General features: G+C 57.0%; 31 protein-coding genes and 1 pseudogene. 11 read left to right on the forward strand and 21 right to left on the reverse strand.

Features of this window, described 5'->3' with window-relative positions:
- Positions 1–995 precede the first annotated feature (995 nt).
- From E5J99_RS18025 to E5J99_RS18035, 3 genes are all read right to left on the reverse strand, one after another.
- Complete coding sequence (locus E5J99_RS18025) at positions 996–2630, reverse strand: DUF6734 family protein (protein ID WP_135499214.1); 1635 nt, start codon at positions 2628–2630, stop codon at positions 996–998.
- 51 nt (positions 2631–2681) lie between these two features.
- Positions 2682–4316, reverse strand: coding sequence for a vitamin K epoxide reductase family protein (locus E5J99_RS18030; RefSeq protein WP_135499215.1), 1635 nt, complete (start codon positions 4314–4316; stop codon positions 2682–2684).
- Positions 4317–4648: 332 nt separating this feature from the next.
- Entirely contained in the window at positions 4649–6109 is a 1461-nt protein-coding gene (locus tag E5J99_RS18035; protein WP_135499216.1) for a TlpA family protein disulfide reductase, read from the reverse strand.
- 208 nt (positions 6110–6317) lie between these two features.
- On the opposite strand from E5J99_RS18035, the gene E5J99_RS18040 reads away from it, so the two are divergent.
- Together E5J99_RS18040 and E5J99_RS18045 are read left to right on the forward strand one after the other, a co-directional pair.
- A complete protein-coding gene (locus E5J99_RS18040) occupies positions 6318–8630 on the forward strand; it encodes a peptidase domain-containing ABC transporter (RefSeq protein WP_135499217.1) in 2313 nt (770 codons plus the stop codon).
- Between the two features lies 1 nt (position 8631).
- Positions 8632–9936 (forward strand): putative HlyD family type I secretion protein, encoded by a 1305-nt coding sequence (locus tag E5J99_RS18045; protein ID WP_135499218.1) that lies wholly within the window; start codon positions 8632–8634, stop codon positions 9934–9936.
- A gap of 140 nt (positions 9937–10076) precedes the next feature.
- Here E5J99_RS18045 and E5J99_RS18050 read toward each other — a convergent pair whose 3' ends face one another.
- Positions 10077–12524: an alpha/beta hydrolase family protein gene (locus E5J99_RS18050; protein WP_135499219.1), complete on the reverse strand. Its 2448-nt coding sequence runs from the start codon at positions 12522–12524 to the stop codon at positions 10077–10079.
- A gap of 238 nt (positions 12525–12762) precedes the next feature.
- On the opposite strand from E5J99_RS18050, the pseudogene E5J99_RS22315 reads away from it, so the two are divergent.
- Positions 12763–12867, forward strand: a pseudogene (locus E5J99_RS22315) (hypothetical protein); the annotation flags it as partial.
- Here E5J99_RS22315 and E5J99_RS22175 read toward each other — a convergent pair.
- From E5J99_RS22175 to E5J99_RS18080, 6 genes are all read right to left on the reverse strand, one after another.
- The gene (locus E5J99_RS22175; protein ID WP_135499220.1) at positions 12822–14411 is read right to left on the reverse strand and encodes an OmpA family protein; all 1590 of its coding nucleotides are present in this window, start codon (positions 14409–14411) and stop codon (positions 12822–12824) included. The pseudogene E5J99_RS22315 and the gene E5J99_RS22175 overlap by 46 nt on opposite strands.
- Positions 14412–14784: 373 nt before the next feature.
- A complete protein-coding gene (locus tag E5J99_RS18060) occupies positions 14785–15852 on the reverse strand; it encodes an MBL fold metallo-hydrolase (protein WP_245319084.1) in 1068 nt (355 codons plus the stop codon).
- 353 nt (positions 15853–16205) lie between these two features.
- Positions 16206–16916 carry a pirin family protein gene (locus E5J99_RS18065; RefSeq protein ID WP_135499221.1) on the reverse strand — a complete coding sequence of 237 codons (711 nt, stop codon included), beginning with the start codon at positions 16914–16916 and terminating at the stop codon, positions 16206–16208.
- Positions 16917–16936: 20 nt separating this feature from the next.
- Positions 16937–17515, reverse strand: a complete 579-nt coding sequence (locus tag E5J99_RS18070; protein ID WP_135499222.1) for a nitroreductase family protein — start codon at positions 17513–17515, stop codon at positions 16937–16939.
- Positions 17516–17599: 84 nt separating this feature from the next.
- On the reverse strand, positions 17600–18313 hold the full coding sequence (locus E5J99_RS18075; protein ID WP_135499223.1) for a pirin family protein: 714 nt from the start codon (positions 18311–18313) through the stop codon (positions 17600–17602).
- Between the two features lie 477 nt (positions 18314–18790).
- Positions 18791–20125, reverse strand: coding sequence for a serine hydrolase (locus E5J99_RS18080; protein ID WP_135499224.1), 1335 nt, complete (start codon positions 20123–20125; stop codon positions 18791–18793).
- 109 nt (positions 20126–20234) lie between these two features.
- On the opposite strand from E5J99_RS18080, the gene E5J99_RS18085 reads away from it, so the two are divergent.
- Complete coding sequence (locus E5J99_RS18085; RefSeq protein ID WP_135499225.1) at positions 20235–21149, forward strand: glutamate--tRNA ligase family protein; 915 nt, start codon at positions 20235–20237, stop codon at positions 21147–21149.
- Positions 21150–21245: 96 nt separating this feature from the next.
- Here the strand turns inward: E5J99_RS18085 and nfi are convergent, their stop codons facing one another.
- On the reverse strand, positions 21246–21932 hold the full coding sequence (gene nfi, locus E5J99_RS18090) for a deoxyribonuclease V (RefSeq protein WP_135499226.1): 687 nt from the start codon (positions 21930–21932) through the stop codon (positions 21246–21248).
- 156 nt (positions 21933–22088) lie between these two features.
- Complete coding sequence (locus E5J99_RS18095) at positions 22089–23288, reverse strand: glycosyltransferase family 87 protein (RefSeq protein WP_167852206.1); 1200 nt, start codon at positions 23286–23288, stop codon at positions 22089–22091.
- 151 nt (positions 23289–23439) lie between these two features.
- Between E5J99_RS18095 and E5J99_RS18100 the strand changes: the two genes are divergently transcribed.
- Complete coding sequence (locus E5J99_RS18100) at positions 23440–24021, forward strand: DUF1990 family protein (RefSeq protein ID WP_135499228.1); 582 nt, start codon at positions 23440–23442, stop codon at positions 24019–24021.
- Complete coding sequence (locus E5J99_RS18105; protein WP_135499229.1) at positions 24014–24724, forward strand: DUF1990 domain-containing protein; 711 nt, start codon at positions 24014–24016, stop codon at positions 24722–24724. The genes E5J99_RS18100 and E5J99_RS18105 overlap by 8 nt, the downstream gene beginning before the upstream one ends.
- On the opposite strand, the gene E5J99_RS18110 is transcribed toward E5J99_RS18105, so the two are convergent.
- Positions 24663–26216 carry a glycosyltransferase family 39 protein gene (locus tag E5J99_RS18110; RefSeq protein WP_135499230.1) on the reverse strand — a complete coding sequence of 518 codons (1554 nt, stop codon included), beginning with the start codon at positions 26214–26216 and terminating at the stop codon, positions 24663–24665. The genes E5J99_RS18105 and E5J99_RS18110 overlap by 62 nt on opposite strands.
- 116 nt (positions 26217–26332) lie before the next feature.
- On the opposite strand from E5J99_RS18110, the gene E5J99_RS18115 reads away from it, so the two are divergent.
- Positions 26333–27376 carry an NAD(P)-dependent alcohol dehydrogenase gene (locus E5J99_RS18115; RefSeq protein WP_135499231.1) on the forward strand — a complete coding sequence of 348 codons (1044 nt, stop codon included), beginning with the start codon at positions 26333–26335 and terminating at the stop codon, positions 27374–27376.
- 99 nt (positions 27377–27475) lie between these two features.
- Here E5J99_RS18115 and E5J99_RS18120 read toward each other — a convergent pair whose 3' ends face one another.
- The 4 genes from E5J99_RS18120 to E5J99_RS18135 all read right to left on the reverse strand — a co-directional run bounded on the left by E5J99_RS18120 (position 27476) and on the right by E5J99_RS18135 (position 31840).
- The gene (locus E5J99_RS18120) at positions 27476–27991 is read right to left on the reverse strand and encodes a hypothetical protein (RefSeq protein ID WP_135499232.1); all 516 of its coding nucleotides are present in this window, start codon (positions 27989–27991) and stop codon (positions 27476–27478) included.
- Between the two features lie 60 nt (positions 27992–28051).
- The gene (locus E5J99_RS18125; protein WP_135499233.1) at positions 28052–29605 is read right to left on the reverse strand and encodes a serine hydrolase; all 1554 of its coding nucleotides are present in this window, start codon (positions 29603–29605) and stop codon (positions 28052–28054) included.
- 170 nt (positions 29606–29775) lie between these two features.
- Entirely contained in the window at positions 29776–30435 is a 660-nt protein-coding gene (locus tag E5J99_RS18130) for a cytochrome b/b6 domain-containing protein (RefSeq protein ID WP_135499234.1), read from the reverse strand.
- Positions 30436–30604: 169 nt separating this feature from the next.
- A complete protein-coding gene (locus E5J99_RS18135) occupies positions 30605–31840 on the reverse strand; it encodes a pyridoxal phosphate-dependent aminotransferase (protein ID WP_135499235.1) in 1236 nt (411 codons plus the stop codon).
- A 122-nt stretch (positions 31841–31962) separates the two neighbouring features.
- Here E5J99_RS18135 and E5J99_RS18140 point away from each other — a divergent pair, with 122 nt between their 5' ends.
- Positions 31963–32484 (forward strand): DinB family protein, encoded by a 522-nt coding sequence (locus E5J99_RS18140; RefSeq protein WP_135499236.1) that lies wholly within the window; start codon positions 31963–31965, stop codon positions 32482–32484.
- A 330-nt stretch (positions 32485–32814) separates the two neighbouring features.
- On the forward strand, positions 32815–34206 hold the full coding sequence (locus E5J99_RS18145) for a L,D-transpeptidase scaffold domain-containing protein (protein WP_210114484.1): 1392 nt from the start codon (positions 32815–32817) through the stop codon (positions 34204–34206).
- A gap of 700 nt (positions 34207–34906) precedes the next feature.
- Here E5J99_RS18145 and E5J99_RS18150 read toward each other — a convergent pair.
- The 4 genes from E5J99_RS18150 to E5J99_RS18165 form a co-directional block, all read right to left on the reverse strand.
- Complete coding sequence (locus tag E5J99_RS18150; RefSeq protein ID WP_210114485.1) at positions 34907–35269, reverse strand: glycoside hydrolase family 30 beta sandwich domain-containing protein; 363 nt, start codon at positions 35267–35269, stop codon at positions 34907–34909.
- Between the two features lie 439 nt (positions 35270–35708).
- Entirely contained in the window at positions 35709–36446 is a 738-nt protein-coding gene (locus E5J99_RS18155; protein ID WP_167852208.1) for an MOSC domain-containing protein, read from the reverse strand.
- Positions 36447–37081: 635 nt separating this feature from the next.
- Positions 37082–37927 carry a M12 family metallopeptidase gene (locus E5J99_RS18160; protein WP_135499239.1) on the reverse strand — a complete coding sequence of 282 codons (846 nt, stop codon included), beginning with the start codon at positions 37925–37927 and terminating at the stop codon, positions 37082–37084.
- A 228-nt stretch (positions 37928–38155) separates the two neighbouring features.
- Positions 38156–38455 carry a DUF3817 domain-containing protein gene (locus E5J99_RS18165; protein WP_135499240.1) on the reverse strand — a complete coding sequence of 100 codons (300 nt, stop codon included), beginning with the start codon at positions 38453–38455 and terminating at the stop codon, positions 38156–38158.
- A gap of 211 nt (positions 38456–38666) precedes the next feature.
- Between E5J99_RS18165 and E5J99_RS18170 the strand changes: the two genes are divergently transcribed.
- Positions 38667–39383 carry a ferritin-like domain-containing protein gene (locus tag E5J99_RS18170; protein ID WP_135499241.1) on the forward strand — a complete coding sequence of 239 codons (717 nt, stop codon included), beginning with the start codon at positions 38667–38669 and terminating at the stop codon, positions 39381–39383.
- Between the two features lie 796 nt (positions 39384–40179).
- Positions 40180–40674, forward strand: a 495-nt coding sequence (locus tag E5J99_RS21650) for a hypothetical protein (protein ID WP_210114486.1), incomplete at its 3' end; no start/stop codon positions are given.

The following is a 40674-nucleotide window of genomic DNA, read 5'->3' on the forward strand; positions in this document are numbered from 1 at the left end:
AAACAGGCCCTCTCTCAGGCTATCGACTGCATTACCAGCCGGGACGCCCGGAACTGGTTTGACCACTGCGGCTATCACACACAAGCCGGCAAACGATAAGGATACATGGTTCACGAATCTGCTATAATTGCAGCTTTGCATAAGCCATGGCACCCAGAAGTAGTGCCAAAGTATTTTACTAGCCGCAAAGCGCCAAGACCAACTCGCCGCGTATAGGAATAGTAATAAGTGACGGCAACTAGTGTACAAAATTTACCAGTATCGCAGGTCTGCTAGAGCGGCTTCGCACTCAGTGTACAGGCTACTTGTAACGCGAAGGTGTACTTCGCGACTCGTTGCTGACGGCTACTTAGCAATCGGGCAACAAGTCACGAAGTACACCTTCGCGTTACTGTAAGATACTAACTCTGGAACTACCCTAAAACGCTGGTATCAGAGTACTGATGCTTTATGTTTTTTGCTGTTATAAACTTGAATAAGGGAAAGCATACCAAAAGCGTGCTGTATAGTACCCTCTGCCAAATCGTATTAATTTGAACAGTGTATTTGAGTGATTTTACGGAGGATGTATCCATAGAATTATGCCCGAATACGGTACTATACAACACGCTCTTTGGTCATGTATCTAGCCACTGAGGGCGTAAAGACACTATTTCAGTGCTGCCTGGAAGAGGTAGCAATAAGGGTTAGCTGCACATGGAAGCACCGGTGCCGGACCCCCGCATCAGGCAGTAGCAAGTGCCGCCTCCCGAGTAGCATCCGTAGCCGGAACACGACCCACAGCCCCCGTTGCCAGCCACGAGTGACTTCATTTGCTCACGGCTCAACAAGTTCTTGATCTTTGAGCCACTAAATTTTAAAGCAGTTTTCATAAAAAAAAAAGAAAAAATGAAAAAGTAGAATGGGATTATGTTTTAGGGTACATAATCTAGAAACCCATGTTCGGCCGAACAGTATCAATAGCAATCCTGGTAGATTGCAAAAAGCGAATTAGTCTAAAGAGATATAGAATGGGTGTGTAGTGCGATAATATCTTCTGTGCTTGTCACGGGAGGAGCATCGGCAATACACAAATTGCCTGTGTGGACAAGATGAAAGCATAGAAAGCCGAAAACGAGGCTTTCAATATGGATGGGCGGAATTTCACCCGGATTATTGTCATCGATTATCTGCATCAAGTCAATGCCGCGTAGTACCTCTCCTTGGAAGTAGGTCAAGAGCTGCTCCCAATTAACCAGTGGCTGCATAAATATCCCACTTGTGTCAAGCTTAGTTAAAATTGCTAGGATACTATCCTCTGGTGCAAGATCCTCGTCGCTGAAGGTGCCGGAAAAGGAACGGTGTAGAACGCTGCTGACTGGTACTTCAATGATGGCTGCGCTAGGTGCCAACGTGAAGGACGTTTGCAGAATATCCTTTGTAGTAGCCTCAGCCATAAAGCGATACACTTCCTTCGCATGTGGAAAGCCAAAGCCCGTAAGCTCCGCTATAGTCGCGGAAAGTGCTTCCAGATTCAGGCTGTCCGGGGCGGTGACGGTCAGTGTCTGCCGTTCCTCAGGTATTGGGTGTTGGGTGTTCGTTTCATTCCATTGCAACCTGTTGCCAGGGATGAGTACTAAGTCCGTACTGCTTTCTATTAGGCCTGGCAGCACCGAATCGGGTGCAGGTGAGGACCACGCAACCTGATAAATAGGGGCCTGGGTATTACCCTCCGGAGACAAAAGGGATGGTTCCTGAAAAAGTCCCTGTTGCGCATGAAATTTATTGACCCGCTTGTAGACGGCGGGGAAATGATAGCGCAGCCTGTTTTCTACCTGAACACAGTTATAATAGGTCTGCTTGGCGTTTCCAAGTACATGAATGTATTTGGTCGTTACTGGTACCTGATCAAAATGTAGAATCTCTTCGAAGTTTTTGCTGAGCTTATCAAACAGATACTGTATTTTCTTGCCTTGGCTTTCTGCGAGCTGCTTAAAAAAATATTGCTCAATAATTGTGTTTGAGAATCCGGCTAACAGGTCGCCGGCCAAACGCTCTTTGTTCAGCTCAATCAGCTCAAGCGCTTGGGTGGCGTACGTGTTAATAAATTCAAGATCGGAGCCTCCCAGCACGCCAGCGTTGAGGGACGTAATCAGAGGAGCCTGCGTAGCCGCTGGCAGCATGCAGGCTGGCAAACCTTCCAGCGTTGCCTGAAAGTGAAGTAAGGGCTTCTCATAGGACTCATGGTGGTCTACTTCCGGGCTTTGCACCAAGAGAAAGTTGTTGCCAAGCTGCTCGGTCTTAAAAGGAGTCCAGGTAAATACATCGCCGTCTACATGCAGGAAGGGCGACTGCTGTAGGCTATAAGCATGCAGCTTCGGCAGGCTCCAGAGTCCCTCCGGAAACTGGTTTAGTTGGTCAAGGCAGACGTTGACCCCCGAATAAGGAAGCTGAAGCTGATCGATAAGTAGCTCGGCCCCGGCTTGATCCGTAACAAGTTCCAACTCGGGGTACCATTGCCGAAGTAAGCAAGCACTCAGGGCCATGCTATAGTGGTGATATTTCTCGGACAACCATCCTCCCTTCACCCGTGATTCCTCGATGGCGGCGCCCTTAGAGGGTGCCATCCATAAACTTTGCACAATTTTCATATCCTATACTAGCTAGCAATTACCTGTACTACTGTTTCGGTTATCGAGGTCTTACACGCCGACTTCCTCTTTGCCGGAAGAGTGGATGAGTTCCTGCGTCATGGCCAGAACATCATCCAGGGTATAATTTTGAGGCAAAAAGTAACCGTTAATAAATAAGGCGGGCGTGCGGGTAATATGCTCGCGCTGCACCCACTGGCGATGCGCCAAGCTCAGTTGTTCGCTAGTGGTATCTGGTACTGAAACGTCGACACTCCGCGTTGATTTGAACCGTTCTAGATCCATGTCCTCAAACCAGTCCTGTAAAAGCTGTATCGTCTGCTGCGTCTGCTCAGCGCGTCCTTGAATATGCTCGCGCCAGTAGTGAATAATATAATGAACACTCGTTGGGGAAATATTTGCATCCCGCCCGCTTAATACAAACCGTAGCGCGATTTGAATATTTTGAGGATAGACATTAACGGCATCCACCACCTTCTGAAAATGCTCTTTACAGGGTACGCAATGCAGATTAAGTACCAGCACCAGCTTTAGTGTTGCCTCTGGGCTGCCCAGAATTATTTCATCCTCAAAGGGCGCTATCGTGATCCGCCGTGTGAAGAATTGCAACAGGTGCTTGAAGACAGGTAATGAATTCTTAACGCGAAGTGCTTCAGCCTCCGACTTAACCACTTCCATGTAGCTTTTGAGGCTGGCTTTCCCCAGCACGGTCACGGCTAGCACTGAAATAAACAGAAAAATATATCCTACCACGCAAACCAGGGAGGTCGCTGGGCCACCAAAAGTATTCACTGCGTATAAGCTCGCTGTAACCCCAAATTGCGCCAGCAAAACACCATCCACTAGCAGACACAGTTTGCACCAGGTCTTGGCAATGGCATACTGATACACGACCGAGTACACTACAACAGGTAAGGCCAGCAGACTCAACCCGAAGAATACGACTTGCGCCTCATTATATAATGAACCACCTAGAACCGATAGGTACAGGGCAATGATCTGGAAAGAGAAATAGGCAAAAACTGCCTCGGAAAGACTGACTAGTCCCAGAATTGAGGCTCCTCCGGAGTTTAAAATTCTGTTACAATCTGTGTTAGCTTTTTCCTCTACGGCGCAGAACGCTTCAACTGAGCGGTACTTTATACCTAAGTCCTTCGCTAGTAGAAAATAGCCAATGATGCATCCTGTCAGAGCCGTGACCAACAGGCCACTTATTCCTAGACTTACCGGTAGGGTAGAGGGGCCAGCTACCAACTTATAGATCATATAGGCAGTCAATAGTATTCCCATACTGGCCAACACGATCTGCAGGAAGCGAGAGAATTGGTCTCGCTTGTAGGCGATGCTCCTTTCCTGCACAGCTAATATGGGTACAGGATCTACCTGAATAATAACTCCGCTCCAATAGGCTAATGCCTCTTCATGTTTAGCAATATCTTCAGGCCTCATAATGGCAACAATATCGCCGCCATCGGCCTCAGTATGCAGCAAATAGGGGCATGGTATTGTGTGCATTTCCGAGCGATCCACCATGCTCATAGCATGTCGCAGACCCAGCCGTTCGAACGCATCAGAAATGCTGCTCAGGGCCGGAAAATCGGAATGGGTTCTGATGAGTCGTTCGCAGTGCGCCTGGGAAACCGGTGCGCCTATGTTTGTTAAGAAAGTTGCTACTGTTTTTTCCATTACAGAATATGCTGATGATAAAGTATAGTAATTATCTTATCGCGCTAGGTCACCTAAAACGAGTGGGTATGGGCTCGTTGTGCTGAGATAGACGGCAATAGGAGCTATTCGGATAAGCTTGGCGTTGGGGCGTATTCAGGCCGGCCGCTCAGGCATAGCACACACGCGCCAACTCTTTTTTATGGCTAACAAATAGTTGAAATAGCGGCTTGATTATCGGGCTGCCTTTGTAGTGATATGGTACTTACTTCTATAGCATCAACGAAACCAACTTGATACAGTTCTGCTGATATAGGCTAGTATTTTTTATTTAAGAATTCTGATGGCGGTACTTATTTGCTCAATGCGCTTTCAATGGCGGCAATAGTTTCGGCACCGGCCGACGGTGCTGGCGCACGCCTGACTCGAATACGTCCGTCCCGCCCGATGAGCATATGGGAAGGATAAGAGTATATCTGATAAGCAGCGGCCACCGTGTTGTCGGGGCTGCGCAGCTGGACTCCGGCTGCTGACGTGAGCTGATGAGCCTGTAGAGTCCGCTGCCACTTTTCTTCTGTATCACCTACCGCAACCGAGATAAATACCACCTCGCGGCCTGCCATCCTTTCCTTTAGGGCAGTGCTGGCTGGTATTTCGGCTATACAGGGAGCACACCAGCTACCCCAAAAATCCAGGTACACAACTTTGCCCTTGAAATCACTAAGCGTCACTTTTTTGCCGTCGTTGTTGAGCAATGTGAAGGGTGGGGCGGGTTGCCCAGGCTCCACGCGCAGTTGTTTGCTCACCATTTCGCGTAGGTTGCGCGCCAACACGGAGTCCTGGTTTTGCAGCCGAAATGTGGGCATTGCGGCCACTACCCCAGCCGTGTTTGCATCCAGCTGATAGCTTAATAACTGGTAGAGCGCTTTGTCGCGCGAGGAGGTTAGCCCCAGGTCCGCAGTGGCCTTGTTATACAGCTTTTGGGCCTCCCCTGGGTCGGAACTGAGTGTACCCGAGGGTAGGAGCCGGTTACTGTACACGGTCAGAAATTGCAAGGCCAGCGTCGACTCAGATTGGTCCCTGCCAAAGCATTCATCCAGCTTCTTTAAAGGTAGTTGCTGCAGGAAGTTGAAGTATGAGTTGGGGAGTGGTGCCAGCCGTTTATTTGTGTCGCGATAATACTGCGGGTATTCCAGCAAGCTGATGGCCCATTGTAGATTAATGCGCAGCGTGGCATAGCTCTTGAAAGCTGCAGCTACGGGATGAGCTTGCGTATAAGTTGCCAAAAAATCCTGGCGTTTTTGTCGGAAGGAGTCGGCATAGGCCCGCATCTGTGCGGCAGTAGTTTGGGGCGTGCGCTGCTCCACTGGGCGCGGCACGGAACCAACTGGCCCGTATTCAAATTGCCACAGTGCCTGAGCAAGATAATTGTTGGCGGCAGCACCACGGCCAGTGAACCGCAGCGTTTCATCGAAACGTGGGAACTCAAGGGTTAAGTGCAGACTATCACCCGGCGTCAGGTAGAGGCTGGCGTGCTGGCGGGCATAATACAGCGAGGCCGGCGTGGCAGCAGCCACTCGAGGGAGCTTTACCCGGAAATTGCCGGTAGCAGTAATCGGGACTTTAACTTTAAACTGTCCAAACTCGAGACGAATACTATCCCCGGCTGGCGCGTGCGCTAAGTGCCCGCTAATAACAATCGGAGCAGATACGGTAGTACTGCTGCAGATTGAATGGCTGGGAAACAGGCAGGTGTAATAACTAAGTAAAATCGCCGAAAGGGAAGATACCAATAACATCAGTAAGGATAGCATAAACGAATAATTGGCTCAAATATAGAAGGAATTTTGGGATTTGATATGCTGGACAATAAAAAATTCAAGCGACGCATTCTGCCCAGGCATTGGCAGTAGCAAAGACAAGCGGAAGAACTTGCAGTCATTATCCAGCTTCTGTGTATACTTGCGCGTTATTTGGTTAACAAATATATATAATTTACTATATTAAACTATACTAGCCTGCATGAGTGCGTTTCATTTTTATAAACAGCTAGATCAGAAAGATTGCGGCCCTGCATGTTTGCGCATGATAGCCAAGTATTACGGCCGCACATTTTCCGCGCAGACCCTACGAGAAAAGGCTAGGATCAGCAAAGCGGGCGTTTCGCTTCTGGGCTTGGCAGACGCAGCGGAAGCCATTGGATTCCGGGCGTTGGGAGCTCAGATATCGTTTGAGCAACTAGTGGAAGATGTCGCCCTGCCCTGCATCGTGCACTGGCGGCAGCAGCACTTTGTGGTGGTTTACGATTTCAAAAAGGCGCCCCATAGTTGGTTCTCTGGTCTGGGCAGAAAGCTTGGCTTTGGCCATAAGAATCGGCAAAAATCGGCTCTGCTTTCCCAAGGGGCGTCAGAATATGTAGCTGTTCGCATTGCTGATCCTAATCTTGGCCTGGTTAGCTGTCCGGTAGAGGACTTTATCCAACAGTGGGTTACTCCACAGCCGGGCAGCGACGAGGAGACGGGAGTTGTTCTGATGCTGGAGCCAACAGAGGCGCTATATGAGCAGGAACAGCAGCAGAAAAGCGTCTATAGCTTTGAGAAGGTTGCTACGTATCTATGGACCTATAAAAAGCTGCTGATACAATTGTTCATCAGTATTCTCGTAGGCAGCGCCTTGCAATTGCTGATGCCCTTCCTGACCCAATCCATAGTTGATGTAGGTATTAACACACAGAATATACCCTTCCTGTACTTAGTGATGGCGGGGCAATTTTTGTTGATGCTGGGGCGGCTCGTGAATGACTTTATTAAAGGATGGATTTTGCTGTACATCAGCGTACGAGTCAATATTAGTATCCTATCCGACTTTTTCATTAAGCTGATGCGCTTACCAGTTGCATACTTCGATACCAAGCATTTTGGTGATCTTTTGCAGCGCGTAAATGATCACCACCGGATAGAAGCCTTTCTCACAGGGCAGACTGTAAACGTCGTATTTTCCTTTATCAGCCTGCTGATTTTCTCTGGTGCTCTGGCCATCTATAGCTTGCCGATATTTTTCGTCTTTGCAGCGGGTAGCCTGCTTTATTTTGGCTGGATTGTGCTATTTCTAGCCAAGCGAAAGAAGCTCGATTACAAGCGGTTTGACATTTCGGCTCGTGACCAAAGCATGATGGTGCAGCTGTTGCAGGGCATGCAGGAAATTAAGCTGGCTGGCGCTGAACGGCCTATGCGCTGGGCTTGGGAACGTATTCAGGCCCGGCTTTATAAGTTGCAGATGAGTAGTTTAGCCCTGAATCAGTATCAGCAAACAGGAGCCGTTCTGCTGAATGACGGCAAGAATATTATCATTCTGATAATGGCCGCCCAGGCCGTAGTGAAAGGCCAGCTCACCCTGGGACAGATGCTGGCCATGCAGTATATCGTGGGCCAGTTGAGCAGTCCGATTGAGCAGCTCATTGGTTTTATGCAGGGATTTCAGGACGCTCGCATCAGCCTGGAGCGACTCAATGAAATTCACGGTATTGCTGATGAGGAATCGGCTGATCTGCTGCTCGACCCACTGTCTGAATCCGCAAGCGGTGGGTGGCGGGGTGAGAATGAGAACAGCTTAAAATTTAATCAGGTAAGCTTCCAATATTCAGTCGGGGAGCAGGTTCTGAACCATATCAATCTGTTCATTCCAGGAGGAAAAACAACGGCCATTGTAGGGATGAGCGGCAGTGGCAAAACAACACTGCTGAAGCTGCTTTTGCGCTTTCATGATCCTACCAATGGTGAAATACGGTTGGGTGATTCTGCCTTACGCTCCGTGAGTCATTCGCACTGGCGCAGCCAGTGTGGTGTCGTCATGCAGGATGGTTTTTTATTCTCCGATACCATTGCCCGTAACATCGCCGTCGGAGTCGATCATATTGAAATAGACCGGCTAGAGCATGCTGTACACGTGGCTAACCTGCGGGAGTTCATTCAAACTCTGCCGTTAGGATATCATACCACAATTGGAGCCGAGGGCAATGGCATCAGCCAGGGGCAACGGCAGCGCATTCTGATTGCTCGGGCTGTATACAAAAATCCCCGGTTTATATTCTTGGATGAAGCCACTAATGCTCTGGATGCCAACAATGAAGCTGTCATCGTTGAGCGGCTACATGATTTTTTCCAAGGGCGCACCGTCGTGGTAATTGCCCATCGTCTGAGCACCGTCAAACATGCCGATCAAATAGTAGTGTTAGATAAGGGCGTTATTGTGGAAGTAGGTACACATGCTCAGCTAGTCGCCACAAGAGGCAGCTACTGGGAGTTAGTTAAAAATCAGTTAGAGTTAAGTCTATAATATGCCTCCTGAAACGCAAACTTACTTAATCGAGCTACGATCTGATGAGGTGCAAGAGGTGCTTTCCCGACAACCGCCATGGCTGCTTCGCTGGGGAGGTGCCTTTGGCCTGACCGCTACGTGCTTCATCTTTTTATGTACCTGGCTTATTCACTACCCGGATGTGGTAATGGCAGGGTTCACGCTGACCTCTGTGAATGCCCCGAAGGTAGCCGTTGCCCATACGGAAGGACGAATAGTGAAGCTCCTGGGGCAAGACTCCAAAGCCGTGCTGGCAGGGGCGCCACTGGCGTACTTGGAGAGTACGGGCGACCATGAAGAAGTGCTCAGTCTTTCCCGAGCGCTACAGACCGCGTGGCGCTTTGCCCAGGAAAACCGATATGCGGAACTGGAGAAACTCTCTTTGCATAAATTTCATCATTTGGGCGAGATGCAGAATGACTATCAAAATTTTCTGCAGAAATACACGCAGGTCAAGTTCAATACTCTTACCAAGTATTATGGAAAGCAAAAGGAAATTATTGATGGACAACTCCTAGATTTGAGAGAGTTAGAGACCAATCTACGCCACCAAGAAACCTTACAAAAAGCGGAGCTTAGCATTGCCCAGCAGCAGTTTCAGGCCCAAAAAATACTAGCTCAGCAAAAGGTGATTCCTTGGTTGGAATTCGAGCGAGAAAAAAGCAAGCTCCTGGAAAGGCAGTTAGTATACTCACAAGTAGCTTCGGGTATTATTCTAAACACCAGTGCCCAGCGCCTGAAGAATAAGGAGACTTTGGAGCTAGACAAAGCGTTAGCCGAGCAACTCGATAATTTTCAACAGGCGATAAATACTCTGCAAAGTGCGGCAGATGCTTGGGTTGCGCGCTATGTCGTTCGTGCGCCTATTGCAGGCGTGGCCTATATGCCGCGCCCTTTACAAGAAAATCAACAGATCGTCCTGAATCAGGAGCTATTTTACATCGCCCCAGCCAATACTCGATATACCGGTGAGATAAATATCACTCAGCATCACGTCGGCACGGTTCGGCCTGGCCAAACTGTGCTAATAAAATTTAGTGGGTATCCCTATCAGGAATATGGTTTGGTGAAAGGGCAGATCAATTCTGTGGCTGAGATATTGCTCAAAAATAATGCATTCCTGGCCCGAGTTGATCTGCCCGCGCATTTGGTAACGACACAAGGGCGTAGTCTGCAATACAAGAACGGTATGACCGCAACGGCCGAAATCATAACACGAGACAATCGGTTGCTATACAAGATTTTGCCTCCGTTAAAATCCTTGCTTGATTTCACGGAATTATAGCTTTATCCAGCGAGGAGGCACCGCTTTTTGCTTGTAGTACTTACTGAGTTGAGTGGCCACTAGCCAGGATTCGGCATCATAAAAAAAGTCCCGACTGCCTCTGGCAATCGGGACGCACACTATCCGGAAAAAGGAGCAGCTTAGTTGCTGGCCTTTGCGCCGGTTGTTTGGTCGGTGGCTGGCACTGTGGGCTGCTTCACGTATTTGTCCAGCCAGCTGTTCATCTCCCAGAGCGTGTGCATCACTGATTCCCGGGCCGCGTAGCCGTGCGCTTCGAAGGGCAGCACCACATAGCGCACCGTGGCACCGTGGCCTTTCAGCGCGTTATAAAACCGCTCACTTTGCAGCGGAAAGGTGCCCGAATTGTTGTCGGCCTCGCCATGAATCATGAGCAGCGGTGTTTTGATCTTGTCGGCGTAGGTGAAGGGCGACATTTTGTTGTACACCTCTGGTACCTCCCAATAAGTGCGCTCTTCGGCCTGGAAGCCAAAAGGCGTGAGCGTACGGTTGTAGGCACCACTCCGGGCAATACCGGCTTTGAAGAGGTTGGTATGAGCCAGTAGGTTAGCCGTCATGAAGGCCCCGTAGGAGTGCCCCATCACAGCCACGCGCTTCCGGTCAACTACGCCCAGACGGGCCCCTTCGTCGATGGCGGCTTGGGCGCTGGCCACGAGCTGCTCCACATAGGTATCGTTGGGCTCGTTGCTGCCCTCCCCCACAATCGGGATGCTGGTAGCTTGCAGCACGGCGTAGCCCTGCGTGACCCAATAAATTGGGGAGCCCCAGCTCAGCCGGGTGAAGGCGTAGGGCGAGCCTTTCACCTGGCTGGCATTGGCCTTGTTCTTAAATTCAACCGGATAGGCTTCCATCAGGGTCGGTAGCGGGCCGTCTTCCTTCTTGTAGCCATAAGGCAAATACAGGTTGGCCGTCAGGTCGACGCCATCGGCGCGCTTGTACTTCAGGACCTGCTTGCTAAGGTTGCCGACAGCCGCGTACGGGTTGGTGAACTTGGTGAGGGGCGTTAGTTTGGCGTTTTTTACTTCGCGCAGAAAGTAGTTGGGCGCTTCCTGCTGCGACTCGCGCCGCGTAATGAGCTGGCGCTTGTTCACGTCCAGAATCGTGATGGGAACTTCGTAGAATGGTGCTTCGGAGCGCCACCAGCGAGTGCTTTTCTTGCTGCGTACATCCAATTCATCCACGAAGGGCCGGTCACCTTCCGCCGAGGCTCCGGTGCCGATGAAGTAAAGCGTTTCGCCTTTTGCGTCGGTGGCCAGCACGTCGTGCCCGGTCAGATTGCGCTGGGTGAAAGGCGTGCCGGGAGCCGTGTAGGTATCCTGCGAAGAACGGTCGAAAAGGATGACGGGCGGCGTCTTGGCCGTTGGGTTCAGCGTCCAAGTCATCTCTTTGCGGTCATTCCAGCGGTAGCCTTCTACTAGCGCTACCATAGCATTGCCCCATACGATTTCGCGAAAGCGCAACGGCAGGGCCGCCAGTTCCTGCGGCTCGGTTTCGAAGGGTGCGGCCAGCGTGAAAATCTTGTCGCGCACCGGGGCGGCGGTTTTGGGGTCGCCACCATCCTGGGCCTCCACCCAGTAGAGCGTCGAGGGCACATCGGTGCGCCAGCCGTGGCTTCGTTGGCCGGTGGGGGCAGCATCGAAGCTGCTGGGCACGTTGTCGGCCAATGGCAGATCGGCTAGGGTTTTCACCAGCAGGCCTTCCATGCTCATAATATCAACCTGCAGTGGGAAGTCGTAGTAGGGCAGGGTGTAGGAATAGGGGCGGTGCCGCGTTTTGATCAAAGCATAGCGGCCGTTGGGTGAGGGAGCGGCCTGCTGAATAATGCCGGGCTGGCCCAAGGGCTGCATCCGGCCCAGCAGAGTAACTTTCACGACCTGAGCCGTAGCATAAAACTCGAACAGCTTCTCGTCGGCGGGGCTTTTTAGTAAATCCTGGTAGGTCCGGGCAGGTGCTTTCTTGCCGATATTTTCCTGTACCGTAGGTCCCATGGGCACGGCATTGATGAGGGGCAGGTCGCCACGGCCGCCCACGATGGCGCGGGCCAGCAGCGTCTGGCTATCCGATACCCACTCGTAGGACTTCCCAAACACGCCATTTAGAAACAGGTTGGGCATCAGCCGCGCTGAGGCCGAGGCGACGTCCAGAATCCAGAGCTCCATATGGCGCTCGGAAGTGTGAGTAAAGGCAATCTTGGTATTGTCGGGCGACCAGGTGACTTCGCTGATGCGGGCCTTAGCCGGTAGGCCCTGCACGAGTAGCTCCTTGCCATCGGGCAGGTGCTTCAGGCGAATTTTGGTGCTGTAGATAACTCGGCTGGGGCCATTGGTCTTTGGGTTTATGCGGAGGCCCCCGAGTCGTAGCTCGGGCTGCGACAGATCCGCAATAGTGGGCATGTCCTGATTATCAAGCAGCACCATCCACTGACCATTGGAGGAGACGCTTACGCGCGGGGTGCTGGGAGCATCGGCGAGAGCAGCTATGGCTTTGGGTGGCGTTTGGTACATCAAGTCCTGCGCCGAGCTAGCCAGACTACAAAACCAGAGGGACCCAAAAAGGTATAATATTTTCATAGAGAATGGAAAGTGTGCTCCGGGGATCAAGCAGGAAAAGCTCTGTAAGATACGATAAGACAACCTGCTATGCGAACAGTTCCCGCAGGTGGGCTGAAATTAGAGAGTTTGCGAAGCTGGACTTTGCCAACAATCCAGTGGGCTTAACAATCTTCACAGAAGCTAAAAATGCAATTTTAACTTTACGTGGCCACGTGCTACTACTTCTGGATCAAGGGCATAAAAAAAGTGGCCAGCTCTGGGAGCTGGCCACTTTGGGGAGGTAGTCAATCTGCCGGGAGGCAGATGCCGAGGAGCTTACTTTCTGCGTGGTGCGGCTTTAGCAGGTGCTTTCTTCACCGGAGCTTTCTTCACTGGGGCGGCTTTCACCGGCGCAGCAGGAATTTCGGGAGCTACACCATACTTCGTCTCAGCAGGGTTCGGGTCACCGGGCAGGTATACATCGAACTCTACGCGGCGGTTGATGGCACGACCAGCTTCAGTAGCGTTGTCAGCAATTGGCTTGCTTTCGCCGTAGCCATGCGACACAATCCGGTCGGCGGCTAAACCTTTGCTCAGCATATACGTCCGGGCCGAGGCAGCACGCTCATCCGACAGACGCAGGTTGTAAGCGTCGTCACCTTTGTTGTCGGCGTGGGCCGAGATACCAAGGCTGTAGTCAGGATAAGCATTCAGGATTTCTACCAATCCATTCAGCGTTGGGAACGATATCGGCTTCAGCGTAGCCTTGTTGAACTCGAACTGGATGTACTTAGTGGCTTCCTGGAGCTTTTTCTTCTCCTCTACTTTCATCTCGGGGCAGCCTTTGTTCGATGCTGGACCGGGACGGTTAGGGCAGCGGTCCTGGTAATCCGGAACACCATCACCATCAGTATCTACCGGGCAACCGGTGGCATCAACTTTCACGCCGGCCGGAGTACCGGGGCACTTATCAGTGGTATCGATCACGCCGTCATTGTCGCTGTCTGGGCAGCCGCGCAATTCAGCTTTGCCAGGGGTGTCGGGGCAAGCGTCGTCGCCGTCGCGCACACCATCACCGTCACGGTCAGGGCAGCCTTCCAGCGTTGCTAATCCTTTTTCGGTCGGGCACTTATCCTGGTAATCCGGAACCCCGTCGCCGTCGCCGTCGAGTGGGCAGCCAGTAGCATCCACTGCCACGCCAGTAGGCGTGCTAGGGCACTTGTCTTTCTTGTCGCCTACGCCGTCGCCGTCAGTGTCAATCACTTGGCCGAAGTTGAACGTCAGACCAGCCGTGTGCTGGAGGTAGCGGTCATTAATATTACCTTTCAGCGTGATGCCATCCACCTGGTCGGTCAGGATGTAGTGCTGGCCGGTTTGCACGAAAGCCGACAGGCCAGGCGTGAAATTGAGCCGGATGCCAGCGGCACCGTGAATATCAAATGCGTATAAGTCGCGGTTGTCGGGAGCACCACCGCCCACTTTAAAACGGTCGGTGCTGGCAAAGAAAATACCAGGCGCCAAGCTCAAGTAAGGAGCAAATAAGCCGTCTTCCTTCAGCGCCCAGCCGTTGTTTAGCTTCAGGGTCACCGGAATGCCGATGTTCACCACATTGGCCCGGAAGCCGCTGAAAGGCTGTGTAGCATTTTTGGGCGGCGTGGCTGAGTAGGCCATCTCACCGTAGCTGAAGTCAAGGCCCAAGTCGATGCCCGGCGTGATGTAGCGGCCATACTTTATGCCCGCGCCGAACTCAATCTTGTCGTTTTTGAACCACTCGGAGCCATGGTCGCCATGGTACTGTAGCGTGGAGCCGTAGAGGCTGATGCCACTCTTTTTCTCGGAGCTCTGGCTGTGTCCATCGCGCGGCGCGCCGGCTAGTAAGGCCAGCCCCAGCACCAGGGCTTTCGGGGAGGTAAGGTGTAGTTTCATATATGGAACAGAGGTTGAGAAAGCACAAGTGCTCTCTATGGTGGTGTGGCTATATACCGAACCCCGCCAAATAAGGTTGTTGTTGCTCTTTATATCTGTTCTGAGTTATGTTCTATGATGCGCCAAACTTTTGTAGTCACCACCTGTATTGGGTAGCGTTGAGCTTATTTTGGGCAACGCCGCTTTGGAGTTGTGCAATCCCAGGGCCGATCTTGGCTCTGGCGCGTTGAAAGCTGCTTTGAGGGATAGTAAGATTTTGATTATAAGTATATTGTATTTCTAATGAATGCCCCTGCAAGCCCCACTACTGCCTATGCAGTGGCGAGGTGAGCGGCTTTACTAATTGCGCGATGGGTGCTGAAACAGCCGCTTCTTACAAGGGCCGCGCGTGCCACCCAAGGCCTTCCGGCAGCACTAAAAAAGTTGAGTCGGGTACCTCTTTTTTTTCAAGCGCCAAGCGTAAATCCGTGGTAGGCTCCGTCAGGCCATCATCGGCGAGCTGGAAGGTGCCGAAGTGCGTGCCAATACTTTGCCGGGCCCCCAAATCGAGGTGGGCCTGCACCGCCTCGGCGGGCGAGATATGAATGGGGGCCATAAACCACTGCGGGCGGTAGGCCCCAATGGGCAAAATGGCTAGCCGGATAGGAGCGAAACGCTGGCCAATAGCGCGAAAAAAGTCGCCGTAGCCCGTGTCGCCGGCATAGTACAGATTGCCGGCCGTGGTCTGAAGCACGTAGCCGGCCCAGAGCGTGGCGTCCCGGTCGCGCAGGCCCCGGCCGCTGAAGTGCTGGGCCGGCACGCAGGCCAACCGTATCTGCGGGCTCAGGGGCAGCTGCTGCCACCATTCCATATCAGTGGCGTTGGGGATTCCCTGCTCGGTCAGAAACTGCCGGACTCCTAGGCCCGCGAAGATTCGGGGCTGGTCACGGGCAGCCAGGCGGCGGAGAGTTTCCACATCGAGGTGGTCATAGTGGTTGTGACTGATGAGCACGACGTCGATGGGGGGCAACTCGTCGAAGCGCAGCCCTGGCGGGCGCAGCCGCTTCGGGCCGGCCCACTGGTAAGGGCTGGTTCGCTCGCTCCAGATGGGGTCGGTCAGAATGTTCAAGCCATCGACTTGGAGCAGAAACGTGCCGTGGTTTACGAACGTCACGCGCAGCTCGCCGGGCCCGACTCGGGTGGGGGGCTTGGGGCCATAGGGCAAATCGGGGCGTTCCGGAAACGGGCCTTTTTCGCGGTGCAGCATCCATTTCAGCAGCGGTTTCATTCCTTCCTGCGCCCGCACGCCGCCAATATTGCGAAACTGCTTCCCATCGAAATGGTCGGAACGGGGGCCACTATAGCGCGGTGCCGACAGTGAGCAGCCCACCATGAAGCCGCCCGCAGCGGCTGTGGCTAAAACGGCAACAGTCCAGAGAAGCAAACGGCGGGTAGCAGACATCGGTAGCGGAACAGGATGAGACTATGCTTACCTATGCCAGCCCAAATTGTTCGGCCGCAGTCAGGAGCTAAACATACCAGCGCGGCACACACAGTAGCGTAACGCTGTTTGAGAAGCGTTATCACATACCAGAGCGGTTTCGGATTCAGTGTACGAGGTGGCAGTAGCGCGAACTTTGTAGTTCGCGTCGCCGCGCCGATAGAACGACTGCAAACGGCGTGGGGACGCGAACTACAAAGTTCGCGCTACTAGCCATTGACCTCGAAACCGCTCTAAAAAAGCAGAGTGCCGCATTCCTGGGAATGCGGCACTCTGTACTGCTGTGCACATGGCAGTCTGAACTTGAGACCATATTAATGGTTGATAGGCGCTTCAATGATAATGAACCGACTCTCGGCCCGGCACTCAATGCTGACCGTGGCGGTGACCCAAAGGCCGATACTGTCGCGCTTTTCCACCAACTGCCCGTTCACCGTCAGGGCACCGTCCATCACGAAGACAAACACGCATTTGTTGACCGGATTCAGGGGGTAGTCTACGGTCTGGCCGGCCTCGTAGTAGCCCAGCGACACCCGCGCGTTCTGGTTGATCCAGCAGTGGGCCTGGCCTTCCTCATTGCTGACGATGGTGGTAAGCTGATTTTTACGCTTGGCGACCGGAAAGCTGCGTTTCTGGTAGCGCGGCGTCACGTTCTGCAGCTTGGGCTCAATCCATATCTGCAGGAAATTCACCTCATCATCGCCGATGTTATGCTCTTCGTGGCGCAGGCCGCTGCCGGCACTCATAATCTGGACCGAATCGGTAGCGACTTCCTCTTTGTAGCCCATCGAATCGATGTGATTCATGCGGCCCGCCAGCATCACCGAAATGATTTCCATGTTGGCGTGGGCGTGCAGCCCGAAACCGTTGGCGGGCTGCACAAAGTCGTCGTTGAACACACGCAGTAGCCCGAATCCCGTCCGCTCGGGGTTATAGTAGTTGCTGAAGCTAAGCGAAAAGTTGCTTTGGAGCCAGCCAATGTCCTTGAGGCCTCGTTCGTGGGCCCGGATGATGCGGTAGCTCATAGTGCGTAGTGCGTGGTCGGTTAGTCGGGAAGCTGTTGGTGGAAGGCTATTTCACCCACGCTCTTACGCTGGCGCGGGGCTTTTTCGCGGCTCAAAAACGGCTCTTCCAGCTGCTCAGCTTCGGCCCGGTAGCCCAGCGCAATAACAACGACCGGCTGCAGCGTATCGGGCAGCTGAAATGCCGCGCGGGTTTTGGCCGCGTCGAAACCGCCCATAAAGTGGCCGTGCAGGCCCAGGGCCGTGGCTTCCAGAATCAGGTTGCCGTTGGCCAACCCCACATCGTGGAGGGCCGCGCCGTTGGGCGCGCCGTTGTCGTAGTGCGTTTTGGCCAGCGCCACCACCAGCACGGCGGCGTTTTTGGCCCAGGGCTGGTTGCCGGCCATCAGGCAATCGACCAGCTTGCCGAAGGTTTCGGTGTCGGAATGATGGGCGTAGAGGTAGCGCCAGGGCTGCTCGTTCATGGCGCTGGCGGCCCAGGAGGCAGCCTCAAACAGCTGGTTCATGGTTTCGGGTGCTACGGCGGTAGGAGCGAAGGAGCGTGGGCTCCAGCGGTTCCGAATCAATTCGTGCACGGGGTAGGTAGTGGGGGCAGTTTTCATGTAAGCAGGAAAAGCAAAGACGACCCGCCAAGCAGTAGGCGGCAGTGAATACAGAACAAAAAACGGGAAAAAGTGGGGGCCGGCCTACAGCGTCATGGGCACATCCATCAGCAGCAGCTGGGCCGCGCTGGTGGCCCCAATGCTGAACGAGGCCGCGTCCCAGATGCCAAACCCGTCGCGACGGTGCAGGGCCTGGCCGTTGATGGTGACGTCGCCCTCCAGCACAAATACATACATGCCGTTGCCGGGCTTATTAATGGTGTAGTCGGTCGTGAAACCCGGGTCGAAGTCGGCGAGGCTAAACCAAGCGTCCTGGTGAATCCAGACGCCGGCATCGTCGGGCGAGGGTGAAATGACCTGCTGAATCTGATTGTGGCGGTCTTCGGCCCGGAAGGTTTGCTGGTCGTAGCGGGGCTTCACGTTGCGCTTGTTCGGAATCACCCAGATCTGCAAAAACTTCACTTCCTGGTCACGGTTGTGGTTTTTCTCGCTGTGCGCGATGCCCGTGCCGGCACTCATCACCTGCACGTCGCCGCGCCGGATGATGGCCTGGGTGCCCGTATTATCCTTGTGCTCCAGGTCGCCGGACAGCGGGATGGAAATGATTTCCATGTTATCGTGAGGGTGAGTTCCAAAGCCCATGCCGCCCGCCACAGTGTCATCGTTGAGCACGCGCAGCACCCCAAAATGCACCCGGCTGGGGTCCGAATAGCCAGCGAAGCTGAATGTGTGGTAAGAGGTAAGCCAGCCGTGGCTGGCGTGGCCGCGGGAGGCGGCGGTGTGAAGCAGCGTTTGCATGGCAAAAGTTGAATAAGGCCGACAAGCTAAACGCTAGCTTGTTTATAATTGATGTACATACATCAATTAAGCCAGAAATGTTTTCTGCCAGGATGGCGGACCGGGCTGCCACTCCTGCTGCCCGGTCCGGCAATGTGAACCGACTGCACTCTGCAAACGAGCTGTCCGGTCTTGCGAACTGGCTTTTCGACGCCCTGAAATGCCGGATTACCTTTGCCGGACAGTCCGTCAGAAAACCTGCTGTCGGGTCGGCCCGGTGCCCGGTGCATCAGCCGCAACGAAGCGAAGGGCGAAAAACCGGAGCAGCCCCGCCTGGCAGTAGGGCTCGGAGCAGCCGGTCCGGCGACGAATCGGCGGCGGGGTTTGCACCTGTTCTTGCCCAGCAGTAGCCAACGGCTGATAGATTGTTTTTTGGCCGTTGATAGGCCCCTCGTCCGGCTTCATTGCGGAAGCACGTCCTTTCCGTTGGCCCGGGCGCTACGGCGTTTTCTGCAGCCGCCGGGTGCACAGAATGCTGCCATCAGCGGCCAGCCATTGCAGTAGATACACGCCCTCGGGTAGGTCGGCAGTGGGCATCTGGTTTTGCAGGCCCGCCGCAGCCTGCTGCCGCAGCACGCGGCCCGGCAGGTCGGTGAGGCGGAGCGTGGAACCGGCTTCGGCGTGGGCAAGGGTGATGGTAACGGCGTCGGCCGCCGGGTTGGGATAGAGGCTGAAGGCTACGCCGCGGCCCGCCGGGCTGGTAGCAGTAGGGCGGCAAAAAACGCCCATCAGGTAGGTCCAGAGTTGATTGTCGAATGATGACAGCGCCAGCTGGCGCGGGCCGGCCGCTTCGCCCTGCCGCACCACGACCAGCCCCAGGCTGGGCACCACGTAGATTTTCTGGTCGTTCTTGCCCAGGGCGGCAATCATGTCAGCCGGGGCGGCGGGTATCAGCGGGCCCGGAAACGTGAGCTGGGAGCCGGGCAGCATGTGCGAAGTCTGGCCGTTCAGCCACCACAGGTAGCCGTAGGCCCGGTTCAGGGGCTGCGAAGGGGTGGTCATGTGCCGGAAGTAGGCCGTGTCGCGCAGCACGGCCGTCTGGTCCCAGGTGCCGCGGTTCTGAATCAGCAGGCCAAACCGAGCCATGTCGCGGGCCCGGCTGTAGTACACGTCATCCACCCAGGCCCCGCCCATGCCGATGCGGTTGCTAAGCTTCTGGCGGGTGTAGGCGTTGATGGTGAGGCTGCTGGCACTGGCCACCACGTTCATCAGCAGCCGGTAGGGGCCGGTGTGGTAGGCCCAGCGCGTGCCGGCGTCGGCGCGGTAGAGCAGGCAGGCGGCACGGGTGTCCTCGTTGGTGCAGGGCGGCGGCGGTGCGTCGTCGAGGCCGGTGGTCATGGTGAGCTGCTGGCGGATGGTGACCAGCTTTTCCTTAGGCCGGGGCACCGACGTCCAGCCCGGGCCCAGGTAGCGGGTGGTGCTGTCAGCGAGGGTAAGCAGTCCGTCCTGCTGGGCAATGCCGACCAGCGCGGCGGTGAGCGACTTGCCAGCCGAGGCCCAATACCAGACCGAATCCTGGGTGAACGTGCCGTAGTAGCGCTCCACTACGATGCGGCCGTCTTTGAGAATGATAAACGACTTGGTTTGCTTGCGGCCCAGGAAGTTCAGCAGGGAATCGAGCTGGGGCTGGCACCAACCGAGCTGTTGGGGTGCCACGGTGCTCCAGGTACCGGCAGGGGCCAGGGGTGGGAAGTAGAGCGGGCCGGACTGGGCGCAGCCGGGGCGGGGCAGGCCGACGAGAATCAGGAGAACGGCGAGGAAAAGTTTCTGCATCGGGAAGCCGGTTTTGCGTACGGGGTTGGACACTACTTCTACTGCTGCGTTTAACAAGGGCCGCCGGAAATAGGCAAAAACTTCGGTATTGGCGCTACTTTGCCTTTCTATGCCTGATTTTACCCCGTGGCCCGTGCTGGGCCGGCTGGCACCCACGCCCAGCGGCTATTTGCACCTGGGCAATGCCGTCAACTTCGTACTGACCTGGCTGCTCGTGCGCCGGGCCCACGGCACCCTACACCTGCGCATCGACGACCTGGACCGGGCCCGGCTGCGGCCAGTTTATGTGGAGAATATCTTCCGCACCATCGACTGGCTGGGCCTCGACTACGACCACGGTCCCACCGGCCCCGATGATTTTGGCCGGAATTTCTCCCAGCTCCACCGTCTGAGCGACTATCAGCAGTTTCTGGAGGCCTTGCGCCAGCAGCCCGACTTGCTCTATGCCTGCACCTGCTCGCGCACCGAAATTTTGGCTCAGTCGCCGTTGGGCACCTATTCCGGGACTTGCCGAAGCCAGCATTTGGCCTTCGATATGCCCGGTGCGGCCTGGCGGGCGCAGGTGCCCGCTGCTACCAGCGTAGCCTTTACCGACTTGTGGCAGGGTCCGGTTGCGGTGAGGCTGGCGCAGGAGCTGGGCGACTTCGTGGTGCGCAAAAAGGACGGGCAGCCAGCTTATCAAATCGGCTCTATCGTGGACGACGTGCGGCTGGGCATCACGCTCATCGTGCGGGGCCTGGACCTGCTGCCCAGCACGGCGGCCCAGCGCTGGCTGGCGCAAAAAGTGCCCGCTACCGATTCGTTCGCGCGGATCCGCCTGGTGCACCACCCGCTGCTGGCTGCTGCCGATGGCCAGAAGCTGTCGAAATCCCAGCAGCAGCCCCTGGATCGGGGTATTCTGGCGGAAGCCGCTTCGCCGCAAGTGGTATATGCCGCCGTGGCCCGACTGCTGCGGCTTCCGGAGGCTGCGGGCCGCTCATTGGCCGCGTTGCAAGCCGCCTTTCCCGACGCGGCTGTCGGTTGATGGGGGCAGTTGTGCCGGGCCCAACGCTGTGGAAGTGCCGAACGGAAAAGCGTTTTTTTCGGGCTGTGGCCTATTCTACTGGCATCGTGACCAATCTTAGCTTGCGCGCAGCTCTTGCTTGAACTCCTCGGCCCAATGGTCGGCCAGGCGGGTGGGCTCGGGCAGCTTGTAGCCGCGCAGGCAGGCCAGGGTGAGGCGCGTCGCCGTGGCCTGGTCGCAGCGGTGGCCGGGGCTCACAAACAGCGGATTGACCTTGTCCTTCGAGCGAATGACTTCTCCCAGCAGCTCACCGCTCTTGTCGGTCAGGGGGCTGATGCTGCCTTTGGTGAGGGCGGGCTCCGTGAAGGTGCCGGTCAGCCGTTGCTTGGCTACGCCGAAAGCGGGCAAATCGAGCATGACGCCAAGATGAGCCGCGATGCCCATGCGGCGCGGGTGGGCAATGCCGTGCCCGTCGACCATAAGAATATCGGGCTGTTGGCGCAGCTTTTCGTAGGCCCGCAGCACGTTGGGCGCTTCGCGAAAAGAGAGCAGCCCCGGAATGTACGGCACTTCTACCGGACCGCTGTGCCACACTTTCTCCACCAGATCCAGCGACGGAAAGCGCAGCACTACCAACACCGACAGAATGGTTTCGGGCGTGGGAAAAGACGAGTCGCAGCCAGCAATAAACTGCGGCTCATGTCCCAGCGGCAGCAGGCGTACGTGGCCGCGAAGCTGCTCCTGCGTCTGGGTCAGCTCGCGCACGAGCAGCGGATCGGCGGGCGGATGATAAGGACGATACATGGCAGCGCGCGTAGGAAACGTTGCCCAGTTGTACTGTAAAGCGCCGGTTCGGGTTAAGTGAGCAGTTCAATAGGGTGCTCTATCTGACGTCTGATTGTTGAAGCACGTCGACTGCGCGCAGCAGGACACCAGGATTAAATTCCAAAAAACCGCCTCTTATACGGTAGCAGCAGGCTGAGGTGCGTCGGCCGGTTGCTGTTGGGCGGCCTCGGACGAAGCGGCCAGCCGCTGCCGCCAGCGCGGATAGAGCAGCAGCTGCCCCTGAATGACGGCCCAGGCCAGAATCATGGGCACGGCCTTGATTTTGTAGGTATCGAAAACGCCGCTACGAATGAAGTGCGGGTAGATATCGGTGGCCGACAGAGAGGTGAACAAGGCCACCAGCGCGAACAAGCCCCAGGCTAGCGGCGTGCTGCGGCGGTAGTGCAAAAACCAGAATACAAAGCCAGTTACGGCAATAATAAAGGTGGGCGACTCCGCCATCTGGTTGAAAATCACCACGAAGATGAGAATGGACGCCACGTACAGGCGACGGTAGTGGGTTTCGCGCCAGGCCTGCCAATACGCCAGCGGCAGCAGCAGCAGCGCCAGGCCCGCCACCTGCACCGCGCCTTTCGACACGCTGAGGCCCAGCCAGGTGTCGAGCACACCCATCAGGGAGAGCTGCACGCCGGTGGTAGAGGCCCGCACGATGTCGTACCAGCCGATGTAAATCATCTGAAAGTCGGCCCAGCTCACGACCAGCAGCGGCGTGAAAGCCAGCACCACCACCCAGAACGCCGCCCAGGCGCTGTTGCGGATGAAGCCGGGATAAAACAGGAAAAGCAGGCCAATACCGACGCCGTAAATCTTGATCAGGAAGGCCAAGGCTATGCACAGACCAGCCCAAACGGGCTTTTTGTTCTCCAGGTTGAAGTAGGTCCAGAGCATGAGGCCCACCAGCAGACAGTTCGCCTGGCTATTATGCAGAGCCGTCATTACGTCGATAAAAACCAGCAGCAGAAACAGCAGCTGGCGACGCACGTCCGGAAACAGGCGGCGGCCGGCCAGGTAGAGCACCGTGTTGTTGAGCACATTCCAGAGCAGTAGGCCGAGCCAGTTGGGCATCCAGGCAAATACGCCCATGAACAGGGCGAAAACCGGGCTGTACTTATAGGTGTCGTAGTAATACTCGGGGTATTCGAGGTAGAGGTTGTTGCCCGCCACCAGATTAAAGAAAGGCTTGACGAAAATCAGGTAGTTGTTGATTGAGCCTTTGAAGTAGTGCTGGAAACTGACCAGCACCGTCAGGACGGCGTAGAGGGCCACTACGAAGCGTGGCTGGAGCAGAAACTGGGAAACGCGGGAAGTGCGCATGCGGCGGGGCAGAGCTGTGAGGATGGCGGCAAAAGTACGCGGAATTGTGAGCCAGCGGCCAGCCACGGCCCAAAAGCCAACCTGCGCCGGGCGGCCCGCGTTAGGAAGCCGGCGGCTAGCCCTACGCATACCGGCTGGCCACCCAGGCACCATGAAGAAACCCGCACAACCCGCCAGCACCGGCTCCGGCCCCTTGTTTGAGCGGCGCTACTGGATCGATATTACCCACCCTACGCTGTCGGCCCGGGCGCTGATGGAGGCCGTGCAGTGCGACGTGGCCCATTTCTCCCCCGACTTGCTGGCCCAGTTTGAGAAGACCAAAGGCCAGGAACGCCGGCTGCGCCAGGGCGACGAATTTTCCATCAAAATTCTGGGCCCCTGGAATGGCTCGGTACGCGTGACGGAAGTGACACCGGAATGCTTCGAGCTGATAACGCTCGAAAACCACCCGGAGGCGGGCCGAATCAAGTTTTCGGTGGAGGCCGCAGGCGCACGGGGTGCCGATACGGTGCGTTTCGAAATTCACTCCTGGGCCCGCTCGCGCGACGGCCTCGTGGCCTTCACCTACGACACACTGGGCCTGGGCAAGCGGGTGCAGCAGCAAACCTGGGAGCTGTTTTGCCAAAAAGTGGCCGAGGCCAGCGGAGGACACGCGCCCGAGCCGGTGCAGGTCGAAACTATCGAGCACGCTCCTACCGCTACTTCTACCTCCGATTCCGACGCGCATGCGTAAGCCCGCCACCAAGCCGCCGCTCTGGGAAGTGCAGCGCGCCCGCCTCGAAGCCTACGGCCAAGCGCAGGTCAATTTCGATCTGGAGCGCACCGCTGAGTGCACCACCGAAACCGGCTGGCTTATCGACGACTACGAAATCGAGCTGCCCGCCGAGTCGCCCGGGCCGCCCGAGGCCCATGGCGCGTGGCAGGCCGGGCAGCAGATTCTGCGCAACTACACCTTTCCGCCCTCCGACCTGATTACGGGCATCTTCGTGCCCGACGCGCCCCTGGAAAACCGCACGATGGTGCTACGGGGCCAGTTCCTGTTTTTTACCTTCTGGTTTGGCGTGCGCATCGGCAGCGTTACGGACGAAACGCGCACCCTGCCCGACGGCAGCCAGGAGCAGGTGTGGGGCTACAACTACCGCACATTGGAAGGCCACTTCGAGCGGGGCCAGATTGAGTTTACGATTCATAAGCAGCTGGCCACCGGCCGCGTGTTATTTCGTATCCACGCTTTTTCGCAGGTGGGCCGTATTCGTAATCCGTTCTATTGGCTTGGTTTCAAGTTGTTTGGTCGCACGTTGCAGCGCCGCTTTTCGCGCGAGTCGCTCCGGCGGCTGCGCGAGCAGGTGGAGGAAATGCTGCGCACTGGCTCCACTACCGTTCGCGCATCCGATGCTGCTGTTTCGCTACCTGCCGGCGCACTTCCGGCACAATAGTCGGGTCGGGCTGGCGCAGCAGGTACACGGCCGTGCCTCGTTCGCGGGCCAGTGGGTTTTGCACCCGCCCCAGCAACAGCACGGAGGCGAAGCGCTGCTCGTCGTGGGGCTCCAGGGCATCTTCCGTCACCATCAGCACGGTGCGTAGGCCGGTCAGGGGCGGAAACCAGTAGGCATAGTCAGCATTGTAGGACACGGCGGCGGGCATCTGGCCGTGGTTGTAGAAGTTGAGGGCGCCAGCCTGGCCGTAGTTGTCGGTGAGCACCAGCAGATGGCGCTGTTCGGTGGGTGTAAGCTGCCGGTAGCCGCGCCGGGCCAGCGCGGCCATTTCACGCCACCCGAGCATATCGGCAAAGTCCTGGGGCAGGGCGTGGTTTCGGCCGTCTTCCCAGCGCAGCAGCCCCAGCGCCTCGTGCGGGCCGGCGTTTTGCTGAATTTCCGTTGGCGTCTGGAGTGGAAACGCCACTCGCAGCACCGGCACGAACAGCCCGACCATAACCAGCAGCAGCGCCGGCCGCAGGTAGCGCCAGCGGCCCCTGCGCAGCACCTGTTCCAGATACACGCTGCCACAGGCCAGCAGCATTGGGTACAGCCCCAGGGCGTAGTAGCCTTTGGCGCGCATGGCGGCAAACAGCAGCAGCGTACCCAGCCCGCTCCAGCCCACGAACCGGTAGGGCCGCAGCGGCGCATACCACCCGAGGCCGACCACTGCCGCCACCAGCAGCGCCAGGCTGTTGAAGAAAAACAGCAGCTGTTCCTTGAAAAAATCGGCGCGCTCTACGTGGACCAGCTGGGTGTTGTGCAGCTCCCGCATGTGCCAAAGCACTGGCCAGTGGTGCTGGTACTGCCAGAGCAGATTGGGCAGAAATACCACCAGCGCCACCAACGCCGCCAGATAGGTGCGGGGCTGCGCCAACAAGCGGCGGTGGGGCGTCAGCAGCAGCGCCGGCACCATTCCCACGACCCAGAACACGACGGTATATTTGTTGAGCATACCCAGGCCCAGCACCACACCCAGCGCCACCAGCCACCGCCGCTGCCCGCCGCGCACCACGCGCAGCAGACAGTATGTAGCCGCCGTCCAGGCCAGAACATCGAAGGAATTGGGTTGAAAAAGCAGGTTCAACCGCAGCAGGGCCGACAGCAGGATGGCAGCAGCGGCCAGAATCTTGGCGTATAGCCCACCACCCAGCTCGTGCACCGCCGCCCAGACCACCGCCAGCGTGAGAGCCCCAAACAGAGCCGGAAAAAAACGCACCCAGAACTCCGTGTTGCCCAGCCTCTGAATGATGGCGGCGACCCAGGCCGTGAGGGGCGGCAGCGACACGTAGCCCGCCGCCAGGTGGTTGGCTTGGTCGAGGTGCAGAAACTCGTCGCGGTGCAGCTCATATACCGGGTGCACCACCAGGTATTGCAACGCTATTTTGAGAATCATGAAGCCCAGCAGCCAACCCAGGTAGCGGCGAGGGGCAGAGTGGTGGGAGAGGAGCATACCAGCGCAGAAAGTAGCCGGCCGGGGCCGCGTTGTCGTATGCGGGCCAAGATACTCAAGTGGCGCGGCCAACTTTCGGCCGTCGTCAGGGTTATGGAATCTTACCTTTTTCGCTTATGTCAGCAACCAAATCATACGCGGCTCCTACGGCCACGTCGCCCTTAGCGCCTTTCGAGCTAGAGCGCCGCGCAGTCGGCCCCCACGATGTCCTGATTGAAATTCTGTTTTGTGGCGTGTGTCACTCCGACGTGCACCAGGTGCGCGACGAGTGGGGCGGCTCGCGCTTCCCGATGGTGCCCGGCCACGAAATAGTGGGCCGCGTGCGCCAGGTCGGGGCCCACGTCACCAAGTTCAGGGAAGGCGACCTGGCCGGCGTGGGCTGCATGGTCGATACCTGCCGCACTTGCCCCAACTGCGCCCAAGGTCTGGAGCAGTACTGCGACACCCACATTTCCTTCACCTACAACAGCACCGAGCAGGACGGCCAGACCATCACCTACGGCGGCTATTCTAAGCAGGTAGTGGTGGCCGAAAACTACGTGCTGCACGTGTCCGATAAGCTCGATTTGGCGGGCGTGGCCCCGTTGCTGTGCGCGGGCATCACCACCTATTCGCCCTTGCGGCGTTGGGATGCCGGCCCCGGCACGCGGGTGGGCGTAGTGGGCCTGGGCGGCCTGGGCCATATGGCCGTGAAGCTGGCTGCCGCCATGGGAGCCGAAGTAACCGTGCTCAGCACCTCGGCCAGCAAGGAGGCCGATGCTAAAGCCCTGGGAGCCCACAAATTCGTGGTAACCACGGACAAAGCGGCCCTGGGTCAGGTGCAGAACTACTTCGATCTGATCATCAACACCGTGGCCGTGGCCATCGACCTGAACCCCTACATGATGCTCTTGCGGCTGGATGGCACGATGGTGATGGTCGGGCTGCCGCCCGAAGCCCCACAGGTGCAGGTGTTTCCGCTGGTGGGCAAGCGCCGCCGGCTGGCCGGCTCCCACATCGGCGGCATCGCCGAAACGCAGGAGATGCTCGACTTCTGCGCCCAGCACAACATCACTTCCGATGTGGAGGTGATTCCGATGGACTACATCAACGAAGCCTACGAGCGCCTGGTAAAGAGCGACGTGAAATACCGCTTCGTCATTGACCTGGCGACGCTGTAAGCAAGCGCAACGGTTACTACCGACAAGGGGCGGCCACACGAAAGTATGGCCGCCCCTTGTCGGTTTAGGTGCCCGGCAGCTAGCAACAAAGCCAGATGACTACCGCGTGGCGTAAACGCTCTGAAACGTGCCGGCTACCGCGAAACGTCGGCGCTTGGCTCCTGGGCGGGGCTCGGCTTCGCAGAGCACGGCCCGAAACGTGCCCCGAATCGTGTGGCGCTGCGCATCAATAGCCAGCACTTCTACCACGCCGTCGTTGAGGCCGCAGGTGGTAGAATAGGCCGTGGTGGTGCCGTAGCGGTACGAGGCATCGCGCACGTGCCCGCTCAGGATTTCCTTGAAGCGGTACTGGCCCGGGGCCAGCGGAAACTGGTCGATAAGAATGGTCAGACCCTGGTCGTCGGGGCTGTCGGCGCGCACCAGGTTGAGGGACAGCACCTGATTGACCCCCGTGCTTATTTCCAGGCGCGAAAAAGCAGTATCAATGACTACCAGCTGCCCGTTGAGCTGCAGCGTGAGAGCCGTGAGCCCGGCTGCACCGCGGAAATCCGGCGCCTGGGCCGAGGCCAGACCCGTCGCCAGCCCGAGCGCCAGCAGAAAGAAACGTAGCCGCATACACAAGAACGTAAAGAAGATACTACCCGCCGCAAGGCACAAACCACGCCACAAAACGGCCTACAGCCGGCTGAATTGGTAGGAGTCGTACTCGATAAACGGGTTGATGCGCATTTCCAAGCCGGCTACTTTCTTGCCTTCCACTTTGAAGATGGCGGGGAAAATGCCGTACGTGGGGTTGGAATACGTGGCCCGGAATTCCTGCCCGTCCATGTAGTCGAGCGTCGCCGTCAGGTTGGGATGGTTGGGGAAGCTGACGAGCAGCTGCTTGCTTTTTTTGCTGACGGTAATCGGGCCGAACAGCGGATGGGTGAACTGCCCGGTGTAGGCCTCCAGAGCCAGCGGCAGCTTGGCTTTCTTGGCCACGCGGCTTTGCAGCTGCGCCACGGCCGCGTAGGTTTCCTGGTCGCCGGTGCGGGCTGCCGGCAGGTAGGCCGCGCTGCGGTTGGTGTAAGGCACGTTCAGGTAGCTATCCAGAATCTGGTAGCGCAGCGCCTCAAAGAAGCTTTGGTTATCGTTGTTGGTCAGAATGGCAATGCCCAGCTGCTCCTCCGGCACAAAGCACACGTTGCTTACGTGGCCGGTGGCCCCGCCCGTGTGCCAGAACACCTGGCTCCCCGCGTAGTCGGCCGAAAGCACGCCCAGGCCATAGGTCGTGAAGTGGGAGGGCAGCAGGGCCGATTTGCGGGTGGAGATGAGCGTGTTCGGGTCGCGGGTTTTGCGCAGGGCCGCCCAGTTCATCACCCGCTTGCCTTCGTAGCGGCCACTGTCAAGCTGAAACTGCAGCCACTTGCTCAAGTCGTTGACGCTGGAAACCATGCTGCCGCAGGGGCCGATGTTGTCGATGTTGTCGAAGGGCATCAGGGCCAGCGGACCAAACGTGTTGGAATAGGGCAGGGCAATGTTGGGCCGCTGCCCGTAGCCAGTGGTGCCGGTGTAGGTGTTGCTCATCCCCAGCGGCAGCAGAAAATTCTGCTGCACGTAGTCGTCCCAGCTCGTGCCGCCGGTGGCGGCCGGAATCACCAGGCCCGCCGCCACAAAGCCGGCGTTGCAGTAGCCGTAGTCTTTGCGAAACTGCCCGCCAGGCTTCAGCAGGCGCATGCGCTGTACCACATCGGCCCGGCTCAGGTTCGAATCCCAGAAGGTGAAGTCGCCCTGGAAGGTCTTGGTGCCGAAATGATGGCCCATCAGGTCGCGCACCGTTACGAGCTGGGAGGCGAGGGAGTCGTAGAGACGAAAGCCGGGCAGGTACTTGTCGGCTCGGTCGTTGAGGGAGAGTTTTTTGTCGTCTTCCAGCTTAGCTAGGGCCGTGCCGGTAAAGAGCTTAGTGTTCGAGGCAATCATGAACAGCGTGTTGGCGTCTACCGGCTCGGGCCGGCCCAGGGCCCGCACGCCGTAGCCCTTGCTCACCACCACTTTTCCGTTTTTTACCACCACAATGGCCAGCCCCGGAATCTGCCACTGGCGCAGGCCCCGCTCGATGTAGCGGTCCAGACTGTCGGTCATGAACCGGTTGGGAGCCGTCGGTTGCGCCGCTACGGGTTGGCTGGCGGCACCCAGCAGGCCGCCGGCAAGGGCAGAGAATACAGAAATTCGGGAGAGGAAAGAGGGCATAGAGCGGAAAGCAAAGTCAAGGAAAAGAACGGGCCTGCTCTGCGGCTGCCCCAGAGAATACCAGCCCTTGAAAGTGGGATTATAAAACGACAAAACCGCCTCTGCCGGGACAGAAGCGGTTTTTTGGCGTCGAAAATGGCCTCCTGCCGGCTAAAGCCCGGGCAGGGCTACTACTTGCCTCCGTTTATCATGTCCGAAACAATGCCTTTGCCCTTCGTCAGCTCCGACCACACCACGCCCACTAGGTGTAGCACGATGAAGGCCAGCACGAGATACATCGTGAAGTTGTGCACCTCCTTCACGGTGTGCTCCAGCTTGTGCAGAAACTCCACGTCGTCGGCGTAAATCAGCACTAGGCCCGTGGCCACCATCACTACCAGCATCAGATAAAATGCCAGGTAGGAGTATTTCACCAGCAGCGAGTGGCGGGCATCCTGCAAATCGGGGCCTACCTGCCGGAAATAGCGGCGCGCCTCCGCCAGGCGGGCCCCAAACCGCTGCGAGCCCGCCTGCAAAAACTCCAGCACCACCCGGAACAACAGCAGGAACGACAGCGCCACCCCCAGATAAATGTGCCAGTCCCAGATGCGGTGGCTGATGATGCGCGTCAGGCCCCGCACCTGCTCCCGCGTCATCGTAACGCCCTGCTTCTGCAGCACCGCCTGAAACTCGGGGCCCACGGTTTTCATCTTCAGAATCACGTACAAAAACAGGATGGTCGTGAGCAGGCCCGAAATCACGGCGGCGCTGCTCCAGTGCCAGAGGCGCAGCGTGAGGGAGTATTTCTGCTGGTGCGTGGCAGGTGCGGTAGCGGTGGTAGCGGGTATCATGCAGACGGGTAGGAGAGGAAGTAAGGAAACGAAGAACGGTAATTTATGACTTTAGCGCAGCCTCCATTCCTGAAGCTGAGCGGAGTCGCCCGGGCAGGCTACTGCGAAGTGCAGGGTGCTGTAGCTCCTGTTTTGGGCCGTTGCCGGCGCGGCGCCAGGCACAGGGGCTCTATGAAGCTACACCGGCCGTCGGGCAGGTCGGCCGCTGTGCCACGGTTCGGCCCGGATACTCGGCCAGGGCGTGCTCCAGGCAGTTCAGCGCCGCATCGAGGGCCTCGCAGTTGAGCACGTAGGCCATGCGTGTTTCCTGCTTGCCCAAGCCCGGCGTGGCATAAAAGCCGCTGGCCGGCGTGAGCATCACGGTCTGGTGCTGGTGGGAAAAGGATTCGAGCAGCCAGCGGCAGAACGTGTCGCAGTCGTCGATGGGGAGCTGGGCCATTACGTAGAAAGCGCCGCCCGGCACGGGGCATTCCACGCCGGGCATAGCCTGCAGCCGCCGCACCATCAAGTCACGACGGGTCAGGTATTCAGCTTTGGTGTGGTCGAAATAGGTGTCGGGGAGCTCCGAGGCGGCTTCGGCCAGCACCTGGGCCAGGCCGGGCGGGCTCACGCGCATTTGCGCAAATTTGAAAGCGGCCTGCTGCAGCGCCTTGTTTTTGGTGACAAATGCCCCGATGCGCGCCCCACAGGCACTATAGCGCTTCGAAATAGTATCGAGCACCACGATGTGGTCGTCGGCCCCGCTCAGATGCAGGGCGCTAACAAAGTCTCGGTCGTAGCAAAACTCCCGGTAGGCTTCGTCAGACAGCAAATACAGATTGTGGCGCAGACACAGATCTTTGAGCTGTTCCATTTCGGCGCGGCTATACACGTAGCCCGTTGGGTTGTTAGGCGTACACAGCAGCAGCGCCTTGGTACGCGGGGTGATGCAGCGCTCAAAATCGGCCAGTGGCGGCAGCATAAAGCCAGTGGACAGGTGCGATGTGACAGGTACGATGCGCACGTCGGTGGCCACGGCGAAGGCGGTGTAGGCCCCATAAAACGGCTCGGGCACGATCAGCTCGTCGCCGGGATTGAGGCAGCTCATCAGGGCAAAAAAGATGGCCTCGCTGCCTCCGGTCGTCACCAGAATATCATCGGCCTCAACCGGAATGCCGACGCGCTGGTAATACGTGGCGAGTGTGCGCCGGTAGCTGGGGTAGCCGGCTGAGGGGCTATATTCCAGCACCCGGATATTGGCCTGCTGCACCGCCGCCAGCATGACCGGCGGGGTTTCAATATCGGGCTGCCCGATGTTGAGATGATGCACATGCACGCCGCGCTGCTTGGCAGCATCGGCAAAGGGAGTGAGCCGCCGATACGGCGACATCGGCATAGCGTGGCCACGCTCAGAAACTTCCAACATGCGCTAAAGGTAAGCACCCGCCGCAGGTTGGTGGGGCCATAAAGCAGAAAATGAAGGATGAGCCCACAAAAAGCAGCCAAATGCGGTTTTAACAACAACACGCCGCTGCCGGTTTGCTTGTCATGAGTACTACCAATCTGCCGGAAGTGTGGCTGCGGGGGCCGCTACCCGAAGTGCCGGCGCTGGTGCAGCCCGTGGCCCACGCCCTGCTGCAGGCCCGCGAAGAGCTGAATGCCCAACTCGCCAATTTCCCCGATACCCAGCTGTGGGTGCGCCCCGCCGGAGTGGCTTCCGTCGGCTTTCACCTGCAGCACCTTACCGGCGTGCTCGACCGGCTTTGCACCTACGCCCGCGGCGAGGCCCTGACGCCCGAGCAACTGCAGAATCTTGCCCAGGAAGAGTATGGTTCGGTAGCGGCCGGCACAACTCGGGCGCTGCTTCAGGCCTTTGATGAGCAGGTGGAGCACATGCTGGCCCAGCTGCGCCGCACCAATAAAGCTGCGTTGCGGGAGCCGCGCGGAGTAGGCCGGGCGCAGCTGCCATCCACGGTGCTGGGGCTGCTGGTGCATGCCGCCGAGCACACGATGCGGCACCTGGGGCAGGTGCTGGTCACGGCTCGTATCGTGGGTGCGCGGGCAGAGTAGCGGCACGGGTGGCACGAGGAATACCACAGGTCCGGCAAAAGGGTGAGTAGGTAGTGGCCCCACCAGTTGCGCGCGGTTGAGGTTGGGCTAAAGTCGGCCGCAATGCTTGCTTATTGGTATATTATTCTCTAAATTATACAAGTTATGCCAGCCGCGCCCGCGCTGGTGGTTGTCGTCTCCTGGCCGCACCTTTATGCTGTAAACGCTACTCAACCGGCTCTTTCCACCCTTCTTGCCTGCTCGACTATGACATGGATAAGAAGCAGTGTGCGGCCTGCCTTTCTTTGGCTCCTTCTTGTCTGCTGCGCGCTTTCCTGGCCATCGGTGGTGGTGGCAGAAAGCGGCAAGAAGCCCGGTGCAGCCGCCCCTAGCGGCTCAACGGCCGTACTATATCTACGCGCCCTGCTCGATACTGCCGCAGTAGGTCCAGCCGCCACCTACGCCCGGCTGGGGCTGCGGGCCGGCTCCGTGGTGCAGGCGTTTTATGCCCAGCGCAGCTTCGCGCCCGCCTGGACGCACCCCGACTCGGGCTGGAATGCCCAAGCCACAGCGGCCCTGACGCTGCTTGGCCAGGCCCGGCAGTATGGCCTGCTGCCGGCAGCCTACAGGCTGCCCCAGCTACAGGCCCTGCCCGATTCACTGCGCCTTTCTTCCAAGTCCAAAGACCAGGCCCTGCAGCTGGCGGGCTTCGAGCTGCGCCTCACCGATGCGCTGGTGCGCTACGCCGCTCACCTGCGCTACGGCCAGCTGGATGCCCGCACGCTGACAGCAGCGACGCTGGAAGGGGCAGCGGGTCAGGAGGCTACTGCTCTGCTGGAGCAAGCCCTGGCGGCGGAGAGTTTTGCCCCCGCTTTTCTGCGCTGCCAACCCCGCAGCCGCGCTTACTTGCGCCTTCAGCAGGCCTGGGGCCAGACGCTTGCCATGCCCGATTCGGTGCCGCATGGTGGCAACGAGGCCGACTTTCGGCGGGTGGCCGTGAATCTGGAGCGGCTGCGCTGGGAAAGCACCACCGCCGACACGGCGGAATACGCGCTGGTGAATATCCCCGCCTTTCGTCTCCAGCTGATTCGGGGCGGGCGCGTGGTGCAGACGCACCGCGTGGTGGTGGGCAAGCCCGAAACCCCCACCCCAACGCTCAACAGCCGGCTTATTGTGTTCGTGACGGCGCCCGACTGGCGCGTGCCCTACAGCATTGCCGTGAACGAAATGCTGCCCCAGCTGCAGGAAGACCCCAGCTACCTCTACGACAACCACTACCGCCTCTACGACTACCGCAACCGCCTCGTGAACCCCTGGAACGTGCGCTGGCACACGATTACGCCCGAAAAATTTCCCTACACCATCAAGCAAACGGCAGGCCGCCACAATGCCTTGGGCAATATCGTGTTCTACTTCCCAAATCAGCACACCGTTTTTCTGCACGATACGCCGGCCCGCTCCCTGTTTCAGAAGTCGCAGCGGGCCCTGAGCCACGGCTGCGTGCGCGTAGAAAAGCCTCTGGCCCTGGCCGCCTACCTGTTGCAGCGCGAAAATCAGCAGGCCGCCCTGCCAATCGTCAAGCGCAGCATTGCGCAGCAGGATAAATGCCGCTTCGACCTGGCGCGGGGCCTGCCCATCCAGATTCGCTACTACACCTGTGAGGCTGACAATGGCCGCCTGCGGTTCTACGCCGACGTGTATTGCCAGGACGAGCCTATTCTGGCCGCTTTATTGGACCAATAGCTCTGGTCCGGTTAACACCTGCCGAAATCTGCTACTAGGGCGTGTGGACAGTAATCGAAAAAGCAGTCCTGAATGCTTTGTGAACGTCCTGTCGAGCAACGCGAGACATCTCGCGTGCGGACGTATGAGTAGTCATCCAACGACTCTACGTGAGATGTCTCGCGTTGCTCGACGTGATGTTCTTTATTCTTAACTGTCCACACCGCCTAGCACAGGGGTGCTCTTAGCCACGCTTGCGGCTGAATTCCTGCTACTGCTGCCAACGTGCCGGTGCTCTGCTCGCAATTGCTCGGTACACCAGCCGGGACTCTTCGCTGAGGGCCGCGAAGCCCACCGATATTACACGGCTCAATACAGCGTTAAATCTGCAATAGCAGCGGTTTGTCCCGATAAAAATGGGGTTGGTGTAATAAACTTTCCTTTGCTGGGCCGGCTACCTACTTTTCCACAGTCAATTGGATTCTACACCACCTATCGGGGGCCGCAGCACAGCGGTGAACCGGTGTTCCGTCGGCACTCCATCGTGCCTGCCTACTGCCGCCCGACGCTTGCCGCCCCCGCCGTGTATGTGTGAGAATGAAGGATTGGTTTGGAAAGGAAATAAAAAAAAGCACCTAATAGGGTGCTTTTTTTTGTGGGGCGACGTGTAGGAATCAGTTGATTGATAGGTGCGTTTCCTGGCAAAAATCGCCCAACGAAGTTAGCTGATCACGAGCGTCCTGCTGGAGTGGGCCTGGCTGGTGGTAGTGGTAGCCTGTCCCCGCAGCCAGAGCTGAAACTGCTGGTTTTTGTCGCTGTCGTTCATGCCTCCCACCGCAATTTTGCCATCGGGTTTCAAGTAGTCCGTGGTGCTTAAATGGTTGCGGTTAGAAGCGCTGATGATGCGCCCCGCCCCGGGGCGGATGAACTTGGAAAAGTGGCCGAGGTAGTCCCGGAGAAAGTCGCGCTCCTCGGTGGCCGTAAACCCGCACGATTTCCAGCGCTGCTTGGTCATGGGCTCGTTTTGGACGCTCAGGCCCCACACGGGGATGCTCTGGCGCTCAGATTCCGGAATAAACTTCACGTAGTAGTTGGCTCAGGCATGGCGGTACTGAGCCAGCAGCTTGCTGCCGCGCAGCAGCTATCTGCTGCTGGTGGCTGCTTTCGTGGGTATCCAACATGCGCAGCTCCACCTCGGGGTGAAAGCCCAACTCGCGTTGCAGCCCCGCCAGCCCAGGAATCAGTAGCAGCGGCCACAGGAGCAAAAAGCGGAAGAGATGTTGGGTCACCCTAGTGGCAGCGTAGGCCCAGCGTTGGGGAACGGCGCTACCAACTATACACGCTTGGGGGGAGTTGCGTTTCTGGCTGCGTGGCTTCCCTACTACTGGCTAGGTGCTGCCATGGGTGGCGCTAAGGGCATAGTGGGCGTTCGGCTTTTCAACTACCAGCTACTGCCCAAACAGCAACTTAAGTGGGCCAGAGTTGCTATTCTGGCAAATCCTCACTGTGTGGGCGCATTTTGCTCAGCGGTTTGCGGGGCCTTCCAGCCGGTTGGCATCGTCGTACAGGGGCATGTCTCCCAACAAGCGCCCACGCATCTTGCGCCGCCAAAACTCGCCCAACGCCGGACATTCGGCCAAGGCGTGCACTACGGCTAGCTCCTCACGCCGCTCGTACTTCACGCTGTTGACCAGCGTAAGGGGCCATTCGGAATACAGTCGCTCCGTTAGCTCTAGCGTGTCGGTGGGGGCCACCAGGCCGGGCTGCAGCACGCGCATATACCAGCCTGTCCGGCCCGAGTCCTGAAGCCACTTGGGCAGCAGCGGCAGCTGCCAGCGGCGGCCCAGCTTGTAGCAGGGCGAGCGGGGCTGGGAAATCTGCACCACGGCTTCCCCGAAGCTGAACACGTCGCCCAGGCACACGTCCTGCTCGCGCCACTCACCGGCCAGAGTCAGGTTTTCGCCGAAGCTGCCGGGCGGCAGCGGCCGGCCCAGGCGCTCGGCCCAGTGGTGGTAATGTACGCCCGGGTACACACACAGTGACTGGTCGAGGCCGCCGTGGTTTTTCTGGTCGGCCTGGGCATCGCCGGCCAAGTTCAGGGTGTCCAGCCACACCGGTCCGGTTATTTCAGCCTTGCGAATAGACGAAACCCATAGGCGGCCCGGCGGCTCGGTTGCTGCATCACCGCCGAAGGTTTCAGGTTGGCCCACCCGGATGGATGCCAACGGCAGCGACAGGGAAACAGGGCGCACGGTCATCATAGCTGCAAGAATAAAGAAAGCCCGGTGCATGGGACGCGGCTCACTTCAAAGCGAGTTACGTTGCTTCCCAAACAGCACATTGATTAGTACCGAAAAAGCCCGCCGATACTACCAGCGCCGGCCGTGCTAGGGCCGTTGCAGTAACTCAACAAGAGCGAAACTGGTGCTATTCAACGGTTTTATTTGAATAAGCTTCACTGCCGAGCAGTAACGCGGCAAGCGTGCAAGGGTAGCGTTAACGTGCCTATCAACCACTTTAAAGCGGTTTCGAGGTCAATGGTTAGTAGCGCGAACTTTGTCGTTCTCGTCGCCGCGCCATTCGCAGTCGTTCTATCGGCGCGGCGACGAGAACGACAAAGTTCGCGCTACTGCTGTCCCGTACACGGAATCCGAAACAGCTCTAGGGGCTTCAATAGCTCAGAATACCTCTGTTTCATTGCTGGGCCTTCGTCACCGATGATACAGATCATTCTACCGCAGGTAGGGCATTGCGGTTTGGCTACGTTTATAAATCAGTGCTCCGGCCAATAGAAAAGCAACAGGGCACCCGGTTAGGAGTGCCCTGTTGTGAAAAGAAACAAGAGCCCTGACGCGGACGTCGTAAGCCACCCACGTCAGGCTTGAGAAGCCTGAGCTTAGTACATGATGTCGATACCCGATTTGTCGCCGACGGACAGGCCGTTGCGCTGGATATTGAAGGTGGAGCCATCCTTTTTCGTGATGGTAGGCTGGCCGTTCGAAGAGAACGAGAACGAGCCGTACATCATGATGGAGCCGAAATCCAAAGCGCCAAAGTCGGTGCCGGTGTAGCCCGAAGCGCTGTACTTGGAGAAGTTGTTGGCGTAGCCCGACTGGATATTCTGGGTGAGGATGTTTACGAAAGTATCCCGGTCGTTGCGGGTTTGCTCGTGGAACAGGCCAACGGCGTGGCCAATTTCATGAATCGTGTTGCCGGTAGAGCAACCCGAAGCCAGGTTGATATACTGACGGCCCCCAATCATACCGATGTTGGACGAGCAGCCCGAACCCACCTGGAACGTAACGTAGCTCGACTGTGTAGTGCGCCGCACGAAACGCACGGGCGTGTTGGCCTGCCAATGGGCAATGGCGTCGGTCACGCGGGCTTGGTTGGGCAGGTTGGCGTCAATGGTGTAATACACCACGGCGCTCGGCCATTTGCCGGTGTTGCGACCAGCGCTTTCGGTCTGGGCGCGCTCCGAGCGTACTTGCTCCTGGGTCAGCAGGATATCACCCTCAAATACGTTTTCACCGTTGATTTGCTGATAGGCAATCGACTCTCCACCGAATTTACCGGCCAGAGTAGTACCAGTCTGGCTTGGGTAAGCCTCTTCTACTTTCGCATCCTGCTTAGCGGCCGAGCCAGTTGGAACAGCTGCTTCTTGCTCTTTAGAGCACCCCGTCAATGAGGCGATTCCAACACTGGCCAGGAGTGCGAGAATAGGGAAGGTCGTTTTCTTCATACAGACTTAGAATGTGGTTTGGTTGGATTGGGGATTTGGCAAATAAAGGGATAGTATGGCTATGTAACTAGAAAAATATTGTGGCATTCGTTAAAATTACCTCAACAAAGCGTCCATTTCCTTGTATTGGCTAGCTGCGTAAACAACTATTCGGAAAAAAGTACAGCGGTTGTCACTTCTCGAGGCTACCAGTAGATAAACCGCTATAAGTATTTTGCCTATTGTGCCTTATGCCTGGAACAACTTCTTATCGGCCCAAAAAGTGCCGAACGGCACCACCGATACTACCAGCGCCAGCAGCGCCTTGCCCCACGACCAGCTACGGGCAATGCTGACCTGAATAACAAGCAGCACATAGAGCACGAAAAGAACCCCGTGCGCCATACCCACCAGACGCACTGCCTCCGGCTGCCCGGCCAGATACTTAAGCGGCATCGCAATACCCAGCAACACCAGGAAGGAGACGCCTTCCAAAAAACCAACGGTCCGTAGACGGCCCAGCGAGGTCCGCAGCAAAGAAGCAAGCATAGCGCGAAAATGAAAGTGAGTGAGGCCGCAAGGTACGGCCGGGCCGGCCAGTAGGCTGCGGCCCGCTCCCGCTTAGCTGGCCTGGCCCTCGCAGCCTAGCGCAACGCTCGTAGTTTGGGGCTTACTGGGGGCCGCCGCCGCAAGCTCAACCTAACTTCCGGCGGCGGCCTACCGTAAGCCTGACAGAGATTCACTTTATTCTGTCCTGACTATGAGCCAAAACCAAAAATCATCCCGCACCGGCCGCATGGCCCCCGACCAGCCCACATTTGCCCGCTCTGCTTCTGCTCAAACCAGCTCCGACTATGCTGCTGCCAACGGCTCCCTGCTTGATAAAGCAGCCAAATGGGTCAACAAGGGCAGCGTATCGGATCTGCTCGGTCGACTCACTACAACCCAGAAAGTCGTGGGCGGGGCGTTGCTGCTGGTCGGCGTTGGCTCCCTGCTCCAGGGCAGCAAAGCTGGGAAAGCCAGTGCCGGCACTACCAGCGGCTCCCAGGCCGATACGCTCAACGAGCTGCTCTACTTCGTGAATGACCGGATAGAAGGCTACCAACGCGCCGCGAGTGAAAGCAAAGATGCCGAGCTGACGGGCTACTACAAGCAGCTGGTGAGCCAGAGTCAGCAGTTTGCCAACGAGCTAAACGGCTACCTGCGCCAGCAGGGCAAGGAGCGCCAGACCAGCACCACCCTCAAAGGCAAGGCCTACCGCGGCTGGATGGATGCCAAGGCGCTGCTCACCGGCTTCGACGAAAAGGCTATTCTGGGCTCCAACGTCTACGGCGAAGAGTGGGCCCTGAAAGCTTACCAGGATGCCCTCGACGACCATACCCTCAGCGGCACGCTACGCCAAGCCGTGGAACGCCAGTATGCGCAGTCGCAGAAAACCTACCGGGAGCTACAGAAGCTGGAAGCCAAGCAGCAGTAGCAACTACCCGCTACTGAGCACAAAAGCCCCGCCGTAATGACCCGCTGGTCATTGTGACGGGGCTTTTTGGTGCCAGGCGACAGTAGTGCAGCAGCATGTGTAGCGGGTCGGTCGACGCTTTTGGGGGAGCCGGGCCGGTGGAGGGCGGCGGCTGCACTATGGCTTGGACTTCTGTGTTCAAGCTGATATTGTATAAGCTTAATAGAATCAAATGCTTATACATCCTCTGATGTATAAAGCCACTGTCAATGACAAAAGTATCATAGAACCAAGGAACGAGCCTCTTGCACCCTGAGCTAACTATTTAGGCATACGACGGCAAAGAAAAATAAAGAGAAAATGGGAACACATTGACAATGCAGAAAGGCATCCAGTGGCATATCTTTTTTGTAGCATGTGCTGGCGCAAGTTCAGTGCATCGTATCTCGTGCCGGTTCATGAAAGTGAGCTGTGCCTCTACAGTCAGAACGATAACGCCACCCGTATTGCTCTGATTAGTGCGTTGCAGTGTTGCGAGAATGAGGTATAACCCCACGCCAAAGCGATTTGTCAAATGAAAGGTACATATTGCGCCTCGCTCTATCCTAATTAAGTAGTGTCGAAGGATTTCCATGTGAAGCTTGCTGTAGAATAAAGCAACTTCGCTTTTTTAATTCCTTCAACATAATCTTATATCTATTGCTTCTAGGAATATTCATTTATACAAGTACGGTATCTGTGCCTGTATAAATGAACTGTATGTTTAAATTTAATTTCTGATAAAATGAATCCAATGTTTGTTTTGCGTCGATGCACTGTGGCTTTTATTCTGCTACTTGGTGTGATATATGGTTTAGTTAGTTGTGATAAAGCTGAGGTGTACGGCCTAGTTAAAACAGAAGATAGTCCGTCTGATATAGTGCGAAATAGGTTTTATGAAATGGATTATGGTAGAAAACTAGTTCAGAGATTCAGTGACACAACAAAGCTATATTGGGAGCCACAATGGCGGAATTCTTATGATAAGATAGACAAACAAGGAATATTATACAGCTATGTTCCATTATTGCCAAAACTTCGTGTTAATAAAAATCTTCGATGGGATGATAGAGTCGATATAATTGGTGTGAGAAAATTTATTATAGTTGAGCACAGGGGTAAAGAATTGTCGTATAATATTGCTACTTATAGCAGATTCGTGAACCATGTATCCTTATCGTTTGCCGGCTTGTGTGTGATAGCCGCAGTGGTCAAACCAGTTCCGGGCGTCCCGGCTGGTAATGCAGTCGATAGCCTGAGAGAGGGCCTGTTT

This window comes from Hymenobacter elongatus (assembly GCF_004745955.1).
Taxonomy (GTDB): domain Bacteria; phylum Bacteroidota; class Bacteroidia; order Cytophagales; family Hymenobacteraceae; genus Hymenobacter; species Hymenobacter elongatus.

Excerpts from the sequence above, each read along its gene's own strand:
- E5J99_RS18025 (WP_135499214.1), bottom strand. The coding sequence starts at position 2,630 with ATGAAAATTGTGCAAAGTTTATGGATGGCACCCTCTAAGGGCGCCGCC.
- E5J99_RS18030 (WP_135499215.1), bottom strand. The coding sequence starts at position 4,316 with ATGGAAAAAACAGTAGCAACTTTCTTAACAAACATAGGCGCACCGGTT.
- E5J99_RS18035 (WP_135499216.1), bottom strand. The coding sequence starts at position 6,109 with ATGCTATCCTTACTGATGTTATTGGTATCTTCCCTTTCGGCGATTTTA.
- E5J99_RS18040 (WP_135499217.1), top strand. The coding sequence starts at position 6,318 with ATGAGTGCGTTTCATTTTTATAAACAGCTAGATCAGAAAGATTGCGGC.
- E5J99_RS18045 (WP_135499218.1), top strand. The coding sequence starts at position 8,632 with ATGCCTCCTGAAACGCAAACTTACTTAATCGAGCTACGATCTGATGAG.
- E5J99_RS18050 (WP_135499219.1), bottom strand. The coding sequence starts at position 12,524 with ATGAAAATATTATACCTTTTTGGGTCCCTCTGGTTTTGTAGTCTGGCT.
- E5J99_RS22175 (WP_135499220.1), bottom strand. The coding sequence starts at position 14,411 with ATGAAACTACACCTTACCTCCCCGAAAGCCCTGGTGCTGGGGCTGGCC.
- E5J99_RS18060 (WP_245319084.1), bottom strand. The coding sequence starts at position 15,852 with ATGTCTGCTACCCGCCGTTTGCTTCTCTGGACTGTTGCCGTTTTAGCC.
- E5J99_RS18065 (WP_135499221.1), bottom strand. The coding sequence starts at position 16,916 with ATGAGCTACCGCATCATCCGGGCCCACGAACGAGGCCTCAAGGACATT.
- E5J99_RS18070 (WP_135499222.1), bottom strand. The coding sequence starts at position 17,515 with ATGAAAACTGCCCCCACTACCTACCCCGTGCACGAATTGATTCGGAAC.
- E5J99_RS18075 (WP_135499223.1), bottom strand. The coding sequence starts at position 18,313 with ATGCAAACGCTGCTTCACACCGCCGCCTCCCGCGGCCACGCCAGCCAC.
- E5J99_RS18080 (WP_135499224.1), bottom strand. The coding sequence starts at position 20,125 with ATGCAGAAACTTTTCCTCGCCGTTCTCCTGATTCTCGTCGGCCTGCCC.
- E5J99_RS18085 (WP_135499225.1), top strand. The coding sequence starts at position 20,235 with ATGCCTGATTTTACCCCGTGGCCCGTGCTGGGCCGGCTGGCACCCACG.
- nfi (WP_135499226.1), bottom strand. The coding sequence starts at position 21,932 with ATGTATCGTCCTTATCATCCGCCCGCCGATCCGCTGCTCGTGCGCGAG.
- E5J99_RS18095 (WP_167852206.1), bottom strand. The coding sequence starts at position 23,288 with ATGCGCACTTCCCGCGTTTCCCAGTTTCTGCTCCAGCCACGCTTCGTA.
- E5J99_RS18100 (WP_135499228.1), top strand. The coding sequence starts at position 23,440 with ATGAAGAAACCCGCACAACCCGCCAGCACCGGCTCCGGCCCCTTGTTT.
- E5J99_RS18105 (WP_135499229.1), top strand. The coding sequence starts at position 24,014 with ATGCGTAAGCCCGCCACCAAGCCGCCGCTCTGGGAAGTGCAGCGCGCC.
- E5J99_RS18110 (WP_135499230.1), bottom strand. The coding sequence starts at position 26,216 with ATGCTCCTCTCCCACCACTCTGCCCCTCGCCGCTACCTGGGTTGGCTG.
- E5J99_RS18115 (WP_135499231.1), top strand. The coding sequence starts at position 26,333 with ATGTCAGCAACCAAATCATACGCGGCTCCTACGGCCACGTCGCCCTTA.
- E5J99_RS18120 (WP_135499232.1), bottom strand. The coding sequence starts at position 27,991 with ATGCGGCTACGTTTCTTTCTGCTGGCGCTCGGGCTGGCGACGGGTCTG.
- E5J99_RS18125 (WP_135499233.1), bottom strand. The coding sequence starts at position 29,605 with ATGCCCTCTTTCCTCTCCCGAATTTCTGTATTCTCTGCCCTTGCCGGC.
- E5J99_RS18130 (WP_135499234.1), bottom strand. The coding sequence starts at position 30,435 with ATGATACCCGCTACCACCGCTACCGCACCTGCCACGCACCAGCAGAAA.
- E5J99_RS18135 (WP_135499235.1), bottom strand. The coding sequence starts at position 31,840 with ATGTTGGAAGTTTCTGAGCGTGGCCACGCTATGCCGATGTCGCCGTAT.
- E5J99_RS18140 (WP_135499236.1), top strand. The coding sequence starts at position 31,963 with ATGAGTACTACCAATCTGCCGGAAGTGTGGCTGCGGGGGCCGCTACCC.
- E5J99_RS18155 (WP_167852208.1), bottom strand. The coding sequence starts at position 36,446 with ATGATGACCGTGCGCCCTGTTTCCCTGTCGCTGCCGTTGGCATCCATC.
- E5J99_RS18160 (WP_135499239.1), bottom strand. The coding sequence starts at position 37,927 with ATGAAGAAAACGACCTTCCCTATTCTCGCACTCCTGGCCAGTGTTGGA.
- E5J99_RS18165 (WP_135499240.1), bottom strand. The coding sequence starts at position 38,455 with ATGCTTGCTTCTTTGCTGCGGACCTCGCTGGGCCGTCTACGGACCGTT.
- E5J99_RS18170 (WP_135499241.1), top strand. The coding sequence starts at position 38,667 with ATGAGCCAAAACCAAAAATCATCCCGCACCGGCCGCATGGCCCCCGAC.